The 57,671-nt window shown below is 45.3% G+C and carries 35 protein-coding genes (1 of these 35 running past the window's edge); 21 read left to right on the top strand and 14 right to left on the bottom strand.

Annotation, left to right across the window (positions count from 1 at the left end):
• From Q5076_RS08275 to Q5076_RS08250, 6 genes are all read left to right on the top strand, one after another.
• Positions 1-1,092, top strand: the 3' portion of a protein-coding gene (locus tag Q5076_RS08275; protein WP_303012344.1) for a SusD/RagB family nutrient-binding outer membrane lipoprotein. 387 nt of this gene lie to the left of the window's left edge; the window shows 1,092 of its 1,479 coding nt (coding positions 388-1,479); its start codon lies beyond the left edge, outside the window; its stop codon occupies positions 1,090-1,092.
• 59 nt (positions 1,093-1,151) lie between these two features.
• Positions 1,152-1,724, top strand: coding sequence for a hypothetical protein (locus Q5076_RS08270; protein ID WP_303012342.1), 573 nt, complete (start codon positions 1,152-1,154; stop codon positions 1,722-1,724).
• A gap of 3 nt (positions 1,725-1,727) precedes the next feature.
• The gene (locus Q5076_RS08265; protein ID WP_303012340.1) at positions 1,728-3,164 is read left to right on the top strand and encodes a calcineurin-like phosphoesterase family protein; all 1,437 of its coding nucleotides are present in this window, start codon (positions 1,728-1,730) and stop codon (positions 3,162-3,164) included.
• Between the two features lie 319 nt (positions 3,165-3,483).
• Positions 3,484-5,775, top strand: coding sequence for an NADP-dependent malic enzyme (locus Q5076_RS08260; RefSeq protein WP_303012338.1), 2,292 nt, complete (start codon positions 3,484-3,486; stop codon positions 5,773-5,775).
• Positions 5,772-5,948, top strand: a complete 177-nt coding sequence (locus tag Q5076_RS08255; RefSeq protein ID WP_303012335.1) for a hypothetical protein — start codon at positions 5,772-5,774, stop codon at positions 5,946-5,948. Before Q5076_RS08260 ends, Q5076_RS08255 begins: the two co-directional genes overlap by 4 nt.
• 247 nt (positions 5,949-6,195) lie before the next feature.
• Complete coding sequence (locus Q5076_RS08250) at positions 6,196-7,530, top strand: NADP-specific glutamate dehydrogenase (RefSeq protein ID WP_303012334.1); 1,335 nt, start codon at positions 6,196-6,198, stop codon at positions 7,528-7,530.
• A 171-nt stretch (positions 7,531-7,701) separates the two neighbouring features.
• Here Q5076_RS08250 and Q5076_RS08245 read toward each other — a convergent pair whose 3' ends face one another.
• Complete coding sequence (locus tag Q5076_RS08245) at positions 7,702-8,580, bottom strand: M48 family metallopeptidase (RefSeq protein ID WP_303012333.1); 879 nt, start codon at positions 8,578-8,580, stop codon at positions 7,702-7,704.
• A 616-nt stretch (positions 8,581-9,196) separates the two neighbouring features.
• Between Q5076_RS08245 and Q5076_RS08240 the strand changes: the two genes are divergently transcribed.
• Both Q5076_RS08240 and Q5076_RS08235 read left to right on the top strand, forming a co-directional pair.
• Positions 9,197-10,369: a PCMD domain-containing protein gene (locus Q5076_RS08240; protein WP_303012332.1), complete on the top strand. Its 1,173-nt coding sequence runs from the start codon at positions 9,197-9,199 to the stop codon at positions 10,367-10,369.
• A gap of 14 nt (positions 10,370-10,383) precedes the next feature.
• A complete protein-coding gene (locus Q5076_RS08235; RefSeq protein ID WP_303012331.1) occupies positions 10,384-11,166 on the top strand; it encodes a porin family protein in 783 nt (260 codons plus the stop codon).
• 384 nt (positions 11,167-11,550) lie between these two features.
• Here Q5076_RS08235 and Q5076_RS08230 read toward each other — a convergent pair whose 3' ends face one another.
• From Q5076_RS08230 to Q5076_RS08200, 7 genes are all read right to left on the bottom strand, one after another.
• Positions 11,551-13,257, bottom strand: a complete 1,707-nt coding sequence (locus tag Q5076_RS08230; protein ID WP_303012330.1) for an alpha-L-fucosidase — start codon at positions 13,255-13,257, stop codon at positions 11,551-11,553.
• 80 nt (positions 13,258-13,337) lie between these two features.
• Positions 13,338-15,785: a hypothetical protein gene (locus tag Q5076_RS08225; protein ID WP_303012329.1), complete on the bottom strand. Its 2,448-nt coding sequence runs from the start codon at positions 15,783-15,785 to the stop codon at positions 13,338-13,340.
• A 92-nt stretch (positions 15,786-15,877) separates the two neighbouring features.
• On the bottom strand, positions 15,878-17,575 hold the full coding sequence (locus tag Q5076_RS08220) for a RagB/SusD family nutrient uptake outer membrane protein (protein WP_303012328.1): 1,698 nt from the start codon (positions 17,573-17,575) through the stop codon (positions 15,878-15,880).
• Positions 17,576-17,595: 20 nt separating this feature from the next.
• Positions 17,596-20,979, bottom strand: a complete 3,384-nt coding sequence (locus Q5076_RS08215) for a TonB-dependent receptor (RefSeq protein ID WP_303012327.1) — start codon at positions 20,977-20,979, stop codon at positions 17,596-17,598.
• A 141-nt stretch (positions 20,980-21,120) separates the two neighbouring features.
• On the bottom strand, positions 21,121-22,140 hold the full coding sequence (locus Q5076_RS08210; RefSeq protein WP_303012325.1) for a FecR family protein: 1,020 nt from the start codon (positions 22,138-22,140) through the stop codon (positions 21,121-21,123).
• 85 nt (positions 22,141-22,225) lie between these two features.
• Complete coding sequence (locus tag Q5076_RS08205; protein ID WP_303012324.1) at positions 22,226-22,774, bottom strand: RNA polymerase sigma-70 factor; 549 nt, start codon at positions 22,772-22,774, stop codon at positions 22,226-22,228.
• A gap of 860 nt (positions 22,775-23,634) precedes the next feature.
• Positions 23,635-25,197: a PCMD domain-containing protein gene (locus Q5076_RS08200; RefSeq protein WP_303012322.1), complete on the bottom strand. Its 1,563-nt coding sequence runs from the start codon at positions 25,195-25,197 to the stop codon at positions 23,635-23,637.
• Positions 25,198-25,476: 279 nt separating this feature from the next.
• Between Q5076_RS08200 and Q5076_RS08195 the strand changes: the two genes are divergently transcribed.
• The gene (locus tag Q5076_RS08195; RefSeq protein WP_303012321.1) at positions 25,477-26,325 is read left to right on the top strand and encodes an AraC family transcriptional regulator; all 849 of its coding nucleotides are present in this window, start codon (positions 25,477-25,479) and stop codon (positions 26,323-26,325) included.
• 19 nt (positions 26,326-26,344) lie between these two features.
• On the opposite strand, the gene Q5076_RS08190 is transcribed toward Q5076_RS08195, so the two are convergent.
• A complete protein-coding gene (locus Q5076_RS08190) occupies positions 26,345-29,311 on the bottom strand; it encodes a PEP/pyruvate-binding domain-containing protein (RefSeq protein WP_303012319.1) in 2,967 nt (988 codons plus the stop codon).
• Between the two features lie 430 nt (positions 29,312-29,741).
• Between Q5076_RS08190 and gdhA the strand changes: the two genes are divergently transcribed.
• The 5 genes from gdhA to Q5076_RS08165 all read left to right on the top strand — a co-directional run bounded on the left by gdhA (position 29,742) and on the right by Q5076_RS08165 (position 35,234).
• Positions 29,742-31,079: an NADP-specific glutamate dehydrogenase gene (gene gdhA, locus Q5076_RS08185; RefSeq protein ID WP_303012316.1), complete on the top strand. Its 1,338-nt coding sequence runs from the start codon at positions 29,742-29,744 to the stop codon at positions 31,077-31,079.
• A gap of 279 nt (positions 31,080-31,358) precedes the next feature.
• The gene (locus tag Q5076_RS08180) at positions 31,359-32,069 is read left to right on the top strand and encodes a hypothetical protein (RefSeq protein ID WP_303012313.1); all 711 of its coding nucleotides are present in this window, start codon (positions 31,359-31,361) and stop codon (positions 32,067-32,069) included.
• Between the two features lie 50 nt (positions 32,070-32,119).
• Positions 32,120-33,283 carry a Xaa-Pro peptidase family protein gene (locus tag Q5076_RS08175; RefSeq protein WP_303012311.1) on the top strand — a complete coding sequence of 388 codons (1,164 nt, stop codon included), beginning with the start codon at positions 32,120-32,122 and terminating at the stop codon, positions 33,281-33,283.
• 592 nt (positions 33,284-33,875) lie between these two features.
• Positions 33,876-34,832 carry a FecR family protein gene (locus Q5076_RS08170; RefSeq protein ID WP_303012310.1) on the top strand — a complete coding sequence of 319 codons (957 nt, stop codon included), beginning with the start codon at positions 33,876-33,878 and terminating at the stop codon, positions 34,830-34,832.
• A 252-nt stretch (positions 34,833-35,084) separates the two neighbouring features.
• Complete coding sequence (locus tag Q5076_RS08165) at positions 35,085-35,234, top strand: hypothetical protein (RefSeq protein WP_303012308.1); 150 nt, start codon at positions 35,085-35,087, stop codon at positions 35,232-35,234.
• 160 nt (positions 35,235-35,394) lie between these two features.
• Here the strand turns inward: Q5076_RS08165 and Q5076_RS08160 are convergent, their stop codons facing one another.
• Positions 35,395-35,961 carry an RNA polymerase sigma-70 factor gene (locus Q5076_RS08160; protein WP_303012306.1) on the bottom strand — a complete coding sequence of 189 codons (567 nt, stop codon included), beginning with the start codon at positions 35,959-35,961 and terminating at the stop codon, positions 35,395-35,397.
• Positions 35,962-36,235: 274 nt separating this feature from the next.
• Between Q5076_RS08160 and Q5076_RS08155 the strand changes: the two genes are divergently transcribed.
• From Q5076_RS08155 to Q5076_RS08135, 5 genes are all read left to right on the top strand, one after another.
• Positions 36,236-39,577, top strand: coding sequence for a TonB-dependent receptor (locus Q5076_RS08155; RefSeq protein WP_303012304.1), 3,342 nt, complete (start codon positions 36,236-36,238; stop codon positions 39,575-39,577).
• Positions 39,578-39,586: 9 nt separating this feature from the next.
• A complete protein-coding gene (locus tag Q5076_RS08150; RefSeq protein WP_303012303.1) occupies positions 39,587-41,557 on the top strand; it encodes a RagB/SusD family nutrient uptake outer membrane protein in 1,971 nt (656 codons plus the stop codon).
• Between the two features lie 146 nt (positions 41,558-41,703).
• Positions 41,704-43,269, top strand: coding sequence for an arylsulfatase (locus tag Q5076_RS08145; RefSeq protein ID WP_303012302.1), 1,566 nt, complete (start codon positions 41,704-41,706; stop codon positions 43,267-43,269).
• A gap of 94 nt (positions 43,270-43,363) precedes the next feature.
• Entirely contained in the window at positions 43,364-44,887 is a 1,524-nt protein-coding gene (locus Q5076_RS08140) for an arylsulfatase (protein ID WP_303012300.1), read from the top strand.
• A gap of 126 nt (positions 44,888-45,013) precedes the next feature.
• Entirely contained in the window at positions 45,014-47,923 is a 2,910-nt protein-coding gene (locus tag Q5076_RS08135; protein WP_303012298.1) for a M60 family metallopeptidase, read from the top strand.
• A 78-nt stretch (positions 47,924-48,001) separates the two neighbouring features.
• On the opposite strand, the gene Q5076_RS08130 is transcribed toward Q5076_RS08135, so the two are convergent.
• Complete coding sequence (locus Q5076_RS08130) at positions 48,002-48,352, bottom strand: Abi family protein (RefSeq protein ID WP_303012297.1); 351 nt, start codon at positions 48,350-48,352, stop codon at positions 48,002-48,004.
• A gap of 262 nt (positions 48,353-48,614) precedes the next feature.
• Positions 48,615-50,063: a CCA tRNA nucleotidyltransferase gene (locus Q5076_RS08125; protein WP_303012296.1), complete on the bottom strand. Its 1,449-nt coding sequence runs from the start codon at positions 50,061-50,063 to the stop codon at positions 48,615-48,617.
• 237 nt (positions 50,064-50,300) lie between these two features.
• Between Q5076_RS08125 and Q5076_RS08120 the strand changes: the two genes are divergently transcribed.
• Positions 50,301-51,146 (top strand): hypothetical protein, encoded by an 846-nt coding sequence (locus Q5076_RS08120; RefSeq protein ID WP_303012387.1) that lies wholly within the window; start codon positions 50,301-50,303, stop codon positions 51,144-51,146.
• A 380-nt stretch (positions 51,147-51,526) separates the two neighbouring features.
• On the opposite strand, the gene Q5076_RS08115 is transcribed toward Q5076_RS08120, so the two are convergent.
• Positions 51,527-53,176, bottom strand: a complete 1,650-nt coding sequence (locus Q5076_RS08115) for a beta-N-acetylhexosaminidase (protein WP_303012295.1) — start codon at positions 53,174-53,176, stop codon at positions 51,527-51,529.
• Between the two features lie 253 nt (positions 53,177-53,429).
• On the opposite strand from Q5076_RS08115, the gene Q5076_RS08110 reads away from it, so the two are divergent.
• Positions 53,430-55,685: a beta-N-acetylglucosaminidase gene (locus Q5076_RS08110; RefSeq protein ID WP_303012293.1), complete on the top strand. Its 2,256-nt coding sequence runs from the start codon at positions 53,430-53,432 to the stop codon at positions 55,683-55,685.
• 701 nt (positions 55,686-56,386) lie between these two features.
• Here Q5076_RS08110 and Q5076_RS08105 read toward each other — a convergent pair.
• Positions 56,387-57,379: a DUF3843 family protein gene (locus Q5076_RS08105; RefSeq protein WP_303012291.1), complete on the bottom strand. Its 993-nt coding sequence runs from the start codon at positions 57,377-57,379 to the stop codon at positions 56,387-56,389.
• Positions 57,380-57,671 lie beyond the last annotated feature (292 nt).

The following is a 57,671-nucleotide window of genomic DNA, read 5'->3' as shown; positions in this document are numbered from 1 at the left end:
CTGACCTTGCAGAGCTGGATGTACCAAATCCTCGCCGATGCCTTCGGAGACATTCCGATGACCGAAGCCTGCTCTGCCGACCAAGGAATCCTCGCACCGAAATTCGACAGCCAGGAACAGGTCTACCGGCAAATCATCGACAACCTGAAAACAGCGAACGGACTGTTCGACACTTCCGACGGGCTAATCTATAACCAGTCGGGCGAATTGCTGTACAACACGAGCAACGGAGATGCCTCCGGTATCCTGAAATGGAAGAAATTCTGCAACTCGCTCCGCCTGCGCGTATTGCTCCGCGTACTCGACGTACCGGAATTCAATGCTAAGGAAGAACTTCGCACCATGCTGGCAGACCCCGCCACCTATCCGGTATTCGAATCGAATGATGATGCCGCCCTTCTTTCCATCAGCGGAACTTATCCGCAGGAAGCTCCGCTCACCCGTCCGCAAGATTTTACCTCTTACGTCAACATATCCGAGTTTTTCGTCAACCTGCTGAAAGACTGGGAAGACCCGCGCTTGCAAGTCTATGCAACGGAGGTCACGCTTCCCGACGGACGGAAAGACTATGTAGGCCTGCCCAGCGGCTACCTGACATTGCCTTCAATCACCGCCTCAGGACTCAACCAGGAAATGGCAAAAGCTCCCATGAAACTCGCCATCATGCCTTATGCCGAAGTGGAATTCATCAAGGCGGAACTATTGAACAAGGGTATCGTCGAAGGAGGAAGCGCTGCCGCCAATACAGCCTACCGGAAAGGAGTACAGGCAGCCGTCGAACAGTGGGGCCAGGAATTGCCGGAAGGGTATTTCGACAATCCCAAAGCAGCCTATGACGGAACGATGGAACGAATCATGGACCAGAAATTCGTCGCTTTGTTCTTCTGCGATTACCAGCAGTGGTTCGAATACAACCGCACCGGTTATCCGGAACTGCCCATAGGAGAAGGTATCCTGAACGCCAACAACAAAATGCCGAAACGATTCAAATATCCCGCTTCCCTGCAACGCACCAATCTGAAAAACTACCAGGCAGCCAAGGCGAACATGGGAGGAGATGACTTCGACATCAGACTGATGTGGCAAAAATAGACGGATACCATCCCTGCAATAACGAAAAATCAATCAAACCTTTTAAAAATTCAACGTATATGAAGAAAATTATCTGTATGGCTGTCATGTTATGCATAACGATGGCGGCAACGGCACAGAAAGGAGAGCTTGCCATGAGCACGAATGCGGAAAACGTCTCCGGAAAAGGAAATGTCTCGGAAAAGGGTTCCGGAAAAGAAACCGCCCCTGCAGGCGGCAAAGCGGAAACAACGTTTGTATTCGATGTATATGGGGAGATTCCGACAGTCAGGCCGGTGTTTGAAACAGAGCACTACCTGGGCAAGGACATCACCGGAAAGTGGAACACTTTCATCCAGAACTACACGCACGAATACGATATAACCATCGGACTTACGAACTCTTCCGTCGAAATCCTGAAACCTTCCATTTACAAGGCGGTCAACAAGGTGAACAAGTATTACAAGAAAGCGCTGAAAAAGAAAAAAGTAAGCCGGGAAGCCGCTACGCTCAGCATGGCGCACATCCTGGATTGCGCCAACGTGATGTGTTTCGACGACAACAGCCAGTCTTTTGAGGAAGCTGTCAAGTCGGCGGACGAACCGGAAGAAATCATCTCATTATTCAATCAGGTCATTTTAAGAAAATTATAAGCAATGAAAAGGAGCATTTACAAAAACATGCTGTTAGCAGCAGTCTTGCTTTTCCAGTTAAACACCGTCGCCGCCTTCGGTCAGACGGTTGTGAAAGGCAGTGTAAAAGATACTGCCGGCAAACCCGTCAGTGGCGTGGTCGTGACGGATGGAACACACTTCAAGACAACCGACGCACAAGGAAACTATGTCCTGAACACCGACCCTTCACGTCATCCTATGGTTTACATCTCTACTCCGGCAGACTATGAGCTTCCCTCCAAAGAGGGCGTAGCCGACGGCTTCTATCGTTACCTGGATGTCCAGAAGAGTGAAAACCGGTGTGACTTCGTACTGGCTAAACGGCAGAAACCGGCGGATGAATTTGTTTACATCGCCATTTCCGACCCGCAAGTGAGGAATGAGAAACAACTGGACCGCTTCCGCACGGAGACCGTGCCCGACCTGAAACAGACCGCCGACTCGCTGAAAGACTTCGAAATCGTGGGGATGGGGCTGGGCGACCTCGTATGGGATGCCATGAATCTGTATGAGCCTTACCGGCAAGCGGTATCCGATTTGGGAATGACCATGTTCCAAGTAATGGGAAACCATGACTTCAACCTGCTCTACAAATCCATGACGCAGACGGACAATCCGACGGACGGATACGGGGAACAGAATTATTACCGGTCATTCGGCCCGACGAACTATTCATTCAACATCGGCAGGGTTCATGTGATAGCGATGAAGGATATCGACTATGACGGCAACAAGAAATACACGGAACGGTTCACACCGGAAGACCTGGACTGGCTGAGGAAAGATTTGAGTTATGTGCCCGAAGGGAGCACCGTATTCCTGAATGTACACGCTCCGGTGGCAAACAACACGGTGTCCGCCGGCGGAAACACGCGCAACGCCAATACCCTCTTCCAAATCCTGAGACCTTATCGGGTCCATATCTTCTCCGGACATACCCATTTCTACGAAAACCAGCAACCCGCACCGAACATTTACGAACACAACATAGGAGCTGCCTGCGGCGCCTGGTGGGCAGGACACGTAAACCGTTGCGGAGCGCCGAACGGCTACCTGGTAGTCCGGGTAAAAGGGGATGACGTGAAATGGCGTTACAAAGCGACGGGCTGCTCTCCCGACTATCAGTTCCGTCTTTACCGCCCGGGAGAGTTCGAAAGCCAGAAAGACTGCGTAGTAGCCAATATCTGGGATTGGGACTGGACATATACGGTCAACTGGTACGAGGACGGCGTACTGAAAGGAGCCATGCAGGCCTTTGAGGATGAAGACCAGGATTATATAACAATGGTAAAGGGAAAGAAAACCGGTTATCATACCCGCCATCTGTTCCGTGCGCGGCCGTCCAAAACTGCCAAATCCGTCAAAGTGGTAGTAAAAAACCGTTTCGGGGAGACGTTTGCAAAAGAGATGAGGTTGTAGTTCTTTGGTGAAAGATAAAAATATTCATATAAAAAAGAAAAAGAGGCTTGTCAGCTTCTTTTCAACGATTTCATCCCTGCCGGGATTTGTTCCGGCAGGGATGATTTTCCGATTTCGGGATTTATCAGCCCCTTTTTTATTAACCGGACTTGTACGACCCGCCCGTCGGGTGTGACCTTCCCTATTCCCAATTTACTATCATAATTTCAGTGGTCCCGTTATAAGATTAATAGAAATTATCAAGCAAAGCCTACAAATTCTAACTTTTATTCCTACATTTGCAGCCAAATGATAACTTATTAATAAAAAAATACATATCATGGCTAAAATAACCAAAGAAGCCGCTTTGCTCTACCACTCACAGGGCAAACCCGGTAAAATCGAGGTAGTTCCTACCAAACCTTACAGTACACAAACCGATTTATCACTCGCATATTCTCCCGGCGTAGCGGAACCTTGCCTTGAAATAGAGAAAAACCCGCAGGATGCCTACAAATACACTGCAAAAGGCAATCTTGTCGCTGTTATCTCTAACGGTACGGCGGTGCTTGGACTGGGCGACATCGGCGCATTGAGCGGCAAACCCGTCATGGAAGGCAAAGGGCTGCTCTTCAAGATTTATGCGGGTATCGACGTGTTCGACATCGAAGTAAATGAAAAAGACCCGGAAAAGTTCATTGCGGCGGTCAAAGCCATCGCTCCCACTTTCGGAGGTATCAATCTGGAAGATATCAAAGCGCCCGAATGTTTTGAAATCGAACGCCGCCTGAAAGAAGAGCTGGACATCCCCGTGATGCACGACGACCAGCACGGTACTGCCATTATCTCCAGTGCCGGACTGGTGAATGCCCTGCAAGTGGCAGGAAAGAAAATAGAAGATGTGAAAATCGTCGTGAACGGTGCGGGCGCCTCTGCCGTATCCTGTACCAAATTATACGTGTCACTGGGCGCACGCCTCGAAAATATCGTCATGCTGGACAGCAAGGGAGTTATCAGCAAAGCGCGTACCGACCTGAACGAACAGAAGAGATATTTTGCAACCGACCGTACGGATATTCATACACTGGAAGAAGCCATCAAAGGCGCGGACGTATTCCTCGGACTCTCCAAAGGCAACGTATTAAGCCAGGACATGGTGCGCAGCATGGCACCGATGCCCATCGTATTCGCATTGGCGAACCCGACGCCGGAAATCTCTTACGAAGACGCCATGGCGGCGCGTCCCGACGTGCTGATGGCTACCGGGCGTTCCGACTATCCGAACCAGATTAACAACGTTATCGGTTTCCCGTATATCTTCCGCGGCGCCTTGGATACCCATGCCAAAGCCATCAACGAAGAAATGAAGATTGCAGCCGTACACGCCATCGCCAACCTGGCAAAACAGCCTGTTCCCGATATCGTCAATGCGGCATATCACGTGAACAACCTCTCTTTCGGACCGGAATATTTCATTCCCAAACCGGTAGACCCCCGTCTTATCACCGAAGTATCCTGCGCCGTGGCAAGAGCTGCTATGGAAAGCGGAGTGGCGCGCACGGACATCAAAGACTGGGACGCTTACTGCGTGCACCTGCGCGAACTAATGGGATACGAATCCAAGCTGACCCGCCAACTGTATGACACCGCCCGCCGCAACCCGCAACGGGTCGTATTTGCCGAAGGTATCCACCCGAATATGCTGAAAGCCGCCGTGGAAGCGAAGGCCGAAGGCATCTGCCACCCTATCCTACTGGGAAATGACGAGGCAATCGGCAAACTGGCGGAAGAACTGGACCTGAGCCTGGAGGGTATCGAAATCGTGAATCTTCGCCACCCGAACGAATCGGAACGCCGTGAACGCTACGCCCGCATCCTGACGGAAAAACGCGCACGCGAAGGATTCACCTACGAGGAAGCCAACGACAAGATGTTCGAACGCAACTACTTCGGCATGATGATGGTGGAAACCGGAGACGCCGACGCATTCATCACCGGACTCTACACGAGATACAGCAACACCATCAAGGTAGCGAAAGAAGTAATCGGCATCCAGCCGGGATTCAAACATTTCGGAACCATGCATATCCTGAACTCCAAGAAGGGAACTTATTTCCTGGCGGACACCTTAATCAACCGCCACCCGGATACGGATACATTAATCGACATAGCCAAACTGTCTGACAAGACAGTCCGTTTCTTCAACCACACCCCGGTAATGGCAATGCTGTCTTATTCAAACTTCGGCGCCGACACCACGGGCAGCCCTGTCAAGGTGCATGAAGCGGTAGAGTATATGCAGAAGGAATACCCGGAACTCGCCATCGACGGAGAGATGCAAGTCAACTTCGCCATGAACCGCGAACTGCGCGATACGAAATACCCGTTCACACGCCTGAAAGGAAAAGATGTAAATACATTGATTTTCCCGAACCTGAGCTCTGCAAACGCCGGCTACAAACTGTTGCAGGCAATGGACCCCGATACGGAATTCATCGGCCCCATCCAGATGGGATTGAACAAACCCATCCATTTCACCGACTTCGAAAGCTCCGTCCGTGACATCGTCAACATTACGGCAGTAGCAGTGATAGACGCGATTGTAGACAAAAAGAAAAAAGAAAGTGAATGAGACGGCCGTTATCCAAATCGCAAATAGTTTGTATCAGCCTGCTTTGGCTGGCGCTTTGCTATTTAGTCCTTACAAAAGCCGAACGAATTGACGGAATGACCGTGATAATGCTTGCCATTTCGGCAGCATTGGTATTCATTCCTGTCTATAAGTCGATAAAAAAGAACAAATAAATATCTTTTTTCCCGCTTTTAATGCGATAAAATATCAAATTTGATGTTTTATCGCATTTTTCTTTATAAAATGTTTGCCAGTTTAATTTTTATCTTTACTTTTGCAACCGGAAATAAATCTTTGGCGTGCCAATATGCCGGATGCATGGATGCCATGTAGCAAAACGGCGGACTACCGGCAGGGAGATTGGCAAATTGTCAAAATCAGCACATTATTTAAAACCAAATAAAAGTAAAAAAGATTATTATGAATGCAGCAAAGGTATTAGACGATTTGAAAAGGAGGTTCCCCAATGAACCGGAGTATCATCAGGCGGTAGAAGAAGTACTTTCCACTATCGAAGAAGAATATAACAAACATCCGGAGTTTGACAAAGTAAACCTGATTGAACGTTTGTGTATTCCTGATAGAGTATATCAGTTCCGTGTGACTTGGATGGATGACAAAGGTAATATCCAGACCAATATGGGTTACCGTGTTCAGCACAACAACGCGATTGGCCCGTACAAAGGCGGTATCCGTTTCCACTCTTCCGTCAACCTTTCAATCCTGAAATTCCTCGCCTTTGAACAAACATTCAAAAACTCGCTGACTACCCTGCCGATGGGCGGCGGCAAAGGAGGTTCGGATTTCTCTCCGCGTGGAAAATCCAATGCCGAAGTGATGCGTTTCGTACAGGCGTTCATGCTGGAGTTATGGCGTCATATCGGTCCTGAGACCGACGTGCCTGCCGGTGACATAGGTGTCGGCGGACGTGAAGTAGGTTTCATGTTCGGCATGTACAAGAAACTGACCCGCGAATTTACAGGAACATTCACAGGAAAAGGCCGCGAATTCGGCGGTTCGCTGATTCGTCCGGAAGCTACCGGTTACGGTAACATCTACTTCCTGATGGAAATGCTGAAAACCAAAGGCCTCGACCTGAAAGGCAAGACCTGTCTGATTTCCGGTTCCGGTAACGTGGCTCAATATACAGCGGAAAAAGTACTCGAAATGGGTGGTAAAGTCCTGACAATGTCCGACTCCGACGGTTATATTTATGACCCGGACGGCATCGACCGCGAAAAGCTGGACTACATCATGGAACTGAAAAACCTGTACCGCGGACGTATCCGCGAATATGCAGAGAAATACGGCTGCAAATATGTAGAAGGGGCCCGTCCGTGGGGTGAAAAAGCAGACATCGCACTGCCTTCCGCCACTCAAAACGAAATCAACGGCGACGATGCCAAGAAGCTGGTAGCCAACGGTGTAATCGCTGTGTCCGAAGGTGCTAACATGCCTTCCACTCCGGAAGCCATCCGCATATTCCAGGATGCAAAAATCCTGTATGCTCCGGGCAAGGCTGCCAATGCCGGCGGCGTATCGGTATCCGGACTGGAAATGACCCAGAACTCTATCAAACTGAGCTGGAGCGCCGAAGAAGTGGACGAAAAACTGAAAAGCATCATGAAAAACATTCACGAGGCTTGCGTTCAGTACGGTAAGGAAGCCGACGGATACGTAAACTACGTGAAAGGTGCTAACGTAGCCGGATTCATGAAGGTTGCCAAAGCCATGATGGCACAAGGTATCGTATAATCAGCAAAGATACGAAAGCTATAGTTTATAAGGAACTCCCGCCTTCTCCTCTCCGGAAGACGGGGGTTTTCTTTTTAGGGATATTCCGGCAAACCGGACATCCCTTTTTTTTCCGGCGCATTAAAGCCTATCACCGGGATTCCCCAATCGGATTCCGACATCTCTTCCTTATTATTTCGTCACCCTCTCAAAGGTGTACGGCACTTTTTTCCGGGATGGCATCGGAGCCGTCCGGACGGAAGGCTGTCCGGAAACCTGTGCAGGCTTGTAATATTTCATCGCTTCCGGCATCAATTTCCGGATGTTGCTGATACGGGATGCATCCGAAGGATGGGTACTCATAAATTCCGGTACTTTCTGCGAACCGGACGAAGACATGCGTTGCCAGAAAGCGACAGCCTCTTGCGGGTTATACCCCGCCATCGCCGCGAATACCAGTCCCAAATGGTCTGCTTCACTCTCGTTTTTACGCGAATAGGGCAACATCACGCCGTACTGCGCTCCCAGCCCGTACACCTGCTGCGCCAAAGTCTGCGTAACAGCGGACTGATTGGAAAGCAACCCTCCCAATATCTGTCCTCCATAAGAAGCGACCATCTGCTGGCTCAGCCGTTCCGCCGAATGTTTGGCTACGGCATGCCCGACCTCATGTCCCAGCACGATAGCCAGTCCTTCTTCCGTCCGGGTATATGGCAAGATACCTTCATTCACCACAATTTTTCCACCGGGCATGCAGAAAGCATTCGGTTCCGGGTCTTGTACCAGATGGAACTCCCAAGCGAAATTCCGGACTTCATCAGCCATCCCGTTATTACGCAGATAGGTCTCCACAGCACCGGCAATCTTCTTGCCCACCCGCACGACCATCTCCGTATTAGCCGCATTCGCCGAGGGTTTGGCGGTTTTCATATAATCCCGGAAACTCGAATTGCTCAGGCTCATCACCTCCGAGTCCGAAACCAAAAGCAACTGTTTACGGCCGGTCAAAGCGACACTGCTACATCCGGCAAACAATACAAGCAAAAACACAGCGACGACACTCTTTTTCATATTTTCTCGTAGTTATAGTTAAATCTTTCAATCATTTAATCATTCAATCTTTCAATATATTCAGTCATTCAATGTATTCAATCATTCAAAATGTTCCTCCATGCATTAACAAAGATATGAGTTCTATTTATAATAAACAATAGTTTCCCCGTCCTCCCTCCTTATATAATGTCGTCCTTCCTTTCCTTTTGAATATTTCTGCCTTACGTAGAGTTCTCTTTCACAAAAGAAAGACTTATTATTCCCCTCTTCCCAAATTTGCTTTCACTTTCCGGCAAACGATAAATGCAGCTTCCATTTTTATAACTGCAAATTGTGTTTAATAAAAATGAAAGCTGCAAGTGTATAATCAAAGCTTCCGTCTGTAGTTCCGTCCGAATCAAAACCTTACTTTCCTACGGACAAACATAAGTTTGCAATAAAGAGATAACAACTTAATTGCCAACTGTTCAGAAAGAAAAGAACGGAGGAATAGCCGTGGTTTCCACAGAACGATTCGGACAAGGCGGGAAAGCGGGTAATCCCTTTTTAACATTCTATATAAATTGAAAACCAGCACTTTTGATTACCTTTGTACCCAAATAATTTTAAATTAACCATTTTAAAATAAAACTTGATGAAAATAAAAAATGCAGTAGCCGGAATGATGCTATGTCTGGCAATGGTTTCATGTATTCAGGATGAAGCTCTGAATGTGGAGGCGGCAATAGATGGATGTAGCGGTAGCAATATCCAACTGTCGACTATCAATAACAGCAATAAGACCGTATCTATTTATGTACCTAAATCTACAGATTTATCGGCATTAGAAATAAATTTCGAATTACCCGAAGGAGCCAGCATAGAACCTGTTGACAGAGAAGCAAAAGATAACGCCCCTAAATACGATTTTTCTAATTCAGGAATTCCTAATCAATTGGAACAATATCAACGAAAGTTCAAGGTCACATCCGAAAGTGGTACTACAGAAGCCACCTACACAATCACGACCATCATCTCCGAACTTCCTACTCAGTATCATTTTGAGACAATAGAAAATGGAAATACCGAATATGATATTTTTTACGAATTAAATCTGAATAGTGCCAATGCGGAAATATTACAATGGGCGAGTGGCAATCCGGGATTTAAACTTACCGGTATGGCTAAATCATCGGCAGACTACCCGACAATGCAAACTGAAGGCTATCAATTTGGTAAAGGGGTAAAACTAGAAACCAAAAGTACCGGTACTTTTGGTACATCTGTAAAAATGCCCATTGCCGCAGGTAACCTTTTCATCGGTTCATTTGATACGAACAATGCACTAACGGCTCCCAGAGCTGCAACTAAATTCGGTTTCCCATTTTTCAAACATCCTGTATCAATGACAGGATATTATAAATTCAAACCCGGAGGAGACTATATTTCCGGAATAGACGAAAACAAGAAGCCAATTTTCGACGAAAGTATGAAAGGTAAGGATAAAGGAGACATATACGCAATTTTATACGAAGCAAATAGTATTGATGTTTTCCTCGACGGTTCCATCAAATTTGATGATTCCAGAATAGTATCGATTGCAAGAATCCCGTCAACAGAAACAACAGACGATTGGACTCGTTTCGATTTGCCTTTCGATAATAAAAAAGCGATTGATGAAAATGCTCTTTCCGAAGGTAAATACAAACTTGCCATAGTATTCTCTTCCAGTATAGAAGGAGCTTATTTTAAAGGTTCAGTAGGCAGCACATTGTGGATTGATGAAGTAACTATTCACTGTGAAGAAGATAACGAACAATATAATTGACAAAAATTATACGTATGAAAAAATATATATTAGCGAGTTTAGCAGTACTTCTTTTTAGTATCAACATTATCAATGCACAATCAACCGAAAACAAAGGTCTGATTTGGTCGGCCCTTCACGGTTTAGACTATACATTTAAAGCAGGTGTAAATATCGGTGGTACATCTCCTCTTCCCCTTCCAAAAGAAATCAGAGATATCGAGAGTTATTCGCCAGGACTTGCCATTACATTGGAAGGCAATATAACCAAATGGCTGGATATACAAAAAAAATGGGGTATCAGTTTAGGAATACGCCTTGACAGTAAAGACATGACTACCGAAGCAGCAGTTAAAAACTACGGAATGGAAATTTTTAACGAAATAGGCGGGAAAGTAGAAGGTCTTTGGACAGGAGGTGTCAAAACCAAAGTCAAAATGTCACTTCTTACCATACCTGTATTGGCTAATTACAAAATAAGCAATCGCTGGAAACTAGTGGCAGGTCCTTATTTCTCATACATGATGGACGGCGATTTCTCCGGACACGTTTACGAAGGACACCTCCGTTCTCCCGATGCTACCGGCGACCGGGTAAATTTTACAGGTGACAATATCGCAACTTATGATTTCTCAGACAATTTACGTAATTTCCAATGGGGATTACAAGTGGGCGGAGAATGGAAAGCTTACAAACACTTGAACGTGCATGCAGACTTGACATGGGGATTAAATGATATTTTCAAGAAAGACTTTACGACAATCTCATTTGCCATGTACCCGATTTATCTGAATATCGGATTCGGATACGCATTCTAAGAATTTCATTATAGAAAAAGGAGGTGTTCGTGCGGATACCTCCTTTTATTTTTATTGAAAGAACTCACAGCCGAATTCGGAAAAGGCTTCTCTGCCGATTTACTGTATTATTCAGGTAATTTCCATCTCGCCTTCCTTGAAAAAACTTCCCGTACTGCAGGAAGATTAATATGGGCGCATTACAAAATTCCTAATCAATATTCCCAGTACCGAAGCTCGCACGGATATCCCAGTGTTCCTTTTTCAAAATCAAGCAAACCAAACGAATCAATCTTAAATAAAAATGAGGTTGTGCCTACTTTTTGACCTCTATTTTATATATATCCATTGAACCGGGAAACAGAATAACAGTACCCCATATCTCCCACTTCAAGTATAATGAATTTAATAATGTACTCTTTTAACTATAATTTCTCCCATAGATGTTCCTCCTTTTTTTCTTATTTTCATTTTCAGAATTGTGGGAAAATCATTCAAGGTTTGTTGTGAGCGAGTTATACGGAATGCATTTCTATCCGATAAAAAAGAAAGAATACCTTCTGCTTTCACTTTGGAACCATACATAAATAATTCTATATCTTTAAATTCCAAAGTCGAAATCTCGCAATTCAAATAATCTGTAGCCAAAGGATTAAAACAAATCTCATATTCACCTATTTGAGTGATATAAGAAGTTAAATCAAAAGTAAACAGTCTCCAATTATCAGCATTAAAAGTTTTTTCATTCCAAGTACCAATTTGATATTCCTCAGAAAACATATTTTGTAAGCTAACTTCATTATCTGCGACATAATAGGCGGAAAAACGAGAAATTAAAGGAAAATTCTTGGCATCAGTAATGCGAAGGCGTAATTTACGCATAAATCGGGAAGGAAAAAAATCTATTTTCTGATGTCCTACAGAACTTCCTTTTAGGAAGGTCTTCCACTCTCCATCATCCATACACTCTTCCAACTGATAACCGACCACATTCTGCCCCATCGATAAATCTTCTTGTATGACACAATGGTTGACTGCCACCAAATTTCCAAAATCAAGCTCCATCAAATAACCTCTTCCTCGCGTTTCTTTTAAAGGGACAGAAAAACGTCTGGTAATTTCTTGGCCGAATGCTTTATATACACTTACATGAGAAGACGGTATCACTCCTGTTGTGTCTGGAGTTGCATTCAATAACAAAACAGCTCCACGACCTACGGATTTATAATACAATTCCATCAGTTGTTTTTGTGTCATCAATAAAGAATCACATCCTGGTGCCCAAAACCATTTATGCCCCCCATTCTTCAACAAGGGGACATCGACCTCTACCGGAGCATAACAATCTCCATACAAATCAGAATGTAATGCAGTGGACACCCCAGTCCGCAAATCTTTTCCACAGACCGTATACCAGTTAGGATAAGGAGCATAACCATCTTCATTTCCAACCCATCTGAGATTTGCCTTTTCACTTTGAAATATCACGGCATCCTTTGCATATTTTTCTAAAATATCTTTTACGTCAATACGGCAATTGCCATCAAACCAAACCTCACTGATAGTTCCATATTTAGTAAGTACCTCTATCATCTGAGTACGAAATATACTATTGTAAATCGATTGCTTATTTGGATCAGCCGTAATTCCCCCACTACCAATGCCTGCTCCCCACCGTTCATCTCCAGGATAGATATAAACTCCTAAATCCAAACCATACTTTTTACACGAACGGGACAAGTCTTTTAAAACGTCACCTTTACCTTTCTTCCATGGGGTCTCTTTTATACCATAATCAGACGTTTTCGTTTGCCACCAGCAGAAACCACCACAATGTTTGGCTACAAACAATATCATCTTCGCCCCCCACAAACAAGCGACCTCACACCATTGATCCGTATCTAACAAAGGCATTTGCATGCGCTCCAATAAAGTCGTATGATTGTCATATTCACGTCCCTGCCAAGTCGCAGGTCCATAATGAATAAACATCACCCGCTCATAATTGTGCCAACGTAACTGTGCTACAGACGGTTTAGGATTAGGGACCTGTCCATATAAAAAAACAAACTTACCTGACAATAAAAGGAATAATAAAAACAATATTCTCATATTATTTCATAGCTTTAATAACTAAACAGAAAAACACTAAAACACATCCTAGGAAATGTTTAATCCATATACCATAAAAATCATGGAGTTGTCCTCAATTCTATAAATTCCGGAATACCACGGGTTATATAACGAATCATAATTTCAGGTCGTTCTTCACTCTCAAGTTTACAAGAAAACGACACAGCAAAACTACCCTCAGGGAATATAGCTTGTCCCTGTGGACAAACATTGCATATGGTTTTCAGATTCCGGTCAGTAACAACTGCCGTACCGTCAAAATCAAAAATAAGATATTGGTTCCCAGAGATTCGACAAGGAAATTTCAATGTACCACCAGGAGTAATGATGACAGGATTACTGATAGTACCTTCTCCCTCTACCCTCAATTTGAAAGCAAAAGTTCCTACTCCATATTTATTGTTCCACAGCCAATCAGCACCACCAGGTTGTCCTGGCTGCATCTCGCTTAAATTACAGTAATATTTTTTTGATATATCAAGAGGGTAAAGATTATAAGTACACTCATCCAGCTTCTCCAAATGCCATTCACTTTGCACATCCCTCAACCTGTTCTTTTGTTCTTCAGAAAAAACACGGTTCCTTCTCAAAAGATTCCAATATTTAATAGTAGTGAGAAGTTTATCAATCTGTCCATGTTCTTTCAAAGTTTTCAAACTAATATTCATAGCATATCCTGCATCAAATCCTGCTGCTTTAGACAACGCCCATTCCAAATCCTGTACCGAAGTACATTCAAATTTCCTGTCTACCAAACGAATCAGAAACCATCCTAACATCTGTGGAAGAAAATTACGAGAAAAAAACATTTGATTTTTTATCCGGTTTTCCACTTGTCCTGTCCTCATCTCTTCTCCCCAAGGTTCGCCCCAGTTCATTCTTGTATGGATATGCCAAAGAAAATGGTTCAGGTTGCTTGCATCATTAATCACGTCGCAATGAGTCAAACTATCATAAAAACGTGTAACAAAACGAGCCACGGCATAATCATCCTGCCCAGTGTATGTACAACCTTCCAGACCATCGAATGATATTTGCTTCAGTCCGGTCTTGTTAAAGATTTCAGCCAACCGGTCAGAAAAACGGTCTTGTAACTTTAAATCGGGGAATAAAGTCTTATATGGATAATCCCATAACTTATATAAAGGAACATTTGAAAAATGAGAAGCGGGGCGAGTTCCGAAAACTCCCCTCCTACATTGTTTCAAAACACCCCAAGCCTCCTTTTCTTCGTACTGTCCATAAGTTATCAATTCATCATCTATCTGTAAAACATTCAGATTCATCGGCATTGCAAATAACGAAGATTTTTCTATCTTTATTTCATTCTGCTTGTCATCTACATCTGAAATCAGCCTCAATACCCCTTGTTTTAATAGATGTCCAGATGGAACCGGAGTAACGTAAGCATCATTGGTTGTCATGAAATTAGACAATGTATGAATACCCATCGCTATGCCATCATTTCGCGCTTTGTCAACCATCTTCCTAACCCCCTCATCACCCTTTTTTGTAAACTCCGGACTCCAGTCAAAATGTCCCCAACTTTTAAATGGTTCCGGATGATAAATATATTCGAAACCGGCAATTTTTGCCTTATCTAATACAAAATCAATATCATTTTCTGAGAAATTCGATATCAAATAAGGATACGTCACATCACGAGAAATTTTTCCCCATTCGCCATTAAACAGAGGATGAGGTAACCCTTCTGCTTCCTCTATTTTACCTATATATTGCAATACATCGGCACTTCGACATCCGAATAAAGCTATTTTACTTCTCTGAATAAAAGCATCATCGTTATCAACCGGGTAAACGATTGCCTGTTCAGTCTGCTGGATGTGTCTGTATTCCACTTGTGTTCTTCTCCTTACAGAAAACTGGAACATTGTCCCACCTGTTTCCCTGACCGGAACAGCAGCCAACCGATAACAAGGAATACTACCTACAGACAATTCTACATCATTTCCCGAATAACCAAATGTTTTTTCTACCTCATCAACATATTCAAGAGGGATTCCTGCACATGTTTTCATATTCAGACTTTGTACACCAAAAGCGATTCCACGTCCCTGGGCAACACCAATCACATCACCTACCGTTTCGTCTATATTGATTTTCAACGGACCAAATAGCAGAGCCTCATAGCAATCCGGAATTTCAATAACTTCCAACGTGATGTGTGTATTATACTGAAACTGACGCAATTTCACACTCTCCCCATCTGTCATCTTTAAAATTAAATACTCTCCTTCAGCCCTCATCAATTCGGGCATAATCAACCGACCGGTAACACAGGCAGTGATAAAAGGGCAATTATCTGCATATAAAACCTCTTCACCGTTAACCTTCACAGATGAGTAAAAGCCTTTTTCATTGATTGTGATATCAGCACACAAAGTCTTTAAACTAACTGCAAATGAATCTATTGAGTTCATTATGACAAAAAGGAAAGCAAAATAAATTCCTATTTTTGTTTTCAACGGATTTTTCATTTCTCTCATGATTATTAAACAGAATACCATGATCGGAAGAGGTATGACAAACATCGATAGAATACATACCCCTATCCGATCTTTCTTAATAAATAAATTCTTTAATCCAATGGATTAAACGTACCATTGTTCCAACCGACTGTTTGTTCTAATAAAGAATTTGTTTCCAAATGCTCATTCGGTATTGCAAAGAAATAATAATTGTCCTTGAAATTTATAGTATACTTTTTGTCTGTATTATACAATACATCTTTAAAATACAATGAGTAATTATTTTCAAAATCAGCCGAATCCTGAATTTGCTTCAATTTATCCACATCCATTCCTTCTGCAAAATGCGGCCTCATCCCATGTCTTACCTTACCGTTCAGTTCTTTAGCAAACAATCTTCTTCTCCTAAGATCCCAATAACGTTTTCCTTCATAAGCCAGTTCTATTTTTCGCTCAAGCATCACAGCATCTACCAACTCCCGCTTAGCCAACTGTTGCTTCAGTCCATACATTCCATCTGCTCCAGCCTTGATACCTGCCCGTTTGCGTATATGCTTCAACATGGAATAACTCTCATCACTTTTTCCTATTTCAGCCGCACATTCCGCGTAATTCAGCATAACCTCGGCAAAACGAATCTCAATCCAATCAGTGCTACTGAATTGTGACATCACAGGAGAATAACTTGTATCTACAGCTTTACGACAATAGAATCCTGTTTCTGTAGTGAAATTACCTTGTGCACCTTCATAGGTCCATTGCCTACGTCCGGTTTTTCCACTCAACTCCCATATACAGCCGTTATAAGCAACTGTCTGTTTGAAACGCGGATCACGATTCTTCCAAAACAAAACGGAATCATAATCATCGGATTCATCAATAGATTCGCCTGTACTCATTGGATAAGACTGAACCATTTCCCATGTAGGATGATTAGCTCCCGTATAATTCTGCGCTTCATCTACAGGACGTGAATATGCGTTCCAAGGATTACCCAGTCCAATTCCTTCACCGGTAGAATAATAACGGCTAACCATCACTACTTCTTTATTCATCTCATCAAACCAAAGGTTCTCATAACTATCATACAAACCATACCCATTAGCTATCAATTCATCCAATGCTTTCTTATTGGCAATATAAGCTGTTTCCCAACGTGCCTGATTATTATCCGGGTTAAATTGAGGACTGGCATAATACAACAATATCCTTCCTTTCAAAGCTAAAGCAGCCGCTTTAGTAAAACGCCCTTCATCATCACCTTCCCAATGCCAAGGCAGAATCTCATATGCATAATCCAAATCTTTTACAATCTGAGCGATACATTCGGAAGTCTTATTTCTTTTTACATAAATATCATCATCCAAACTCTGTGGTTCCAAAATCAAAGGTATGCCACCATAAAGCCGTACCATTTGAAAATATTTCCAGGCTCGCAACATGGCAGCTTGAGCTTTCAATTTTTCTTTTATATCAATATCCAATGTACTGTTATCCATCTTTTTCAATAATATATTGATATTACGAATTTTATCATAGGGCCATACATTAACCGATTGAGTGGTTAATTGCCCATATAATGTCGCATTCTGCGAGTCATCCGCTTCATCCGAATAACCAGCAATATTCGGATTCCACCTCGGAAGGTTTTCTCTATATAACTGATTGAGATAATCAGTTGCATAAACCTCTGTATTCCATACATCTTCATCTGTTAAAGACATTAAGTCTCTTTTATCAAGAATATCTGTACATCCAACAAACAAGCAGGAAACAAACATACTTATAATTATATATCTTACTCTCATATCATATTTTCTTTTTATAATTAGAAATTCACATTTACACCTACTGAGAAACTTTTCATCAAAGGATAATTCACAATACTTGTAGATTCAGGATCAAAATATTTAACCTTGTCATACAACAGGCACAAATTACTTCCCGTTATAAAGAACTGTACATAGTCAATCCCCAATTTAGAAAGAAACGAAGATGGAAGCTGGTATGACAAGTTTATATTCTTCAAACGAACAAAGGAACCGTCACGTTTCCAAAAAGTAGAATAATAACCACATTGGTTTTCTGCAGCACGCGGAAACTTCGCATCAGTATGCTCCGGTGTCCAACGATCATTCCAATATTTAAATGTCGATTCACTAATACGTGTTTGCGGATCTCTCATATCTATGACTTTATCATTACCTGCAACTCCTTGCAAAAATATATCCAATGCCCATCCTTTCCACTTTGCTCCAAACAAAAGACCAAAATTAAAAGGAGGAATGATATGTTTCACAATCCAATCTTTATCATTTTCATCAATAATCCCATCAGGCTCATCACTATCAGGGCCACGTAAGTCTCTATAATTCAGCATACCCAATTCCGGTTTTCGGCCAAATATCGTATATCCCTTTGGCAATGCATCCAAATCTTTTTGAGTACGAATGATATCTGTGGCAATATATCCCATTTTCCGGTCATAATTGTAACCGATACTAGACTGGTAAGCCCTAATGTTTTCCGCTTCATCCTTTTTCTTCAATTTATTGACAGCATAAGATAAATTCCCCTTTATGTAATAATCCACATCGGAAATTTTATCATTCCATCCCAGTTCCAATTCAAATCCTTTTCCGTCTATAACAGCATAATTCTCGGCAGGCATCTTTACTCCTACTGTGGTAGGAAGACTGGCTAAACGATTTCCTAAAATATCATACGTATGTTTAAAAAAGAAATCAAAATTAAATGTCAATTTATTAAACCACCTTGAATCCCAGCCTATATTATTTGTCAAGGTTTTCTCCCAAGTAATTTTCTCATTAGGTATAACATCAGCCTCCAATCCTCCCGTAAGTGCTGTGGTACCGAATATGGCTCCAGCCCTACTAGGCAGATTATAACGTTGCATCCACTGCCATCCGCCTACAGCATCATTCCCCAACAATCCGACCGAAGTTCGTATTTTGAGAAAATCAATAAAAGGAACTGATTTTTTAAAGAAAGGTTCCTCAGATATCCTCCAAGCCAACGAAGCTGACGGGAAAAAGCCCCACCGGTGTTTTGGAGCAAAATTGACAGAGGCATCATAACGGAATGCTCCTTCAAACAAATATTTACTATCATAAGCATAATTGATTCTTCCTACATAAGATATCCGTGCCGTTTCGGAACCCTCACCATCAATACGCGGATTCTTTTTACTTGCCATATTCAACTGATCGATATTCATGGAGGCATAATCATATCCACGTACCCATAAATCATCATAATACCCTTCAGATTGTTCATAAACAACCAAAGCACCTATATCATGTTTGCCTAGTTTCTTAACATAAGAAAGAGACATATTTAATTGATAATTGTCCCGGCGTACATAGTACTCTTCCAAATAATTACCATCGCTACGCTCATAAGTACCGACAAGCTCATTTGTGGGGATATGATTATGGGTGCCAGTACCTTTAAAATTATACATCAAATATGGGAAACAAAACATTTTGACAAAAGAATGTTTCATAACTTTGTTATATAACAATTTTGCACTTAATCCTTGAATAAACGGCACATTATATTGCAAGGATAAAGAAGTATCATAAGTTGAGTATTTCTTTCTATTATATCCTGTACGGGTCCCATCAATAAGCTCCATAGGGCTCCACTCTACAAAAGTATTCCCCCCAATCTCCCTCACAGGTTTGCCATCGATATATGGAGGAACCATTCCTGTTCTGAACAACAATCCTCTATATAGATTCTCCATATTGTCCGAGTCGCCATCCCAACGCCAATATGGTTTCCTGTCATTTCTGATATCCATGTTCATATTCAGACTAACCATCAAATGTTTGGTAATATTAGCTTCTATGTTGGACCTCAAATTATACTTTTTGAATCTTAAATTATCGAATGACCCGGTTTCATCATAATATGTGCCACCTATGAAATAGCGTACATGTTCACTTCCCCCACTTACATTAATAGAATGTCTGGTAAGTACAGGTTGTTTCCAGGCTTCTTGTAACCAGTTATAAGAATGGTGCTTAAAATATTCCAGTTCATCATCAGTAAACCAATCCATACTCGAAGCATCGTATCCATGTATAGCTAATGCATCATTTATAATAGTAGCCTGTTCATAAGCATTCATCATTTGAGGAAGTCTAGTAGCATCGGACAAACCTACCGTTCCCGTATAAGAAATAACCGGTTTACCAAACTTTCCTTTCTTCGTCGTCACCAGAATAACGCCATTAGCTGCCCGGGCTCCATAAATAGCAGCAGAAGCTCCGTCTTTCAAAACGGATAAATTCTCAATTTCACTGGCATCCAACCCATCAAATGCAAATTTATCCCGTACTACTCCATCAATGACATACAGCGGTGCATTATTATTCCAAGTACCGACAGAACGAATTTGCATAGATGACCCAACTCCTGGCTTACCACCCAAAGAGGTAATCAAAACTCCGGATAATTTACCACTCAGAGAGTTTGATAAAGAAGAGGAAGGAATATTTCGTATTTCATCAGCATTTACCGATGCTATAGAACCTGTCAGATTAACTTTCTTTTGTATCCCATATCCTACTATTACAACCTCATCTAAGTTCAGGGTCTCCTCTTGGAGGATGACATATAATCTTGTCTGGCCAGTCACCTTAATTTCATATGTCTTATATCCAATGCAGGAAAAAGACAAAGTTGCATTTTCCGAAATATTCAACGAGAATTTTCCATCCATATCGGAAATACTCCCATTCTCAGTACCTTTCTCCCGGATAGCACATCCACCGATAGGCTCCCTATCTTTACCCACAATTATTCCATTGATTGTTTTTTTTCGAACAGGAACGGATGATACATCCTGATATTTCGGATAAACAACTATGTGATTATTCTCAAACCGATAAGTTAATCCCGTACCTTTTAAAGTCTCATTAAGCATATTTCTTACACTCCCATTTTTGACTGTCACTTCTTTTTTTAGAATATCAGAAATTTGGCTATAATTATAGTCAACAGATAATTGTGTCTGTTTTTCTATTTGCTGAAATATTTCCTGAATAGTGGTACGATATTGTGGAAGACGTATCATTTGATTTTGAGCAAGACATAAACTTGTCCCGAACACAGCTAAGAACAGAACTAAAAATTTAGTGTTTTTTATAGGACAAAAAAATAGTATTTTAAAATTTAAAGTCATATTTTTGCGTATTAGGTTTATCTAAAATAATTATTACACTTCTCCCCTATCTTCAGCTTGTCTGTTGAAGGGAATTATTTGGATAGATCTTTTATTTCAAATATCGGAAAGTTGTTGTAACGGGCACTTTCCGATATCTTTTTATTTATTTCCAACACCTCCTTTCCTCTCTAAAAAAATTGTATTGTCATCTTTATAAAGAGTAATATTTCCTATTAAAAGAGTAAGCACTTCCATCACTTCCTCTATGGTTTCATTTTTTCCAAACTTCATTGTATATATTTCAGATAAATTGATATTGTCATCATATACAAATAATACGTCATAATGACGTTCTATTTTTTTCAAAATAGAAGATAAGGATTGACGATTGAAATACAATTCACCATAAATCCAGGCCATATATTCCTGCGGATCAGTCTGATACAAATAAAAGTTCTCATCAGAAATACAATATACCAAATGGTCATTAGGTTTCATCATAATACACCCTTCTTCACAACCGTATGGATATACCTTTATTGTTCCTTTCATCAAAGTGGCAGTGATTTTATTACAATCAGGATAAGATTCTACATTAAAATTTGTGCCTAACACTTTTACATCCAACATACCGGCATGTACAATAAAAGGCAATTTTTCATCACGCACAACTTTAAAATACGCCTCCCCTGATAAATAAACCTGTCTCTTATCTCCAATAAAGTGCTGTGGATAAACAAATAAACTACCAGAATTGACAAAAACCTCACTTCCATCGGACAATCTGACTGTATCCCTTCTCCCATACGGCACATAACATTCTATCATTTCTATCGGCATTACAAATTCATCCTTTCTCACACTCCACATTAACCAACCGATTAAAAAAGCTACAAATAGAACGGCAACACATTTATAAAATATATGAATTGGTAAAATCCGTTTATATTCAGAAATTCCGGCATTTAATTTCGCGATATGCAAAGCACGGTACATTTTTTCTTCAGAAACAATGTCATCAGCAAATTTCCCCCACAAAAGAAAGAGTGCTTCATCTTTCTCCAATATATCCTGAGTATTTATAAGCCACCTCTGCAAGTGCAACCGTGCAGATGGCGAAATCATTCTTTTTTCAGATATATACAGAAATAGTTTATATATACGTTCCGTCTTTTTCATCTCATTGCAGACCTTTGTATATAAGACTCACTTTTTGTTTCCTACACGTAGTCTAAAAGAGAGAAAAAAATAATATAAATTTAAATCAAAAGAAAATCGAAAGAGCAGAAGTGACCTTTCTCAATGTAGACAGAGCAACAGAAATATGTGTTTCGACAGTCCGCTTACTGATATTCAGCCTAGAAGCAATTTCATCATTGCTCAAACCATCTCTACGGCTCATACAAAATACTTGTTTTTGCTGAGAAGGCATCCTATCAATGACTTTATCTATTAAAGACTGAAGTTCATGACTATACACAAGGTTCTCAATATCATCAAGGGAATCTTGCTCTCTTACATTATCAATGTTTATAGAAGAAACATTGATTTTACGATCCAAATAAGTATATAAAGTATTTTTGGCAACCCGATAAATATATGCATTAAGATTCTGAACCTGTTTCAATGAAACACGATATTTCCACAGTTTAGTAAAAACATCTTGGGCTAAGTCCTCAGATTCCTCATTATTGTTTAAAACACAATTAAAAAAATTATAGACTCTTGGATAATAGCAAAAAAAGAGTCTCTCAAAGTTTCTCACATTACCATGACTTAAGGCGATTATATCTATATCAATACTATCATGCATGTCATTTTATCATCTAGTATCATTTTTGTTCAAGAACAAAAGTACATAAAAAAAATTATTCATCACACAAGAACTTGTAGAAATCTTATTCAACGGCATTCCAACAAATATTTGTTCAATCTTACCTTGTATAGTGTTAAAAGAAGAATTAAAAATTCAATGCTATATCTACTCCACCTTTACAGAAACAAAACACTCATACTACAAGAAGATATAGAATGGAAAGGAACAGATTCCAGAAGAATAATAGAAGGAGAGGCATACTTTCTGAGAGAATTATATTATTTCATGGCGACAACATTTGGTACGGTACCCATCGTTCCCCCCCGAACCTCAGAATAATCCTAAAGCAAGCAGTAATGAAATGTTCCAACTCATTCTATCTAACTTGAATAAGGCTGTCGAACTATTACCATCGGAAGTGCAACCGGCATCCGAATTAGGTCATGCCACCCGTTGGGCTGCCGAAGCATTGCAAGCGCATGCTTATTTATTTTACGACAGATATTATAAAAATAACCAACATGTAGAATGAATGGGAAGATAATGATATCTGCAAACATGGAAGCATAATAGATATTTAGGCATCAACAAAGTACGTGCTCGTATGGGATTAGCACCTATTCCTGCTTACACAGACGAAGCTTTGCGTAACGAACGCCGTTGGAAATTGACATTTAAAGAGCTTAGAAATGTAAGGACAAAAATGTAACTTTGCCATAGCGAAAAAACTGATGTCTAAAGTTACAAAAACTTTGGATAATAACAAAGTCCGGGCTTGGGAAAGCCCGGACTTTGCGCATAAAAAGAGATTGTGCCTACGTTTTGCCACAACCTCATTTTTATTTATTCAATTTTTATTACTCACCTAAGACTTCCAAATTATCTATAATCAATGTACTATTCGCTGCTCCTCTAAAACGGTCTCCTTCTTTACTTGAAGAACAAACAACAGCTAATTTATACTCTTTCGTCGCATCATAAGATTTTCCATTAACATACACAAAATCTTCATCAATAGGTGTCCACTCAGTTGTCTCCATAGGATTCTTTAATTCAGCAAAAGCTACCCGATATTCAGAAGTATTAATATCATTACCTGTTAAAATGACTTCCTTTCCTTCCGCATCTTTTGCTTCATATAATACAGCGCTAATGGAGGGGGAATCAATTTCATCCGTTTCTTTTATATTACTCTTATCAGAACCATCAATAAAAGGTTTTCCCGGAGTATATTTGTACACCCCTTTCAATTTCAATGGCTTTTTATCATAAAGAAGACCGAATTTCGTCAATGACAATGGGTCACTAGCACCTGCAAGAGAAAAAGCGAATTTACCCGTAAACAAAGAACCAGGAGTAATAGCAGGAGCCAACCCTACATCTCTTGTATCCAATGTTACCAGCTTCACAGCATGTCCACTTTCACCATAACCTTTTTCTTCTTTCACTGTAGCATAATCGCCTTTATAATTTCCTCCTAATGATGTTCGCAAAGCAGCGATACCTTCATTAGCACTAGCCAATTCCTCTTTAGGAGAAGGAGATTCCCAACTATATTTTTTCGTCAAAATAGAAGTTCCCGTCACTTCTTCCCACACATCAAAATCATATTTCAAGGAAATCAATGGTTTTTCCAATGAGGTAGGAGTTTTTACAATATATGTGTTTACAACATCCCCACTTTCGGAAATAACAGAATATTCCATATCTTCAGAAAAATCAATAACTTCCGGTGCATCAAGTATAGCCTTTTCAGATATTTCAATTGTAGGAACAAGAGCTTTCAACTGGTCACTCGTCACACCTTCCGTCACAACAAATGTAATCGTATTATCATCATTAATGGACGGATCACCAACTACAATCGAGTTTGCCTCAATTGCTTTATCAAAATAGAAATTGAGTATTTCAGCTTCACGACTCTCATTTCCTTTCAATTTTGTTCCCTGATAAACAACCTTAACAACCTGATTATTCATCTCAGGTGCTATAATATCCAAATCAACTACCACACTCTCATTTTGAACTGTAATATTTGTCTTCACATTACAAGTATTCACCGGTGATTCCAATGTCAACTGTTCTTCACGCTGACAAACATAGGTATCACCATTCGCCTGCAAAACACAATTCTCCAGTTTTATATCTCCCAATTTTAAACCTTTAAAACTAAAATCAGCTATAACCAAACGAATAGAATTTTCACCAGCTTTTGTAACAGAAACATTCTGGTGTACTATTCCCATATCGATACCATCAACCTTTACAGATAATGTACCTTTATAATTGCCTACAATTTCTTGCTCAATAGGAATAATCGTCGGAACATCATTATCATTACCGTCATCATCACTACAAGACGCAAACAATGCCACTGTACACACTACAGCAAACAAGTAATAAAATAATCTCTTTTTCATTTTCTAATTTCTACTTTTAATTAATATAAACATCCGTACGACTCAAAACTCCATACGGACACCAAAGTTTCACGGATGCAAAGTAACGACCTTTTCTTCAATGCAGCAAGGTCTATTTTTAGTCTTTATGGTCTATTTTTAAAGTCCCGTACAATCAAATCCTTTCCAAAGTACGATTTTTCAAGGGATAAATTATTTTTTATCCCGCAAAAAATAGTCTATTTATCAAAATCCGTTACCTTTGTGCCTCTTAATAAAATAAAAAGCCATATCATCATCATGAACAAAGAACTTCCCAAAATAGACTTGCCCGAAGAATGGATTATAGGAACAGGAATCAACAAAGAGTTACTTAACCTTTACAAAAATTTTCCTTGCAGGCTGAAAGCCGAAATATTCGTATTATGCATGGGCGGAGAGATAGAAGCCTCTATCAACCTGAACCGCATCACCGTACGCGCCAATGACTTCGTAACCATCATGCCCGGCAACATCCTGCAGATACACAGCGTAAAGGGAGAACCGATCATTTATTTCGGCGGTTTCTCATCCAAATACATCGAACAAGCCAACCTGAACCGTTCTACGCTCAACACGCTGTTTGTCGCGTCAGGGCGGCCGGTCATCACGCTCAAACCGCAAGGTGCGAAACTACTGGAAGAATACTTCCTCTTCCTTATCAAACTATACGACTTTTTCAGTGAATCGACCCGGCAAGGGCTCACGCAACACCTATACAATGACATACACACCGGAATAGCAGCCATGTATAACAATCAAACACAAAGCAGCAAAGAATGTTCGACCAAGAGCGAGCAGATATGCAAAAACTTCACCCAGCTCGTCATGCAGAACTACAGCCATACGCGCAATGTGGCCTGGTATGCCGAAAAGCTGGGCATCACCCATACGCACCTCTGCACCACCGTCAAGCAGGTTACGGGAAACACTTGTGTGGAAATCATCTCACGCATGGTTATCATGGATGCCAAATCGCAACTCAAATCCACCAACTTCTCCGTCCAGAACATTTCCGACTCGCTCAACTTCCCCAACGTATCGTTCTTCGGGAAATACTTCAAACGCTATGTAGGCATGAGCCCCCTCACCTACCGCAACAACGGATAGACGGAGCATCCATGTCTCTTTATTTCGGCATCATGACTACCCCCAGTTTCTTCTTTCCGTCCATCTTGACTACCATCGGCTTCTCAAAACGGACATGGCGCAAGAACTTCGTCTCTTCCTCCGCAGGCTGGGCATTCAGGAACTCCAGGTCATAAACCCCGTCGTTCATAAACGCATTGATAGTAAAATAACCTACTCCGAAAGAAGTCAGGTTCTGGAAGAAATGCGTCCCTTGGCTGGGGTCTACGCGGTAGTTAGTCAAACCTGCCTCCACAATCACACGCGCCGCGGAAATATGGGGCCATTTCACCGGAATCCCCAGCCACGTGTCGCTGCTTCCCCAACGGCCCGGACCGACAAGCACGTAATTCTTCCCCTCGTTCAGGAATCGTTGGTTGAGCTTCTCAATCTCCCAGGCAATCGCCTGATTGTTTGAAGCGCTGTAACCGTCAGTCTTCACATAAACGATGTCATGGATTTCGTTCATGACACCATGTCCCAACGAATTATACGACCGGAGAATGACATCCTCGTCCCGTATCTCGTTCAAGTCCTCATCGAGCATCTCCTTGCTGTCTACAATCGGACGAATCTGCAACAAATAGAAAGTCCCCGTCTTATCCTGCTCGCGGCTCATCGTAGCGGCAAACTCCACCTCGACCGGACGACGCATCTCCTGTTCGCCATACTTCAAGACCAACTGGAGAATCCGCGGCAACGGGAAAACATCATGCTGCAGGATATTGGCAAACGTAATCACCTTGCGCCCTCCCGGATATAAGCCGTCCCGAATCACCTGGTCGTACGGGTCGTACGTAGAAGCTATATACCGCAAGGAGCCGTCGCTCTCCGCCTCTTTCACATGCAGTTTCAGCAAATTGAAACCATCGTCGATGGAGAAGTCATGGCCGGCATTCTTCAAGTCTAAAGCGTAAAAGCGGGTCTGCGTCTCTTTCAAGGCAATCTCCATCTCACTGGTCTGCAACACCTGATTCGGATGATAAGGAGAAAAACGGAGCGTCATCCCGCCGTCAACGATATATTTCCCCAGTCCCAGAGCCAGATTGACAATTCCCTCTTCCGCCTTCTCGTCGCCCAACGGATAATAGTTCAGCGAACGCGCCACACCGGACATGGAAGGATAATAACGGTCGCCATACTGGTTACCCACCACCTCCTGCAGGATAACAGCCATCTTTTCCTGGTCAATCACATTCGACGTAGCCTGCATATAAGCCTTGCTGTCCCGGAAATAGACCGAAGCATACACTCCTTTAATCGCGTCGGAAAGCATGCGCAACATCTCATAGCGGTCATCCAGATACGGAATCATATACGTATTGTAGATACCGGCAAACGGCTGGTAATGGGAATCTTCCAGCAAAGAAGAAGAACGGATGGCAATCGGCGACTTCACCACATCGAAGAACGTAAAGAAATCCTCCACCAGCCTGTCCGGTAACTTCGCTTTCAGGAAATACCGGAGAATCGTGCCGTCGTCGGCATCGGAAAGTGCAATCTGATAAAGGTTGTTGGTATCCATGAACTCGTCAAACACATCGGTACAGAGCACCACCGTCTTGGGAATGGCGACACGCGCATTTTCAAACTCGTCGAATTCGGGATGGCGCTTCACCATATTGTCGATGAAAGCCAATCCGCGGCCTTTTCCTCCCAATGAGCCGTCTCCGATACGGGCGAAATTGGAATACCGGTCGAAACGGTCCCGCTTAAACACGGCGACAACTCCCTGGTTTTTCATCTTGCGGTATTTCACAATCGCTTCAAAAATAATTTTCCGGTGAGCGTCCACATCTTGAAGACTGCTCCACGTAATCGGTTTCAGGAACTCCGCCACGGGAAACATGGCACGGGAATAAAGCCAACGGGAAACATGGTTCCGGCTGATATGGTAGAGAAAGGATTCCGCAGGAACGGCAAACAGGATATTCTGCAACTCTTTCAGGTTCCGCACATGCGCAATCTCTTCCCCCGTCTCCGGGTTGCGGAACACAAAATCACCGAAACCGAAATTATCGGAGACGATGCGCCGCAGGTCAACGTCCATCTTCTTCGAATTCTTATCAATGAAGCTCGCTCCGTACTTGGCCGCATAAGAAGCGTTCTCCGACTCGGAAGACTGGATAATCAACGGCACGAACGGGTCGTTCTTCCGTATGGCGGCACACAGCTTGATGCCCGCCAGCCCGTCTTTCTCGCCCCGCTCCACCTTCGGGAAACGCACGTCGGTAATGACTCCTAATATGTTGTTCTGATACTTTTCATAAATCTCCATCGCCTCCTGGTAAGTGCGCGCCAGCACAATCTTAGGCCGCCCACGCATGCGAAGCGTACGCTGATGCGCATTCAGAGCCTCGGTAGAGAATTCCTGGCTCTGCTTCAAAACGAATTTATAAAGATTCGGAAGAATGGAGGAATAGAAACGGATGCCGTCTTCCACCACGAGAATCAACTGCACGCCGACTTCCCGTACATCATGTTCGAGATTCATCTTGTCCTCCATCAGCTTGATGATGGAAACCAGCAAATCCGTATTTCCCAGCCAGCAGAACACGTACTCAAACGCGCTCAAGTCTTCATTGATAATTCGTTTCGTTATGCCGTGGCTGAAAGGGGTCAGAATGACAATCGGAATATGTTCATACTTCTCCTTGATATGCCGGCCGATGTCAAAGCTGTCGTTATCGCCCGTACTCGGCATACAAATCACCAGGTCGAACGACATGTTTTCCAACTGCGCCAACGCTTCTTCTTCCGTGGAAACCTGAGAGAAACGGGGCGGATAGCGCAAAGACAGGGAGGTGTATTCGTTGAAAATCTTTTCATCAATACGCCCGTCATCCTCCAACATGAAAGCATCATAAGGATTGGCTATCAGCAACACGTTGAAAATCCGTCTTGTCATCAGGTTGGCAAACTGCGTATCTTTGAAGTAAAGCTGGTTTAATTTGTATTTGCTAAGCATAAATGTTCTCCTTTCTTAGTTCCAATCTTAAATTCCCAATCATCCGAATTACAGAATCCGACGTGCAAAGTTAATTTTTTAAATCTCATTTTCCGCCATCTTCCTTATAAAGTTTGCCCGTTTGTCCTTTCATTTGCCTGCCGGCAAGCACGGAACGATATACGAAAGAGTATATAAAGATGAAACAATATAAGAGACAACGCATGAACCGCATACGGAGTAACCGATGAAACAATATCGAGAAACAGCCTACGAGACAATGCACGAAATCCCGAAGCCGGTCTGCCCACCCTTCAATAGGGGAAATATCATTTTATCATTATTTAATCAAAATATCAGCACTAAACCTATCCTATTTGAAAAATTTTCCTATATTTGCAGGAGAGTTAATTGACATTTTATCAGAATAACCTTTTTAAAACATACTATTATGAACATCCAGAAAATCATGTCCTCTTTGGAGGCAAAGCATCCCGGCGAATCCGAATATCTTCAAGCCGTGAAAGAAGTACTTCTCTCTATCGAAGACATCTACAATCAACATCCGGAATTTGAGAAAGCTAAAATCATCGAAAGGCTGGTAGAACCGGACCGCATTTTCACTTTCCGCGTCACCTGGGTAGACGATAGAGGAGAAGTCCAAACCAACCTCGGCTATCGTGTACAATTCAACAACGCAATCGGCCCGTATAAAGGCGGTATCCGTTTCCATGCATCCGTCAACCTCTCCATCCTGAAATTCCTCGGCTTCGAACAGACATTCAAAAATGCCTTGACGACCCTTCCTATGGGCGGCGGCAAAGGCGGTTCGGACTTCTCGCCGCGCGGGAAGAGCAATGCTGAAATCATGCGTTTCTGCCAGGCGTTCATGTTGGAGCTGTGGCGTCACCTGGGTCCCGATATGGACGTACCTGCCGGCGATATCGGCGTAGGCGGACGCGAAGTAGGATATATGTTCGGTATGTATAAAAAGCTGACCCGCGAATTCACCGGAACTTTCACCGGAAAAGGGCTGGAATTCGGCGGTTCCCTGATTCGCCCCGAAGCGACCGGTTTCGGCGGGTTATACTTCGTCAACCAGATGCTCCGGGCAAAAGGCATCGATATAAAAGGCAAGACAGTCGCCATCTCCGGTTTCGGCAATGTAGCCTGGGGAGCAGCCACGAAAGCCACTGAGCTGGGCGCCAAAGTCATCACCATCTCCGGTCCGGACGGATACATCTATGACCCGGACGGAATCTGCGGCGAGAAGATAGACTACATGCTGGAGCTCCGCGCTTCGGGCAACGATATTGTTGCACCCTACGCAGAAAAATACCCGAACGCCACCTTCGTAGAAGGCAAACGTCCGTGGGAAGTGAAAGCGGACATCGCACTTCCATGTGCCACCCAGAACGAATTAAATGGAGAAGATGCACAAAATCTCATAAAAAATGACGTACTTTGCATCGGAGAGATTTCCAATATGGGATGTACGCCCGAAGCCATCGACCTGTTCATCGAACACAAGAAGATGTATGCTCCGGGGAAAGCCGTCAATGCCGGCGGTGTTGCCACATCCGGTCTGGAGATGTCTCAAAACGCGATGCACATAAGCTGGAGCGCCGCAGAAGTGGATGAGAAACTGCATGCCATCATGCACGGCATCCATGAGCAGTGTGTGAAATACGGTACGGAACCGGACGGTTATATCAATTATGTCAAAGGCGCCAATATTGCGGGCTTCATGAAAGTAGCCCACGCCATGATGGGACAAGGTGTCATTTGATTATAAACCGGTTACGGATAGGTTGTGTGTCGTACACGCGGATACTGTACATGTAGTATGATAGATAGATGATACATGGGTACGGTATCGCAAAATATGGTATCATAGGACATGATATCACGGGATTTGCAATAATATCATGAAAATTGCAATCCATCATAAAAAGATTTTGTTTAGTTGTATTTGTATTTGTGGTTTGCGCTGCTCGCCTCCTGTGATAGGACGCGGGCGGCGCTATTTTTTTGAAGACAAGCATTCCAAAGAAAATCTTTTGAGGAAGTGTATAGAAAGCCCTTGTTTCCGGTAGTAGAAGCCCTTATTTCCAGCGACATTAGAAACCTTCTCGATGATAGAAACAATTTATTTCTAAAAACAAAAACGACCATTCCCAAAAACGGAACAGTCATTCCAAACAACGGGAACAGCCATTCCAAACAACAGAAACAAACATTCCACAACAACGAAAACAGCCATTCCACAACAACAGAAACAATCATTCCACAACAACAGAAACAGCCATTCCACAACAACAGAAACAGCCATTCCACAACAACAGAAACAGCCATTCACAACAACGGAAACAGCCATTCACAACAACGGAAACAGCCATTCCACAACAACGAAAACAGCCATTCCACAACAACGAAAACAGCCATTCCACAACAACGGAAACAACCATTCACAAAAACGAAAACAGCCATTCCCAACAACGGAACAGTCATTCCCAACAACGGAACAGTCATTCCCAACAACGGAAACAAACATTCCAAACAACGGAAACAACCATTCCACAACAACGGAAACAATCATTCCACAACAACAAAAACAATCATTCCACAACAACAGAAACAGCCATTCCTCAACAACAAAAACAATCATTCCACAACAACGGAACAACCATTCACAACAACAAAAACAACCATTCCCCCAAAACAGAAATCCCCCTCTCCCCCCCAGAACGACAGATTTCTCCATCCAACCCATGCATAAATCAATATTTATATGTAAGTTTGCGGCATAATAAAGTAAACAAATATACAATGCTACAACCCGAATTAAAACTTCGCCGCGATAAGATTCGCAGTCTGATGGCATTACAAGGCATTGATGCCGCACTTATCACTTGTAACGCCAACTTAATTTATACGTATGGATGTGTAGTCAGTGGTTATCTCTACCTTCCCCTACACTCGCCTGCCTTATTATTTTTCAAGCGTCCCAATAACATCACGGGAGAGCATGCATTCCCCATCCGCAAGCCGGAGCAAATCGTTGATTTGCTGAAAGAACAAGGACTGCCAATGCCCTCCAAACTGATGTTGGAAGGCGACGAATTGCCCTACACCGAATATTGCCGGCTGGCAAACCTGTTTCCCGAAACGGAAGTAGTCAACGGGACGCCGTTAATCCGCCAGGCACGCAGCATAAAAACCTCCATTGAGATTGAAATGTTCCGCCGTGCAGGTATCGCCCATGCCAAAGCCTACGAGCAGATACCCGGCATATACCGTCCCGGCATGACAGACATAGAATTCTCCATCGAAATCGAACGTCTGATGCGCCAGCAAGGATGCCTGGGCATCTTCCGTGTATTCGGCAGAAGCATGGAAATCTTCATGGGCAGCGTGCTGACCGGAGACAACGCCGCATACCCTTCCCCCTACGACTTTGCACTGGGAGGCCAAGGACTCGACCCCGCCCTACCGGGAGGAGCCAACAAGACACCCCTGAAAGAAGGACAAAGCGTCATGGTCGACCTGGGCGGTAACTTCAACGGATACATGGGCGACATGAGCCGCGTGTTCTCCATCGGCAAACTGCCGGAAGAAGCCCTCCTCGCCCACCGGGTCTGCCTCGACGTCCAAGAAAAGATTGCCTCCATCGCCAAACCGGGAGTCCCTTGCGAAACCCTCTACAACACAGCCGTCGAAATGGTTACCGCAGCCGGATACGCCGATAAATTCATGGGTACACAGCAACAGGCAAAATTCATCGGCCACGGCATCGGGCTCGAAATCAACGAAGCCCCCGTTCTGGCTCCCCGCATGAAACAAGAGCTGGAACCCGGAATGGTCTTCGCCCTCGAACCGAAAATCGTTCTGCCGGGTATCGGACCGATAGGTATCGAAAACTCATGGGTAGTCACCAACGAAGGCATAGAAAAGCTGACAAACTGCAACGAAGAAATCATAGAACTGAAATAAATCCCGTTTGAAAGAGAAAAACATTTCAAGCCGGAAAAACCGTTCCAAAAGGAAAATGTCTTAAAATAAACACAATGGACTGTAATCACAAGACCCGTAACCTATTCCGTGACAAAAGTACATATCCGGAAAAAAGACGGACAGGCGGAAGCCGGACAGCCGTACACGATATACGGCCATGTAAGCATACCTTACAACAAATGACGCTTGAAAAGAAACCGGACAAAGTCTTGTAAAGCCAAACGATAAAGTCCTATAAAAAATGAGGCTCCGAATGGGTTCTAACCCAAAGGAGCCTCGTTCTTCCTTCCGATTGCAGACAGGCACGGCAGAGATACAAATAAAAAAACAACCCCAATTGAAGAGAAAAAGTTATCTTATCAGAAAAATTCAACCAAACGACACGATACAAACCGTAACACATGCAACATTGCATCCATATCCCCGCCAGCTCCCAATCAACATTTATTAAGTAAAATAATGTTTTTCCCCATCCCCATTCCCGTTTTTTAAAGCAAAAAAAGACAATCCATGTACGGGTATCATACGTTTTGATTGTATTTATTAGTGAGAAGATAAAACCGAATATATTATGGCAACAAAATCAACAGACCCAACCAAACTGATAAACACCATTAAAAAGATGCTGACAAAAGGACTGACGGCGTCTGAAAAGATTGAATTATCAGAAGAAAAGCCCGTAGAGTACTTATTACACAAACAATGGGAAAAAGATTCATCCACTCACATCAAAGACCAGGTAGACCCGACGGAAATATGGAACCATATCATCTCCGCCTGTTGGCCTCACGAAAGAAAAATATCACGCAACAGGCGCTACCTCAGAATCGGATATTCCGCGGCGGCAGTCTGCCTTATACTCCTTGCGGGAATGTGGATAGCCGACTATTTCAGTAACCCCTACATCACAATCAGCACACCTCCCGGCAAAGAACAGACAGTAGCGACCTTGCCGGATAACTCCAAGATACGATTAAAAAAAGGCTCAAGCATCCGCTACAAAAGCAAATTTATCAAAAACCGTGACGTGACACTCACAGGTGAAGCCACCTTCGACGTCGCCAAATCCTCCCATCCCTTCCGCGTCTATTTCCAGAATGCCCATATAGAAGTGAAAGGAACGGAATTCAATATCAAATCCTACAACGAACAAACCGAAATCACCCTCTATACCGGAAGCATAGAGTTCAGCGCCGAACCCCTCCGCAACAGCATTGCGATGAAACCCTCGGAGCAAATCGTCTATAACGCGCTCACCCACCAGATAACCAGCCACAAGATAGATTTGGAAGATTACGACTGGCATTCGGAAGAATACCACTTCGTAGACAAACCCATGAGCGAACTCATCCGGTTGATAAACAAATCATATAAAACCAACATTAAAATATACGACGAGCAAAACGCCCAAAACCTGTTCACCGGTAAAATACGTAAAAACGAAACCCTGGAAGACGTCTTAGATAAGATATGCATCTCATTCAACCTGAAAATAAAACAGGAGAAAGACAGCATCATCCTGTACTGAAACACTGCCAGACAAAAATAAAAAAGACAACCCGGAGGAACAAAGGCGTAAACACGGAAAAAACAATCAAAGAAACCCAGCATCCGGTTAAACGGCACGCATACAACGATAAAAAGCCCAAAAACGCTATCTTCCGCCTAATGAAGATTATCCTCTACATCTACAACCTTTTTAGTCGCAACTTATCATTCAACAAATAAGAATAAAAGTATTTGTATAGTATATGATAAGTTGCTTATGACAAAAAACACAATGGGAAAAAACACAATGGAAACCAAGCCACCCCGTAAACCGGGACAAAAGAAGCAAGCGGCAGGAGAACAGACTGAACCGGCACGTCTTCGCCGGAGAACCAGAGCGCGGGCCAAACAGCCAAACGCGCCATCCGGCAATATTACCTGATGCTTGCCGGAACTCTATATACCTGAGAGGAAAACTTCCAAACGAATCACGCCAGAAGCGGTTGAAACCATGCAAAGATGGCAAGAATCGACGTTCCGGTCAGGAATCCCTAAAAGAAAGACGGAAACGTTCGGCGGAATGCCGGATGGCCGATACGGAATCACCGTGCCAAAAAGATAAGAAACAAAACGATATTCTGTTTCAAATACTTCAATGCCCGGACGATATGCACCTCCACCGTCCGCTCGCTAATCCCCAGACGCTCGCCTATCTCGCGATACGTCAGCTTCTCAATCCTGCTCAGCAGGAAACAGTCACGCTGCCTGTCCGGCAAATTCTGAATCAACATATCTATAAACTTGCTCAGCTCCAATGCATACATCTTTTCCTCCGCTTCGCAAGAAGCGAGAATATTGTCCTCGCTATACGCCTCCAGTATAGTAGTCTTATAAAAATCCTCATAAAAACTCTTCCTTTTCTGATTAAATATCACGTTACGGGTGACAATGAAAAGATACCCCTTCAAATTATCATTCTCCTTTAAAAAGGCACGAGTCTCCCACAACTTCACAAAAACAATCTGCACCACCTCCTTCGCCTCTTCCACGGAAGCAATATAAAGCCTGGAAAAATTATATACCTTACTCCAGTACATCTTATATAAAAAAGAATATGCCTCGTGACTGTCTTCTCTACTCAACAATGTTATTGCTTGCTCTTCCGTCATTTCAAATTTTTATAAACTGTCGGCTAAAGTACGAAAAATACAAAGAAAAAAAAGGGTAAGAAGAAAAAAATATGGGAATCATGTACGGGACAAGCCCGAGTTATTTGTATTTATAGTATAGAAGGGAAAATAAAAGTAATTTTTTAACTAAAACAATCTAATAAGAAAACACATGAAAAAAGACAAATCTCCTTAAAAAAACAGACAAAGAGACAGTCTCGTTATCTGTAAAAAACATGAATCCAACAAATTTTGTACTAACCAATTTTTTTATATGAAAAAATACAATTCTAAAAAATGGTACCTGCGGCTTATCATTTTGTTCCTATTCGTCATTCCGTTGTCTGCCAGTGCGGCACAGGAAAAAGTATCTGTAAAAGGAAAAGCCCTCACCGTAAAAGAAGCAATCAGTATGATTGAAAAAAACACGGACTACTCCTTCTTCTTCAAATCTACAGACCTGGACAACCGCAAGAAAAAAGACATCAGTTGCGAAGGCACGCTCGATGAAGTGCTGGGCGAAGTTTTAAAAGACAGTAACATCAAATACATCATTAAAGGAAAAGATGTAATCCTGACCGTCAAAGAAGCCCAGAACGTCGCTCCCCAACAAAGTAAGAAAAACGAAATTATCGGTGTCGTAGTAGACTACCAGACAGGCGACCCCGTAATCGGAGCCACCATTCAGATTAAAGGCGGCAGCACCGGAGTAATCACAGACATCGACGGTAAATTCAAAATCAACGCTTCGCCGGACGATGTGATACTGATTTCCTATATCGGCTACCAAACCGAAGAAAGAAAAATCAACAAACAAAAACTCATCACCGTTGAATTGAAAGAAGACAGCAAAACCCTGGACGAAGTAGTAGTCACCGCCTTCGGCGTAGGACAGAAAAAAGCCAGTATGGTAGGTTCCGTGCAGCAAATCAAACCTGCCGAACTGAAAGTGCCCTCTTCCAGTTTGAGTAACAGTTTCGCCGGCCGCCTGGCAGGCGTTATCTCCGTACAATCCAGCAGTGAACCCGGAGCTGACGGCGCCAACTTCTGGATTCGCGGTAAATCCAGTTTGAACAGCAACAGCGCCCTGATTGTACTGGACGGAGTAGAAATCAGCACAGCCGATTTGAATGCGCTCGACCCGGAAGTCATCGAAGGATTCTCCATCCTGAAAGACGCCACCGCCACAGCACTGTACGGAACCCGCGGAGCCAACGGCGTCATGATTGTAACCACCAAACGGGGGGAAGACGTACTGAAACCCATCATCAACATCCGCCTGGAAGGTTCTGTCCGCCAGTTAACCAACGTTCCGGAATTCGTGGACGGCGTAGAATATATGAAACTCTATAACGAAGCCAAGCTGACACGCGGCGATAATGAAGGCCTGTATTCAGAAGAGAAAATCGCTGCGACAGCCGCCGGACTCGACCCGTTGAGATACCCGAACGTCAACTGGTATGACGAAATGTTCAACAAGCTCGCCTTTTCAGAACGCGCCAACCTGAACATCCGCGGAGGTAAAAAGTCAGTCCACTACTTCATGAGCGCAGCAGTCAAAAGAGACGGCGGCAACATGAAGTCGTTGAGTAAAGACTATTTTTCCTACAACAATAGCATTTCCGTTATCCGCTATGACTTTGTCAACAACCTGGACATCGACGTCACCAAGACCACCAAAGTCTCTATGGGACTGAATGCCAGCATCCGTAACTGGAACGGCCCTACACAAGACGCCGACGGCATTTTCAACTTAGCGCGTACCACCTCCCCGGTAGATTTCCCGGTCGCATTTCCAGCACAGGAAGGCGATACCCACATCCGTTGGGGCGGTCTGAGCGGAGGCAGTAACGGTAGAGGCGGTTACAACAACCCTGTTGCCGAATACGTAAAAGGATACCGTTCAAACGAATCCAGCACGTTCCAGGCCAATTTACGCTTAGAACAAAACCTGAGTTTCATCACCAAAGGATTAAAAATCAAAGCGCTTGCCTCTTTCAAGAACTATACGACAACCGTAGTATCGCGTACCGCCAGCTACAACCAATACCAATATGCAAAAGACAGCGATCAATTGGAAATGGTCGGTCCCGAACAATCCACCAATCTAAACATTGAAGGCGCAAACAATTCTACCGGTAACCGCAGACTCTATTTCCAAGCATACCTGGATTACAACCGCACCTTCGGAAACCATGACGTCAACGCCATGTTCCTTTACAACCAAGACGAAATATCAATCAACAAGCCGACAACGCTGTTCGAATCCCTACCTCAAAGGAAACAAGGAATCGCAGGACGTCTCTCCTATGCTTATGCCAATAAATACCTGGTCGAAGGAAACTTCGGTTACAACGGTTCCGAGAACTTCGTCAAAGGACACCGGTTCGGATTTTTCCCCTCCATTGCCGTCGGTTATAACATTTCAGAAGAGAAATTCTGGAAACCGCTTTCCAAAGTCATCAACCACTTGAAACTGAAAGCCTCTTACGGACTTGTAGGTAACGACTACAGCTCATTGCGTTTCGCCTATCTGGAGACAATCAAATTAAACGGCGCTCCCAAATACACTTTCGGCGACAAGATGAACCAAGGAACCGCCGGTCCGGTATGGGAACGGTATTACAATCCGGACTTGCAATGGGAAGTAGGGAAAAAGCTTAACATAGGATTCGATTTAGGCCTGTTCAACGACGTGAATATCTCGGTAGACATCTTCAAAGAACGGCGTGAAAAAATCTATTTGCAACGGACAAACAGCATCCCCACCTTCATCGGCATCGGTTCTACCAAAGTTTACGGCAACGTAGGAGAAGTGGAGAACAAAGGACTGGACTTCACGGTAGACTACAACAAACAAATCAACAAAGACCTGTTCGTCTCCGTGAAAGGAACATTCACCTACGCCCACAACGAAATCATAGCGTATGACGACCCTCCTTTCAAGAGTACCCCCAATCTGTCGAGAGTCGGACATTCCATCGACCAACAGTTGGTGTACGTAGCCGAAGGACTTTTCACCCAAGAAGAGATAGACGACCCGAATACGCCCGAACAATCCCTGGGATATATCCCGCGTGCAGGTGATATCAAATACAAAGACATCAACGGAGATGGAAAGATAGACACGGACGACCGCATATACACGGGGAATACGACCACCCCGGAAATCATCTACGGTTTCGGAAGTTCCATCAAATACAAGAAATGGGACGTGTCCTTCCTCTTCCAGGGAGCAGCCAGACGTTCGTTGATGATGAACGGTTTCCATCCTTTCGGCAGCAATGCCAACAGAGGCGTCATGGACTTCATAGCCGAAGACCATTGGACCGAAGACAATCCGAATACGAATGCCACCTATCCGCGCCTGAGCGTGACCGACAATGCCAATAACAATGTCAACTCCACCTATTGGATGCGCAACGGCGCCTTCTTGAAACTGAAAAATGCAGAAGTCGGTTTCACGCACAAATTCTTCCGTGTGTACCTCTCCGGCAGCAACCTGCTGACATTCTCGCCGTTTAAATATTGGGACCCTGAAATGGGAGGCGGTTCCGGCATGAGCTACCCCACTGCACGTACCTTTAATCTCGGTTTTCAATTCACTTTTAAATAATAAGATATTATGAAAAGACTAAAAAACATACTGATAGCATTGTCTGTCGTATCACTGGCCGGCTGCGATTATCTGGACATCGTTCCGGACGAACAAACAACCGAATTCAACATGTACGACACCCCTGCAAAAGCAAAAAACTATCTGAACGCCTGCTACGGATACCTTCCCAATGCACGGGCCTCCGAAGCCCTCGATAAAATGACGGGAGGAGAAATAGCCGTTGCCAACGAAGAGAAAAACGAATGGTCCAAATTCTCCAGAGGATACTATTCACCGGCAGCCCCCGGCCTGGCAAAGACATATTGGGAATCATGCTACAACGGGATTCGTACCTGTTGGCAATTCCTGTCCGTCGTAGACAAAACGCCCAATATCACAGAAGAAAACCTGACCTACTACAAAGCAGAAGCACACCTGTTGATTGCCTACTATCACTGGCTGGTATTACGGGCATTCGGACCGGCTGTCATTATAGACAAAGCATACGATGCAGCCACTCCCTACTCCGAGTATCCCGAACGTTCCCCTTATGACAAATGCGTGGAATTCATAGACGGAGAAATCGAAATAGCACTAAAAGGTTTGAAAGATGAACAGTTCTTTGAAACGGACGACTACGGACGTCTCACGAGATATTGCGCTTTAGCATTACGCTCACGCATGTACCTATATGCCGCTTCTCCCCTGTTCAACGGAAACAGCGAGTTCTACAGCGACTTTAAAAACAGTGCGGGCGAACATCTGATTTCCCAGGAGTACAAAGCAGAGAAATGGGAAAAAGCAGCGGAAGTTACCCTGGCAGCCATCAACGAAATGGAAAACGTCGGTTTCAGATTATACAACACGACCGATGCCGGTGCTGCCGCAGCCACCAAACCCGGTATGAACGACCTGCACGAACGTGCCGTACGCTGGGCATTCATAGACAATGACGGAAACAATCCGGAAGTGATATGGGGCGATACCCGCCAGGAATCAGCATACATGGTTTCCAACCAGTCAACCCCTTACCAGCAGACCCATAAAAACGGAAACAAAAATTCCTGGAGCCTGATTGCCCCGACTTTGGAAACAGTGAAACGGTTCTATACCAAAAACGGACTGCCCATCGACCAGGATACGGAATGGGACTATGCAAATTGGGACAAAATCAGCCTGATAACCAAAGAAAACTACTCTCATGACGCAGATTATCTGAACGGCTGCCCCTCTGCCGGCCTCAAAGAATATGCAGCCGGAAAACCGTTGCTGAACGACACGATACTAAACCTGCATCTCGGACGCGAACCCCGTTTCTATGCATGGATAGGATTCCACAACGGTCCTTTCGAAATCAGCCAGTTCTACGGAGTCGCCATCACAGGCAATCAGAAGAACCGGATAGTCAAACTAGACCTCAAATACGGGCAAGACCAGGGTTGGGACGGCCGTTCCACCAATTATTCGATAAGCGGATATCTGAACAAAAAATGTGTCAGTCCTCTTTATAAAGTAGGTCCTGCAGCCGACCAGTACCCGTTCCCGGTATTCAGAATGGCGGAAATGTACCTGAACTATGCGGAAGCCCTAATCGAGACAAAAGACCCGGCTAACTTCCAAACAGCTAAAGACTACATCGACAAAGTACGCGAACGTGCCGGAGTGCCGAAAATAGACAAGGCATGGGCCAAATCCAAAGTCGGCGCGGAATACGCAAACACTTATGAAGGCCTGCAAGCCATCGTCCGTCAGGAACGCCAGATAGAATTCTATATGGAAAACCACCGTTTCTGGGATTTACGCCGTTGGAAAGACGCGGAAAGCTTGGGAGAAATACCGGAAGGAATGAACATCAGCGGAAAAACCGACAAAGACTTCCTCGGCACAATCAAAAAGCTGAATGTAATCCGTAACTTCTCGCAAAAGAATTACCTGATGCCTATTCCTGTAGGTGAAACGGACAAAGTTCCCCAGATTATCCAGAATCCGGGATATTAAAAGTATATTTTACTGAGAATCAAGCAAAAAAACAACTTTATCATCTATAAATACGATATTAATGACTATAATGGATGATAAGGTTGTTTTTAATGAAATAGAGTGATATATTTGCAAACTTATAAATCATTAATAAAATCTGCAGAATGAAACAACCTTTGTTATTCACCCTGTTGTCCTCTACTGTTTGTATCACAACTACCGCAGCAGACAAAACACCGGGAAAAGCCGTATCCGAGAAATCGAAAATCCCCAACGTCGTATTCATTTATGCCGATGACCTCGGTTACGGAGACCTGCAATGCTACGGAGCTAAAAACGTAGAAACCCCCAACGTCAACCGTCTGGCTAAATCAGGCCTTCTTTTCACCAACGCCCATGCTACCGCCGCCACCAGTACCCCTTCCCGTTATTCCATGCTGACAGGAGAATACGCCTGGCGCAAAAAAGGAACAGACGTAGCGGCAGGCAACGCAGGAATGATTATCCGGCCGGAACAATATACAATGGCAGACATGTTCAAAAGCGCAGGCTACGCCACCGGCGCCATCGGCAAATGGCACTTGGGACTCGGCGACAAAGCCGGCACACAAGACTGGAACGCCCCGCTTCCCTGCGCACTGGGCGACCTGGGCTTCGACTACCATTACATCATGGCAGCCACAGCCGACCGCGTGCCTTGCGTATATATCGAAAACGGGAAAGTAGCGAACTACGACCCCAGTGCCCCCATCGAAGTCAGCTACCAGAAAAACTTCGAAGGCGAACCCACCGGCAAAAGCAACCCGGAACTTCTGTACAACCTGAAACCCAGCCACGGACACGACATGTCCATCGTTAACGGCATTTCCCGCATTGGCTTCATGAAAGGCGGAGGCAAGGCGCTCTGGAAAGACGAAAACATCGCCGACTCCCTGACGACCCATGCCATCCGATTCATTGAGGAAAACAAAGACAAACCCTTCTTCCTCTATTTCGCCACCAACGACGTACACGTCCCCCGCTTCCCGCACGACCGTTTCAGAGGAAAGACCCCGATGGGACTGAGAGGCGACGCCATCGTACAGTTCGACTATAGCGTAGGCGAAATCCTCAACACGCTGGAAAAACTGGGTCTGAGGGAAAACACCCTGATAATCCTGTCAAGCGACAACGGCCCGGTAGTAGACGACGGCTATGACGACAAAGCCGAAGAACTCCTGAACGGACACAGCCCTACAGGCCCCCTCAGAGGCAACAAATACAGCGCATTTGAAGGAGGAACCCGCATTCCCGCCATCGTAAGCTGGCCCAAAGAAGTAAAAAAAGGCAAGACCTCCGACCTGCTGGTGTCCCAGATAGACTGGCTCGCCTCCCTGGCAGCCCTGACAGGAGCCACCATGCCCAAAGGCTCGGCTCCGGACAGCTATGACTTCCTGGGAAGCTGGCTGGGCAAGGAAAAGAAAGACCGCCCCTGGGTCATTGAACAAGCAGCCAACCACACGATGTCCGTACGCACCAAAGACTGGAAATACATCGAACCGCATGACGGCCCGAAGATGATTCAGTGGGGTCCCAAAGTAGAAACCGGCAGCTCCAAAGAGCCGCAGCTCTACAAGATGGACGAAGTGAAAGAAGTTATCAACTACGCCCCCCAAATGCCGGAAAAGGTAGCGGAATTACAAGCCATCCTGAAAGGTGTGCGCGAGCAGAAAGAGTTAATCAACCAATAATCCCGAAGATAACGGCACGCTCCCCGGCATGTTTTCACATCTGCCGGGAGATGCGTCGTGCCAATCAGGGCAACACCTATTAAAGAACAACAGAATGAATTATAAATCCATCTCATTAATCGGCGGCGCATTCCTCCTCTCCACCCTTTCCGCCAACGGGCAGAAGAAAAACGCAAAGCCCAACATCCTGTTCATCCTCTGCGACGATATGGGATACGGCGACCTGGGATGTTACGGCCAACCCTTCATACGCACCCCACACATAGATGCCATGGCAGGCGAAGGCATGCGGTTCACGCAAGCGTATGCCGGCAGCCCGGTCAGCGCACCCTCCAGAGCCTCGTTCATGACAGGGCAACACACCGGACACTGTGAGGTCAGAGGCAACAAGGAATACTGGAGACAAGCCTCCACCGTCATGTACGGCAACAACGAAGAACCGTCGGTAGTAGGCCAGCATCCCTACGACCCGGAACACGTTATCCTGCCCGAAATCATGAAAGACAACGGCTACGCCACCGGCATGTTCGGCAAATGGGCGGGAGGCTACGAAGGTTCCTGCTCCACCCCCGACAAACGGGGCATAGACGAATATTACGGCTACATCTGCCAGTTCCAGGCACACCTCTACTACCCCAACTTCCTGAACCGTTACAGCAAAGCGTTGGGCGACACAGGAGTGGTGCGGGTGGTTATGGAAGAGAACATCCAACACCCGATGTTCGGCGCCGACTACCGGAAACGGTCGCAATACTCCGCCGACATCATCCATCAGAAAGCGATGGAGTGGCTGGACAAGCAAGACGGCGAACAGCCGTTCTTCGGCATACTCACCTACACCCTTCCCCATGCGGAACTCGTACAACCGGAAGACTCCATATTGAACGAATACAAGGAGAAGTTCAATCCTGACAAGGTGTTCAAAGGCAGCAAAGGCTCGCGCTACAACGCGATAACCCATACGCACGCCCAATTTGCCGGCATGATTACCCGCCTGGACTATTACGTAGGCGAAGTATTGAAAAAGCTGAAAGAAAAAGGGCTGGATGAAAACACCCTGGTTATCTTCTCCAGCGACAACGGCCCCCACGAAGAAGGAGGGGCAGACCCCACTTTCTTCGGCAGAGACGGAAAACTGCGCGGATTGAAACGCCAATGTTACGAAGGCGGCATCCGCATCCCGTTCATCGCCCGCTGGCCGGGACGAATCCCTGCAGGACAAGTCAACGACCACATCTGCGCCTTCTACGACCTGATGCCCACCTTCTGCGAAGTGGCAGGCATCAAGAATTATGAAAAAAAATACCGCAACAAAGAAAAAGAGACGGACTATTTCGACGGGATTTCTTTCGCTCCCACCCTGCTGGGCAAGAAAAAGCAGAAAAAGCACGATTTCCTGTATTGGGAGTTCAACGAAACGAATCAGATAGCCGTACGTATGGACGACTGGAAGCTCCTGGTGAAGAAAGGGCAACCTTTCCTTTACAATCTGAAAACGGACATCCACGAAGACAAGGACGTAGCGCTCCAACACCCGGAAGTGGTAGAGAAGCTGAAATCCGTCATACTTGAACAACATACTCCCAATGCGCATTTCTCAGTGACACTGCCCAAGTAGGATTGAACTGAAAAACAGAAGAATAAATAACAGATTGCTTGCAAACGGGTTTCACCGGACAGACGCCGGACGACAAACTCATTCTGCAAGCAGTGTGGATTCATTTACCTATAAACAAACCAGCACATGAAAAATATTTATCCATATTTATTACTAATTCTTTTCGTATTCGCATGCGGCGACTCGAAAGATGAACTGATTGACCCTTATCTGACTCTGGAACTCGAAAGCAACGTACTGAACATACCTATCGAGGGAAAAAGCGAAACAATAAAAATACGCACCAACCTGTCGGACTGGGAATTGCTTCCCCAAGCCTCAGGCGGCTACGACTGGTGTAAGACATCCATCGGGCTGACCGCTTCGAACACACACATACTATCGCTCACCGTCTCCCCCAACGAAGGCATGGGCACACGCGAGGCAGTCTTTGTGCTCCGCGGCGCCGGTGTGGAAAACATCACCTTCCGCGTTGTCCAGTTAGGTTCGGAACCTGCGATACTGGTAGACACCGAGTCTAAATTATTGTCGAAAGAGGAACAGACATTCATCATCAAAGTGACTGCCAACGTAGCGCATACGTGCCGGAACGAAGAAGGATGGCTGACACTGGTGGAAAAGCCGGCGTCGAGAGGCATGACAGAATCGGCCTACGAATATAAGGTGACAGCCAACACAAGCCTGGAAATACGCAGGGACGTGATTCATATAGAATCCACCGACCTGGAAGGGGAGCCTGTGGTCGTAGAGATTCCGGTGGAACAAGAAGCTGCCGATGTAGACGAAGTTATCAAGCCGGACACGAAAATAAAAGTCGAGTCGGTAGAAATGATACAAGGCACTATTTACGGCGTGCAAACCCCGGAACTCTCCATCGACGACAAGCTGAACACATTCTACGGTTCGGGTAAAAATGCCAAAGACCCCACCCAGCCTATTATCTTCGACTACACACTAGCGGCAGGAACGGAGAAAGTGAGTTACGTCAGAATGACCCAGAAACCGGGCGCGGATATCACGTCAGGAATGACTAAAGGGGAAATCGCCTACAAATCCGAAACAAGCGCGGAATGGATCAAATGCGGTTCATTCGACGAAACCGAATTCAAATCAACCATCCAAGTGGATTTAGACGGAGCGGTCAACCCGACCCATCTGCGTCTCACTATGGAACGCGCATCGGTAGGAAGCGTCGCCATTGCCGAGTTTGAATGTTTCCAGAAAGCGGAAGGAAACGATTTCGACCTCACGGCGGATGCCGCTTACTTCGAAGATAACGTCTTTTCCCGGTTGAAACCGACCACCACGCAAGCGGACATCGCCAAGATTACCCATCCGATGGTCCGCGCCGTGGCTCAGGAACTTCTGAACGGCACATACGCGCATGAGTTCAGGGTGCGCACTTACCAATCATGCAAAGACCCGGAAATAACAGGCAGCGAGCTGACGATAGGCCAACGGAGCGCTTGCGACAATCCGACCGGACTGTTTTTCGAACAGGGTAAAAAGTACATCATATTCGTAGGAGACGAGATAGGTGACCAAATGCTGGATTTATATATCTGCGATTGGCGCGCGAATGTAAGACCCAAACAGACCGTCACCTTGAAAAGCGGGCTGAACACGGTGGACGCCAACGTGAGCGGCACAGGCTACATACAATACTGGACGAAGACGGACGACCCCGCCCCTGCGGTAAAGATACACGTATGCAACGGAAACGAAATCGGATTCTGGGATGTACGCGCCGGACATACGAATGCCGACTGGAAACGCATCCTCGCCCTGGCTAACGACTGCGCCCAGCGTCTGTCCATCAGCAATGCGATGATAGACGTCTCCGGCGAGCTGGTGCAGCTAATCAATACGGTGCAGGCATTCAACACTTATTGTCCGGACGATATCGAAGACGTGATGAAGATGCATGACGAACTGATGACGATAGAATACACGATGATGGGGCTCGTCAAAAACAATGCAGTTCCCCGGAACCGCATATTAGGCGTGCGTTCGTGGGGAGACAACCCCAACTGGGGAGGAAGCTGCGCCAACTTCCCCAACACAGAAGAAACGATGCTCAACAGAAGCATGTTCCTAAGCAACCTCTGGGTATTCGGCCATGAATTCGGACACGGCAACCAAGTGGCACAGATGAAAGGCGCCGGCTGGGCGGAAGTGACGAACAATATTTACGCCCAACAAGTCTTATACCTGTTGCATGACGGCGAATGCCGCCTGGAACACACGACATACAAAAGAGACGGATATACGGACAAACAATACGGCGACCGTGTCAACGCTTACCTGAACGATGCGCTGATTAAAGGCAAGCCCTATCTGACCCACGGAGGCGGGCTCGTCGAAGACGCCAAGAACGGCACATATTACCAGGCAGACCAGTTCGTGTCCCTGGCTCCCCTGTGGCAGCTTTCCCTTTTCTTCATGCTGGCGGAAGGCGCTCCGTGGCACAGGCCTGATTTCTGGCCCGACGTGCATTGGTCGGCTATCCAGGAGCACAATCCTAAAAACGAACCGGGCAAACGGTACGCGGACTTCATGAGGCGTCTGATAGACGCATCGGGAATGGACATGACCGAGTTCCTGGAAAAAATCGGATTGCTGCGCACCTATGACATGAGAGTCGGAGACTACGGCGGTCCGAAGCAGGTCACCATCACCCAAGCGATGGTAGACGAGATTCGGACTTACGGGCAGAGCAAACCCAAAGTTCCCACCCCGGTCCTCTATTACATCTCCGCCAACAGCCTGGAAGCGTACAAAAAACAACTTCCCGTACAAGGCACTTTCGGTCAGGGAATCACCTCCGGAGAACTGTCAAAAACCATTTCTCACTCGGTATGGAAAAATGTGGCAGCCTTCGAGACCTATGCCGGAGACGAAATGGTTGAGGTCTGCATCGCCGGAACAGGGAGAATGGATAATACGAGCACTTTCGTGCGGTATCCCGAAGGGGCTACCCGCATCGAAGCGGTATCGTGGGACGGCAAGCGCACATTGGTTTTCGGGGCAAGATAAGAGAGCCCCGGTCAATCGCTGGCAAGTGAAATGAAAGAAATCCCTTTTGCATGGGTTTTATCACTTAAAAACAGCAAGTTAAAAGGAAAATATATTCAATGAGAAAAAAACAACCGGTTCATTGTGAATCGGTTGTTTTTTTAGGGGGGGGAGTAACTGAAAACAATATCTGTCATTCAGTTCTTGACATCCTATATTAGTCAAGACACTCCGAATAGCCACCTCAATCTTTTCCATCTCATTGAAAAGAAGGATACGCAGTTTCTTGTCAAAACGGTAAAGCGCCAGAACTTGTTCAAAAGACACTCCTTCTTTCAGAACCAAATCGTTTTTGGGATTTTTATAAAAAGGATAGATATAAGCTGACAGCCGATGATAACCGATGTTCATCAAATAATTCTCAACTTTCTGCTCATCATCCATAAGCATACCCGCGCTCTTTCAATATCCGGACGATTTGTTTCGGAGAGGAATACGGCTTGGTGAAGTTCTCTTTCATATAGGTATAATAAAAAAACGACCCGCCGATTTGAGCATTGTTAAGAGGCTTGGCAGGTTCTAATGCCACAAAGATAGTGAAACTGTTCCGGATAGCAAAATATCCGGTAACTTTATTCTTTACAAAACGGAAAATAAAGGCTTACAGCAATAATGAGAACATCGAAGCCCAGCAAAAAACATGCCCCACCATTCACAAACCACCACCCTGCCGCACAGGCGCCAGTCCCATCTTCTCCGCCCGCTCCAGCATAAAAGCGCGTGCCGCCTCATACTCATTAGGAATCACCCCGTCCAGAATCGCATCCTTTATCGCGCTTTTCAAAGCCCCCACCTCCCGGCAAGGCTGCAAGCCGAAAGTCTCCATGATTTCCTCCCCGCTCACCGGAGGCTGGAAGTTACGGATACGGTCTTTTTCCTCCAGGTCCTTCAACTTTTGGCGCACCAACTGGAAATTATTCAGGAAACGCTGCTTGCGCTCCATATTCTTGGAAGTGATATCCGCCTCGCACAACGTCATCAAGTCGTCGATGTCGTCCCCTGCCTCGAAAAGCAGACGGCGGACTGCCGAATCCGTCACCACGTCATCCGCAATGACAATCGGACGCATGTGCAGCCCCACCAGCTTCTGCACATACTTCATCTTCTCATTCATCGGCAACTTCATCCTACGGAAAATATTCGGAATCATCTTCTCACCGATAAAATTATGGTTGTGGAACGTCCACCCCGCCTTAGGCTCCCAACGCTTGGTCGCCGGCTTGGCAATGTCATGCAGCAAAGCCGCCCACCGCAGCCAGAGATTGTCCGTCTTCCCGCTGATGTTGTCAAGCACCTCCAGCGTATGGTAGAAATTATCCTTGTGCGAACGGCCGTTCCGCGTCTCCACCCCCTGCAAAGCCACCAGCTCAGGGAAAATCAGCGGCAATAGCCCGCTGCGGTCCAAATCAATGAACCCCTTGGAAGGAACGGGCGAAAGGATAATCTTATTCAGCTCGTCCGCGATGCGCTCACGGGAAATAATCCCGATACGCTCCCTGTTGCGGCAAAGCGAATCGAACGTATCGTCATCAATGTAAAACCCGAGCTGGGTAGCGAAACGGATGCAGCGCATCATCCGCAAAGGGTCGTCGCTGAACGTTATGTCCGGGTCGAGCGGAGTACGAATCGTCTTCTCCTTCATGTCCTCCATGCCGCCGAACGGGTCCACCAGTTCGCCGAAACGCGCCCTGTTCAGACAGACGGCAAGAGCATTGATGGTAAAGTCCCGGCGGTTCTGGTCGTCCTCCAGCGTGCCGTCTTCCACAATCGGTTTCCGCGAGTCCCGCTGGTACGACTCCCTGCGCGCCCCCACAAATTCGACCTCCGTCCCCTTATACTTCACCTGTGCCGTTCCGAAATTCTTAAACACGGAAACATGGGCGCCGCGGCCCAGACGCTTGCCCAGCGCTTCCGCCATCGCAATCCCGCTGCCTACGACCACCACATCTATATCTTTAGAAGGACGTTGAAGAAAAATATCACGGACATAACCGCCCACCACATAACACTCCAGACCAAGTTCATCAGCCGTTTCGGCTATCTTTCCAAAAATGGGCTCACTAAAATATTGCTTCAATTCCTCTTGAGTCAGCTCTATCATTCTTTCCCGTTATAAGTTTAACCTCCGCAAAGGTACAAAAATAAGGGATATATTCGTACCTTTGCAAAAGTAAAGTGACGGCAGGCGGCAAACGGTGAACGGCAAAACCGGAACCGGCAAACGACGGACCCGTAATTTCCGGACAGGCGGACGGCAAGGCGCCGGAGCCTGTCCGGCGGGGAAAAGACACCGCATCCGCCGCTTTACCCGAACAGTATAAAAAAGCGAAACGACATGATGAAAAAACTGATTTTCCTCTTTTGCGGCACGCTGGCGTTGAGCGCCTGCGGAAACGGCGTTGAAAAGAAAGCCGGTGAGAAACTGACGGCCGCCCAGACCGCCTATGAACGCGGCGATTATGAAGAAGCGAAGTTACAAATCGACAGCATCAAGATTTTGTATCCCAAAGCATTCGAGGCACGCAAAGCCGGGCAGAAACTATTACTGGACGTAGAGCTGGAAGCACAGAAAAGAAACCTGGCATATCTGGACAGTGCGCTCCAAGCGAAACAGCAGGAATTCAAGGCAATCGAAAACAGGTACATCCTGGAAAAAGACGCCGAATACCAGCAGACGGGCAACTACCTCTGGCCCACCCAGACCGTTGAAAAGAACCTGCACCGTTCCTACCTCCGCTTCCAGGTAAACGAGCTGGGCGTCATGAGCATGACCTCCATCTATTGCGGCAGCCACAATATCCACCACGCAAGCGTCAAGGTGACCGCCCCCGACGGCAGCTTCGCGGAGACCCCCGCTTCCAAAGACAGCTACGAAACGGCCGATATGAATGAAAAGATAGAGAAAGCGGATTACAAACTGGGAGAAGACGGAAGCGTCATCGAGTTCCTGAACCTCCACAAGAACGAGAATATCCGGGTGGAATATCTCGGCGACCGCACCTATAAGACCACCATGAGCCCCGCCGACCGGCAGGCAGTGGCAGGCATCTACGAACTCTCACAAATCCTTTCGGCGATGCAAGAGATAAAAAAAGAACAGAAAGAAGCTAACCTGAAAATCGAATTCATCCAAAAGAAGAAAGAACGGAACGCACAAGAAGAAGCTGCCGGCAAGTCCCGATAAAAACCTGCAATGCCCGAAACGCCGGAATGACGATTTTGCCGGAATGACGGAATAAAACCACCTCCACCCAAGGCACATCTTAGGAAAGGCCGCCGGGCATTTTGCCGGAACGCCGGAATAAAGCCACATCATCCACCGGACATCAGGCAAAAAATACGGATTGAACGAATACGGCCCGATAAAGCCAAAGAGGCTGTCTCAAAATTCAAAAATGGGACAGCCTTACTTATAATCTATAACTATAGTATAAAAAATCCTCCTGCTTTAATTTTAGTTTATCCTAATTATAAGGCTAAAAGCAGGAGGATTTTCACTTTTAAGTTTCAGTCTATAAAATTTTCATTTTCGTAATTCTATTTTGAGACAACCTCTTTGTCAATTTATTCCATAATATGCTTGCCGTAATTCCAGCCTTTAAGCTTATACAGCAACGCATCCTCACAAATCCTCTTTTTGAAACTCTCATAATCCCTCTTCTCCTGAGGAGTCCAGCCAGCCTCAGCCACCGCAGCCAGACGAGGCAGCATCAGATACTCAAGCACGGAACTGTCAACCACCCACTCCGTCCAGAAGTTAGCCTGCACCCCCCGGTAATAAGGCTGCAAGCCCGGCTCCACATCCTTCAACGGCTGATAAGCGTAGACCGCCTCCACCGTCTCGGTTCCACGCCCCTGCGACATCGGTTCGGTAGGAAGAGGCGACTGCTTCCTGTTTATGTAATACGGAATCTGCGGGCTCAAAATCGTATTCATCCCCCGCTTCGCCGCATCCTTGGCGGCAGCATCCGCCCCTATCCACGCCATAATCGTGATATCATTGCCCAACAACCCGGTATTTCCGTGCAACACCTCGTTCCAGAATACCAGATGACGCTGCTGGCCGGCCGGTTTCGAAGCAATGTAATCCTTCAACTGCTTGTAGAAATAAATCTGCAAATCCCTGAAATTATCAGACCCCATCTCTTTCAGCAACGCCTTGCATTCCTCATTCTTCCGCCACTTGTCTACCGGACACTCGTCACCGCCCAAATGGATATAACGGAACGGGAACAAACCAATCAGCTCATCTATCACATCCTTGGCAAACTGCATAGCCCGCGGATTCGCCACATTGATGACATCCGCAGAGACCCCCTGCCGCAACCACACCTTATGCTCATTCTCAGGGTCGCAAGAAAGAAACTCCGGATAAGAAGCGACAGCAGCCTGCGAATGTCCGGGAATATCTATCTCAGGGATAATCTCGATAAACTTCGTCTTGGCATAAGCCACAATCTCCCGGATATCCTCCTGAGTGTAAAATCCCCCGTACCGTTCGCCGTCCGGCTTCACCTTGCCGTATGCCAGCACCTTGCTGTCTCTCCAGGCGCCCGTCTCCGTCAGCTTGGGATACTTCTTGATTTCAATCCTCCAGCCCTGGTCCTCCGTCAGATGCCAGTGAAAACGGTTCATCTTGTAGACAGCCATCATGTCAATCACCCGCTTCACCTCTTCCTTCCCGAAGAAATGCCTGCCCTCGTCCAGCATGAACCCCCTCCATGCGAAACGGGGCGCATCCTCAATCTCCACGGCAGGAATGCTCCACCGGCGGTCGACGTCCGCCGCCACCCCCGCCATCACATTACGGGGCATCAACTGCTTCAAAGTCTGGAGTCCATAATAAAAACCGGCAGGACGCGCCGCTTCCAGGCAAATCCGGCCAGCCGTGACATTCAGCCTGTAAGCCTCCTCCGCAAGCGCCGGGTCGAGCTTCAACACCATTCCCGCCTTGGCTTCGTCACGGACAGAGGACACCTTAATCCCCGTAGCCCTCCGCAACTCCTCCTTGAACGAGCCGAACACCAGATTAATACTGTCGCCCCGATAAGAAGCGATGTTGGCCTTGAGCTGCTTGCCGAACTCAAAACGCGCATTTTTCACAACCAGACGGGCGGGTTGAGGGATGACAGCCGGCTCCTGCGCCGGCAAACCCGTTGCCCCGCACACCGCTGACACCCACAAAAGAAGAGGTAAAAGACATTGGTTTTTCATAATAAAATATATTTAAATGTATATTCGGAACTATCTATCCCCGGAAAATATGCCTCCGGACACTTCCCCGGACAAATATTCTTACCCATAGGATACATACGGCCCGCAGACGAATATCCCGGTCCAACGGCATATTCTACTATTTTTTTTCAAAAATACGAATAAACTTTGTTTTACTAATTTGTTTAACCCGATTAATTTATATTTCTTTGTGAAGAAAAATCACTTTAATCAATTAACCCCTTTACTACTCATGAAAAATAAAAAGATTTATTTGCTGGGAGTCTTATTTTTATGCAGTACCGGCATCCCCGCCCCCGCACAAGAGATAAACGTGCAGCCCACCCCCCAGCAGCTCTCCGCAGAGGGCAAGACCATCCAACTCCCTGCCACCTACCGGATAAACGGTGAAAAAGAAACGAGCCTCCATGCCTTCCGGGCATTGCAAAACCTCCTTTCCGGCAATCATCCTTCCGGCAAACAGGACGATACGGGAAAATTCCGTATCCACATCGGAGAAAAGGGAGACAAAAGCGTGCGTAAATACAACCGGCAGATTCCCGACCATAACGAGGGATACTACCTGGCGGTCAACGATAAAGAAATCATACTGGCGGGACACGACGAACGAGGCACTTACTACGCCGTCCAAACCCTGTCTCAACTGCTGAAAGACGGGCAACTGCCTGAAATAGAGATAAAAGACTACCCTGCGGTACGCTACCGCGGCGTCGTGGAAGGATTCTACGGAACCCCGTGGAGCCACCGGGCACGCCTCCGCCAACTGGAATTCTACGGCAGGAACAAGATGAACACCTACATCTACGGCCCGAAAGACGACCCTTACCACAGCTCACCCCATTGGCGCCTGCCCTACCCCGAAAAGGAAGCCCTCCAATTGCAGGAACTAGTGAAAACGGCACAGGAAAACGAAGTCGATTTCGTATGGGCCATCCATCCGGGCAAAGACATCCGGTGGAACCGGGAAGACCGGGAACTCCTGATTGCCAAGTTCGAGAAGATGTACCAGCTCGGCATCCGCTCCTTCGCCGTGTTCTTCGACGACATTTCGGGAGAAGGGACCAATCCGCAGAAACAGGCGGAACTGCTGAACTACATCGACGAGAACTTCGTGAAAGCCAAAAAAGACGTCACCCCTCTCATCATGTGCCCCACGGAATACAACAAAAGCTGGTCGAACCCCAAAGGCAACTATCTGACCACGCTCGGCGAACGCCTGAATCCCTCCATCCAAATCATGTGGACGGGAGACCGGGTAGTCTCCAACATCACCCGCGACGGTATCGAATGGATTAACGGACGCATCAAACGCCCGGCATACATCTGGTGGAACTTCCCCGTATCCGACTACGTGCGCAACCACCTACTGCTGGGTCCCGTCTACGGAAACGACACCGACATCGCCCAGGAAATGTCCGGCTTCGTAACCAACCCGATGGAACATGCCGAAGCCTCCAAAATCGCCATCTACAGCATAGCGGACTATGCATGGAACCCTTCCCGGTATGACATGCGGAAAGCGTGGAAGAACGCCATCCGCGACCTTCTGCCGGACGCCGCTGCGGAACTGGAATGTTTCGCCATGCACAACTCCGACCTGGGTCCCAACGGACACGGGTTCCGCCGTGAAGAATCGACGGACATCCAGCCGGTCACCGCCCGGTTCCTCAAAGACTACACCGGGAAAGGCGTTTACGACAAAGCGGATTTCGACACCCTGCGGAACACTTTCGAAAAGATGCGGAAAGCAAGCGATGTACTGCTTGCCAGTACCGGCAACAAGGCGTTGATACAGGAAATCACTCCCTGGCTGTACCAGTTCAAACTACTGGCGGAAGTGGGCGAAGAAGTATTGAAAATGGCAGACCACCCGTCTTCCGACGCACAGTCTTACTTTTTAAGGAAATACAACCATGTGAAAGCCCTGCGGCAACAAATGTTCCTCATAGACCAGACGTATAACCAGAACCCCTTCCAACCCGGAGTGCAGACAGCGGGCAAAGTGATAAAACCATTCATAGACCAAGTATTCGTGACTGCCGTTGACCGTTACAACCGGGAAAACAACACTCTGCTCGCCACCGCCACGGATTACATGCCGCATAAGCTGTCCGGCAACGTAGAGCAGATTAAAAACCTGCCCCTGCAGATAAAAGGCAACCGCATCTCGCTCTCCCCCGTCAATGAAGTCGTGAAGTGGGGTTCGGGAAACCATGTCGGGATAGAGCTGGACACGGTTTACCGCGGAGAAGGGATTACGGTTAATTTCGGGAAGAAAGAACCCCAACAATGGGGACGCCTCGAAATATCCGCCGACGGCAAAGAATGGCAAACGATATCCCTGAACCAGAACGGGAACAGGCTTACGGCTTCCCTCAAAGACGCTCCGGTCAGATTCGTCCGGTTCACGAATACAAGCGGCAGCGAACAACAGGTGTATTTACGGGAGTTTGTCCTGACGGTGGCAAAAACAAAAACGGCTCAATAAATTGGGAACAGCTCAACAAACAGGAAATGGCTCAATAAACAGGGGTATCCGGCAAATGCCATATCCCTGAAACACAATTGTCCAATACATTTGTCTAATGCAATAGTCCAATGTAATTGTCTAACATGGAAACAGAACCGAAAAAATGCCGGGCTGGAGACGGTCGCCCATTCCATAGCGAATAATTGCGTAACCGTCGGAAATCCTTGCAGAGTAATCAAACAGATAGAGAATACAGAAGGAAAAACAATGGGAGTGTGTCGAAACAAAGATGAACACTCCTTTCACATGTAATTTTGCAAGCATTTGGAACAGTTACAGAATCTAACTGATAAACATAAAAATGGCCGTATCATTACTCAAAAATAGAGTTGATACGGCCTTTTTATTGCCGATGAAGAGTGCCAGGTTTCAAACGAAGAGTGTCGAATTTCAAACGAACAGTGCCGAGTTTCAAATGAACAGTGCCGAGTTTCAAATGAACAGTGCCGAGTTTCAAATGAACAGTGTCAAGTTTCAAATGAACAGTGCCGAGTTTCAGATAGAGTACCAGGTTTCAGATGAAAAGTTCATTTCCTCTAAAATTGAATTTTGGCACACTCCCTTAAAGTATTTGCACAATTTGAAAACGTATGGTTACAGAAATGGGAACAATACAGTAATCTGCATGCATCCAAAGCAGTAGTGGCTGCAAACCCGTCTTACTTACCCTCGTAATATTCGCCCAAAAACCAACAGGCTATGAAGTCCCAGTTTTCGTGGAGCAACGCTTTTCCGCCCTCAAACAGGAATTGTGCTTCCGGCAGCAGATTGTTCTCCATCGCATACTTCAATAAATCGAAAGGACAAACTCCTCTCTCACAGAACAAGCTATATGCTTTCTTCCTAGCTTTTTCCGCATCATAGAACGGATTATTTCCGGCAGCAAAACAAAAGGCGATGTTCATACCTATCAGAATCCCCTTCGGATTGGCATACAACACGAAGCCGTCACAATCTGCCAATTCAGGAAACAAAGAATCGTCTTCGTTCCCCCATTTCAACGTATGAATCAGGAAGTGCCTCAGAAGTTCATAAGAATCAAAAAACAGCAACGGTTCGCCTTTACTGGACTCCAAAAAACGCTCCACATCCTCCGGCAACTTATTCCCGGCAACAGCAACAGGCAACGGCGACCGTTTCTTCTCCATCTGTCCCGTCTCCATCACCCAGTCCGCAGCAAGATTCTCACTGACAGGAGCCGATTCAAAAGCTGCATCCAGCCGTTCGTAAATCACGCCGGCAAGCTCCAGCAAGTCTCTATCCATCGGATTCTCCACAGAACCACAATAATCATCACCCGCCGGGTCATCTATCCCCCACAAGAGAAAAGCGACATCCTCACGGTTTATTTCATCCGGCAAATAATCTTCCGTCAATGCATAAAAAGGCAGATAACGCCCATGATTCTCCTTATGCCAATGAATGAACTGCCGCCAGTTTCCTCCGTCCGCCACACAGTCTTCAAGATATAAGGCGAATGCCAGAGCCATTCTTTTCTGCACCTCATAAGATTCAGACGCACCCCAAGCAGAACCGACAATATCGGGCAACAAACTATTGGCAAAATCAAGATACCATTGGTCGGTATCTACTATTTTCACACGCCTGTGAGCTTTCAGCCACATTTGCATATAGATTTTCTGTTTCTTCATCGTCTTATAGAAATTAAGATACGCATTTCATATTGTAACGGATTATTTTGTCTATTGCAACGGGAGAATTCTATTTATTTACAATGGAGACATTCCGTTGATTGCAAAGAAAGCATTCTGTTTATCGCAAGGGAGGCATTCCGTTGATTACAAAGAAAGCATTCTGTTTATCACAAGGGAAGTATTCCGTCGATTGCAAAGAAAGCATTCTGTTTATCGCAAGGGAGGTATTCCGTTGATTGCAAAGAAAGCATTCTGTTTATCGCAAGGGAGGTATTCCGTTGATTGCAAA

It is taken from the genome of uncultured Bacteroides sp., assembly GCF_958445495.1.
Taxonomy (GTDB): domain Bacteria; phylum Bacteroidota; class Bacteroidia; order Bacteroidales; family Bacteroidaceae; genus Bacteroides.
The sequence above is the reverse complement of the archived record's forward strand: the minus strand, read 5'-3'. Positions and strand labels throughout refer to the sequence as shown.

Coding starts and splice junctions, on each gene's coding strand:
- Q5076_RS08115 (WP_303012295.1), bottom strand. CDS start 53,176: ATGAAAAACCAATGTCTTTTACCTCTTCTTTTGTGGGTGTCAGCGGTG.
- Q5076_RS08135 (WP_303012298.1), top strand. CDS start 45,014: ATGAAAAATATTTATCCATATTTATTACTAATTCTTTTCGTATTCGCA.
- Q5076_RS08155 (WP_303012304.1), top strand. CDS start 36,236: ATGAAAAAATACAATTCTAAAAAATGGTACCTGCGGCTTATCATTTTG.
- Q5076_RS08150 (WP_303012303.1), top strand. CDS start 39,587: ATGAAAAGACTAAAAAACATACTGATAGCATTGTCTGTCGTATCACTG.
- Q5076_RS08225 (WP_303012329.1), bottom strand. CDS start 15,785: ATGAGAGAAATGAAAAATCCGTTGAAAACAAAAATAGGAATTTATTTT.
- Q5076_RS08190 (WP_303012319.1), bottom strand. CDS start 29,311: ATGCTTAGCAAATACAAATTAAACCAGCTTTACTTCAAAGATACGCAG.
- Q5076_RS08125 (WP_303012296.1), bottom strand. CDS start 50,063: ATGATAGAGCTGACTCAAGAGGAATTGAAGCAATATTTTAGTGAGCCC.
- Q5076_RS08105 (WP_303012291.1), bottom strand. CDS start 57,379: ATGAAGAAACAGAAAATCTATATGCAAATGTGGCTGAAAGCTCACAGG.
- Q5076_RS08255 (WP_303012335.1), top strand. CDS start 5,772: ATGAGACGGCCGTTATCCAAATCGCAAATAGTTTGTATCAGCCTGCTT.
- Q5076_RS08250 (WP_303012334.1), top strand. CDS start 6,196: ATGAATGCAGCAAAGGTATTAGACGATTTGAAAAGGAGGTTCCCCAAT.
- Q5076_RS08220 (WP_303012328.1), bottom strand. CDS start 17,575: ATGAGAGTAAGATATATAATTATAAGTATGTTTGTTTCCTGCTTGTTT.
- Q5076_RS08170 (WP_303012310.1), top strand. CDS start 33,876: ATGGCAACAAAATCAACAGACCCAACCAAACTGATAAACACCATTAAA.
- Q5076_RS08145 (WP_303012302.1), top strand. CDS start 41,704: ATGAAACAACCTTTGTTATTCACCCTGTTGTCCTCTACTGTTTGTATC.
- Q5076_RS08270 (WP_303012342.1), top strand. CDS start 1,152: ATGAAGAAAATTATCTGTATGGCTGTCATGTTATGCATAACGATGGCG.
- Q5076_RS08165 (WP_303012308.1), top strand. CDS start 35,085: ATGGGAAAAAACACAATGGAAACCAAGCCACCCCGTAAACCGGGACAA.
- Q5076_RS08110 (WP_303012293.1), top strand. CDS start 53,430: ATGAAAAATAAAAAGATTTATTTGCTGGGAGTCTTATTTTTATGCAGT.
- Q5076_RS08160 (WP_303012306.1), bottom strand. CDS start 35,961: ATGACGGAAGAGCAAGCAATAACATTGTTGAGTAGAGAAGACAGTCAC.
- Q5076_RS08240 (WP_303012332.1), top strand. CDS start 9,197: ATGAAAATAAAAAATGCAGTAGCCGGAATGATGCTATGTCTGGCAATG.
- Q5076_RS08245 (WP_303012333.1), bottom strand. CDS start 8,580: ATGAAAAAGAGTGTCGTCGCTGTGTTTTTGCTTGTATTGTTTGCCGGA.
- Q5076_RS08260 (WP_303012338.1), top strand. CDS start 3,484: ATGGCTAAAATAACCAAAGAAGCCGCTTTGCTCTACCACTCACAGGGC.
- Q5076_RS08210 (WP_303012325.1), bottom strand. CDS start 22,140: ATGAAAAAGACGGAACGTATATATAAACTATTTCTGTATATATCTGAA.
- Q5076_RS08230 (WP_303012330.1), bottom strand. CDS start 13,257: ATGAGAATATTGTTTTTATTATTCCTTTTATTGTCAGGTAAGTTTGTT.
- Q5076_RS08265 (WP_303012340.1), top strand. CDS start 1,728: ATGAAAAGGAGCATTTACAAAAACATGCTGTTAGCAGCAGTCTTGCTT.
- Q5076_RS08215 (WP_303012327.1), bottom strand. CDS start 20,979: ATGACTTTAAATTTTAAAATACTATTTTTTTGTCCTATAAAAAACACT.
- Q5076_RS08140 (WP_303012300.1), top strand. CDS start 43,364: ATGAATTATAAATCCATCTCATTAATCGGCGGCGCATTCCTCCTCTCC.
- Q5076_RS08175 (WP_303012311.1), top strand. CDS start 32,120: ATGCTACAACCCGAATTAAAACTTCGCCGCGATAAGATTCGCAGTCTG.
- gdhA (WP_303012316.1), top strand. CDS start 29,742: ATGAACATCCAGAAAATCATGTCCTCTTTGGAGGCAAAGCATCCCGGC.
- Q5076_RS08200 (WP_303012322.1), bottom strand. CDS start 25,197: ATGAAAAAGAGATTATTTTATTACTTGTTTGCTGTAGTGTGTACAGTG.
- Q5076_RS08235 (WP_303012331.1), top strand. CDS start 10,384: ATGAAAAAATATATATTAGCGAGTTTAGCAGTACTTCTTTTTAGTATC.
- Q5076_RS08195 (WP_303012321.1), top strand. CDS start 25,477: ATGAACAAAGAACTTCCCAAAATAGACTTGCCCGAAGAATGGATTATA.
- Q5076_RS08130 (WP_303012297.1), bottom strand. CDS start 48,352: ATGCTTATGGATGATGAGCAGAAAGTTGAGAATTATTTGATGAACATC.
- Q5076_RS08205 (WP_303012324.1), bottom strand. CDS start 22,774: ATGCATGATAGTATTGATATAGATATAATCGCCTTAAGTCATGGTAAT.
- Q5076_RS08120 (WP_303012387.1), top strand. CDS start 50,301: ATGAAAAAACTGATTTTCCTCTTTTGCGGCACGCTGGCGTTGAGCGCC.